The sequence below is a fragment of the Nonomuraea composti genome, from assembly GCF_012034275.1.
Taxonomy (GTDB): Bacteria; Actinomycetota; Actinomycetes; order Streptosporangiales; family Streptosporangiaceae; genus Nonomuraea; species Nonomuraea composti.
Map to the genome: position 1 here is coordinate 1 of NZ_JAATEP010000042.1, position 56,251 is coordinate 56,251.

Genomic DNA, 56,251 nt, shown 5'->3' on the forward strand with positions numbered 1-56,251 from the left:
AGTGGTCGTGGTGGCGGGCGTGGCGGCCTGGGCAGCGGCCGGGCTGAGCGCCAGGCCGGTGACGGCCATCGAGCCGGCCAGAGCGGCGATCGCGAGGGTCTTACGCATGATCGGGTTTCCTCCCCCATGTCGGTGCTGCCGGGGTTCGTTCCGGCAGCAGGGACATTACGGAGACCTCGAGCGATCATCTGTGCAGGAATCCACACACCGGAGGTGATCAGGGCCACACCTCAGCGCCGCACCGGCACCCGGTCCACGGCGAACGGGACGTACGGCGGCAGCGCCGCCCTGGCGTCGGCCGTCGCTGCGCCGCTCTCGCCGCAGGCCGCCAGCAGGAAGTACGCGCCGCCGGCGTAGTCGATCGGGTGCGGCACGATGGCGCCGTTCTCGTCGAGGGACTGGTACTTGGCGCGGTTGACGCCCATGGAGACCTGGCGGGTGCCGTCCTCGCTGGTCATCGAGTCGGTGCCCATGCCGAAGACGCTGCCGCTGTGCCCCCAGAACCGGCCGCAGGGCAGGTCGAAGGAGTAGAGGCCGAGGCCGTAGTTCAGCACGCCGCCCGCCAGCACCGGCACCGTCCTCTTCATCTCGGCCAGCTCGGCCGGGCCGATCAGCTCGCCGCGCAGCAGCGCCCGGTAGAAGCGGTTGAGGTCGTCCACCGTGGAGACGATCGAGCCCGCCGTCGTGATCCACGTCGGGCTGTAGACGCTGTAGTCGCGGGGCGGGTCGATGGAGCCGTACAACGACTCGTACGCCTTGGAGTGCGGGCCGGGGACGTGCGGCGTGCGCGGGAACGACGTGTGCCGCAGCCCCGCCCTGCGGATGACGTTGCGGGTGATGTACTCCTCCGCGTTCGTGCCCGTCACCCTCTCCAGGAGCAGGCCGGCGATCAGGTAGTTCGTGTTGGAGTAGACGCCCGGCGTGGCGCCCGGCTCACCCGTGGGGGCGGCGCCGAGGCCGAGCCGGACCAGCTCCTCGCGGGTGAAGACGCGGAAGCGGTTGTCGTCGATGCTCTGCGGCGACAGCTGCGCCAGCGACGGGAACGCCGGCAGCACGTGGTCGGCGATGTGGCTCGTGTGGTTGAGCAACATCCGTACGGTGATCTTCTGGCCGCGCTCGCCCGGCACCACGTCCGGCAGGTAGCGGCCGATCGGGGCGTCCAGCTCGACGGCGCCGCGGGCGACCTGCTGAAGCACGGCCACCGAGGTGAACGTCTTGGTGATGCTGCCGACCCGGTGCAGCATGCCGGGCTTGACGGGGCGGCCTGTGGCGACGTCCGCGACGCCGGAGGCGCCCTGCCAGCTCTGGGAGCCGGCGCGTACCTCGGAGTAGATGCCGTACATGCCGGCCTCGTGCACGGCGTCCAGCGCCTGCCGCAGGGCGCGCCGGTCGAGCCCGTCACCCGCGCCGGCCGCCCGGCCTCCTAAGGATGGGGTGCCGGCCTGCGCGGGCGACACGCCTCCGAGCAGGGGGGCGAGCAGGGCGGCGAGCGCCAGCGCGGCGAACGCGCGGCGGCGAGAGGCGCTCTTTTCGGACACTCGTCTCTTCATGCCGCCAGCATCCTCGGCCGGGGGCGCTCCGGGGCAGTCGCGGGTGTCACCCACTCCGCATGACAGGAGTCATCCGTGGTGCGGCCGGAAGGCGGCGAGGACGGGACGGACGGCGCCGACGGGTTTATTGCGATGCGGGCCACCGCCCCCGTCCTGAATGATCACTGGCATGGACTTCGAGCACCTGATCGCCGAGGCGTGGGCCACCCCGTTCGAGGGCTGGGACTTCTCCCACCTGCGCGGTCGCGTCACCTACGACGGCACGCTGCCCTGGGACTACGAGCGCCTGGCCCGCGAGCGCCTGCGCACCGCCGCCGCCCTCCTCGACCTGGGCACGGGCGGCGGCGAGCTGCTGTCGTCCCTGGCCCCGCTGCCCCCGCGCACGGCGGCCACCGAGGGCCACCCGCCGAACCTGCCGATCGCCCGCGCCCGCCTGGAGCCCCTGGGTGTCGAGGTCGCCGCCGACACGCGCGCCTTCCCCGGCGCCTCCTTCGACCTCGTCCTCAACCGCCACGCGTCCTACGACCCGGCCGAGCTGCGCCGCCTGCTCGCCCCAGGCGGCACGTACCTCACGCAGCAGGTGTCGGGCGGCGATCTGGAGGAGATCAACACCGCCCTCGGCGGCCCCCCGCACCCGCACCGCGACTGGGACCTCGCCCGCGCGACCGCCGACCTCGGCCTGGAGATCGTGTGGAGCGAGGAGGCGACCTACACCACCGTCTTCCACGACGTGGGCGCGCTCGTCCTGTTCCTGCGGGCCGTGGCGTGGCAGGTGCCGGGCTTCGAGCCGGCCACGTACGAGGACCGGCTGCGCGCGGTCCACGACGACCTGACCCGCGGCCGCCCCTTCAGGGCCACCGCCCGCCGCTTCGCCCTGCTGGCCGTCGCCCCATAGCCGCATGCTTCGAATTTTTCCGAAATGACAGCATCAACCCGTACGCTCCCGGCAACAGCGACAGGAGGTTCGGTGAGCGACTTCTACCCCGAGGACCTGGAACGGATCACGGCGCGGGCCGAGGAGATGCTGGTCCACGTCGAGCGGCTCAAGGGTGAGATCGACGTCGTCGTCGGCCGCGGCGAGGCCGCCGACGGGCAGGTGCGCGTGACGGCCGCCGCGTCCGGGCGGCTCATGGACGTCACGCTCGCGCCGCGCGCCCTGCGCCTGGACGCGCAGAAGCTGGCCGAGGCCGTGCTGCGGGCCGCCCAGGAGGCGCACGACGACGCCGCCCACCAGGTGGACGCCATCATGGCGGGCCCCGGCGCCCGGCAGGACGACCTCGACGACGAGCGGTTCGCCGGCCTGATGGAGGCGTTCGAGGCGTCCATGGACGAGCAGCTCCAGGCTCTCGAAGAGCGGCACCGGCACGCCCCCTGAGCCGGACATTTCGCGGTTTTTTGAAGAACGGCCTGGACCACCGCAGCGCGCCCTAATGTCGTCCGCGGACACGTATGCGCACGCATTTTCCGGGGATGTGAATCGGTGGCCCTTCGGTGGCGGAGCGCGGCGGCACGGCGGGCGGCGGGGATCGTCGCGGGGGTGCTGGTCGCCGCGCTGGTGGGAGTCGGGCTGTTCCTGGGCACGGGCGTCTCCAGCGCCCGCCCCAAGCTCTCCGACGTCGGCGCCTGGCTGGCCAGCGCCCTCAACGGCGAGGTCGTGCACGCCAACGGCCTGTCCGGCCAGGTGGACGCCCGGGTGGACCTGGCCTCCGCCGGCGGGCAGGAGCTCAAGGTCGTCCAGGACGGCGACACCGTGCTGGTCATGGACGAGTCCACCGGCAAGGTCAGCCGCATCGACCCCACCCAGCTGGAGGTCGCCCAGACGGGCTCGCTCGGCGCCGGCGGCATGCAGATCGTGATGGGGGCCGGCAAGGCGTACGGGATCGACCCGCGCGCCGGCACCGTGCAGCAGCTCGACCCGCTCACCGTGGACACCATCGGCGCGCCGATCGCGCTGAAGCCACCGCTCGGCGCCCCCGGCATCGACAAGAACGGCACGCTGTGGGTGCCGGTGCCCGAGGAGGGTACGCTCGTCCAGGTCAACGGCGCCCAGCAGGGCAAGGCCGTCACGGTCGGCGAGCCGGGCGACCCGCTCACGCTGACGATGGCGAGCGGCGTCCCCCTCGTCACCAACTCCGCCGCCGCCTCCGCCCTCGTCATCGGCTCCACCGGCACCCGCCTCCAGGTCAGCCTGCCGAGCACGGTGACGGACGCCGGCCGCGCCGGCCTGCTCGTCCCCGCCGTCGCCGAGAGCCAGGTGGTGCCGATGCTGGCGCCCAAGCAGCACGCGCTCGTCCTCGTCGACACCGGCACCGGCGCGCTGACCACCGTGTCGGTGAAGGGCGGCAAGCTCGGCGCGCCGCAGGCGCTCGGGCGGCGCGTCTACATCGCCGACGAGAGCACGGGCAAGCTCATCGTGTACGACACGGTGGCCAAGCAGTTCGAGGCCGACAAGGTCGTCACCGGCAAGGCCGGGCCGCTGGAGGTGTTCGTCAAGGACGGGCTGCTCTGGGTCAACGACCAGTTCAGCGAGACCGCCCTGGTCATCGAGCAGGACGGCAGGGGGCACCGGGTCGGCAAGTACGACGAGGCGGTGGGCCAGAAGGACTCGCCGACGCCGCTGCCGATCCCGACCTACACGCCGACCGTGGTGCAGCCGACGATCGTGCCGACCAAGGGCAGGCAGCCCACGGGGACGCCGACGTCCGTACCGACGCGGACCAGGACCCCGAGGCCGACGGTGACCGTCACCGCCACCCCCACGCCCACCCCCACACCGACACCGACGCCCACGCGCTCGGAAACCCCCACCCCCACCCCGACGCCTCCGAAACCCGAGCCGCCCGCGTCCGTCACCGCCAAGTCCGGACCCGGCTACATGGAGATCGTCTTCACCCCGTCGGGGCAGAGCGAGGGCGTCACCGGCTACACGCTCAAGGGCGCGCCGGGCGGGGCCGACGTCACCCCGTCCCGCGTCGACCGCGACGGCCCCTACCAGTTCAAGGTCACCGGCGGGAGCTGCGGGCAGGAGTACACGTTCCAGGTCGCCGCCCAGTACGACGGCGGCGAGGTGCCCTCCGCCTCCACCATCCCCGTCCGCCCCTGCGTCGCCCCCGGCCGGCCCGCGAGCTTCACCGCCAAGGGCAAGAACCACGGCGCCGACCTGACCTGGTCCGCCCCGGACAACGCCCAGAACGGCGTCACGTACCTCCTCGAAGGCCCCGGCACCCACCCGGCCCAGCCGGACGGCACCAGCGCCGAGGTGACCGGGCTCAAGAACGGCCAGTCGTACACGTGGACGCTGCGCGCCAAGAACGAGGCCGGCGAGAGCCAGGACCGCGCCGAGGCCACCGCCGACCTGCGCCCGCCGCCCGCCCAGTTCCAGAACGCCAACAACAACGACACCAACACCATCATCCGCCCGGGCCCCGGCCCCGGCGGGGAGGCGGGCAAGATCCCGCAGGGCCAGTACATCACCGTGACCGTGCTCTGCCAGCAGAAGGGCGCCGCCTACACCGACACCTACAACGGCCAGAGCAGCGACGTGTGGAACAAGGTCGAGACCCAGTACGGCAACGGCTGGATCAACGACGTCATGATGGCCACCCCGAAGGGGGGCTTCCCGGCGGCCCCGCTCTGGGAGTGCGAATGATCACCAGGTCCGGGTGGGGGCTCGCGGTCGCCTCGGTGCTCGTCTACGCCGCCGGCGCGCCGTTCGGATACACCCAGTCGGCGGTCCTCGCCGCCGCCGGGCTCGCCGCCGTCGGCGCCGGCGCGCTGTGGACGCTGCGCGGCGCCCGACTGGAGGTGCGGCGCGAGGTCACGCCCATGAAGGTGACCCGCGGCGAGCCCGCCGTGGCCATTCTCCACGTACGCAACACCGGCCGGTGGCGGCACTCCGGCCTCGTCGCCCGCGACACCTGCCGCGACACCACCGTCACCGTCGACGTGCCCGCGCTCGCCCGGCACACCGCGCGCACCGTCTCCTACCGGCTGCCCACCCGCCGCCGCGGCCCCACCCCCGTGGGGCCGCTGCTGCTCGACCGCGCCGACCCGTTCGGGCTCGCCCGGCGCTCCCTCGCCTACGGCCGCACCGACCTCCTCCTCGTACGGCCCCGCACCGTCCCCCTCACCCCGCTCCACTCCGGCCGCCGCCGCCACCTCGACGGCCTCGCCTCCCGCTCCGCGCCCGCCGGGGCCAGCAGCTTCAACGGGCTGCGCGAATACGTCATCGGCGACGAACTCCGGCACGTGCACTGGCGTTCGACCGCGCGGACCGGCGTCCTCATGGTGAAGGAGCTCACCGACGTCAACCTCCCCGACACCGTCACCGTCCTCGACACCCGGCCGTCGTCCTACGAAGGGGACGACGAGTTCGAGCTCGCCGTGGACGTCGTGGCCTCCGCCGCCTGCGCCGTCACCCGCGACCGCTTCCCCGTGCGGGTCCTCACCGGGGAGGGCGAGATCGCCCACGCCACCGGAGGCCCAGGAGAGGACGAGGACGTCCTCGACCGGCTCGCCACCGTGGACCGCTCCGCCACCGCCGAACCACCCCTGCACGCGTTGCGCCGGGTGCGCGGCGGTGGGGCGCTCGTGCTCGTCAGCGGCTCCTTCACGGCCCTGGCCGACGCGGCCGCGGTGCGGCGACGCTTCGACCAGGTGGTGTTCGTACGGGTGGGGGACGCGGGGGAGGGGCCGGTGCCGCGGGCGGCGGGGGTGACGGTGGTCGAGGTGGGAGATCTGGCCGACCTGGCGGCATCATGGCCACACTGACCCCACCCCCCGCCGGCCCGCAGCCTGTCGGCCCGCCCTCTTCGGGTGCGCCCTCCGCCGCCTCCCCCGCCGGCCCGCACCTTGCCGGCCCGCACCCTGCCGGGCCGCCCATCGGCGGTCCGTCGGGCGGTGCCGCGTCGCTGGGCGGCTCGCCGCTCGCCGGAGCACGGCACGCCGGCTCAGGCCCCTTCAGCTTCGCCTCCGACGGCTCGCCGCTCACCGGCCCGCCCAACGCGCACTCGGCCGCCGCCGGCTCGGCGCCAGCGGCAGCGCCGGGTGCGGGCTCCTTCGCCGGAACGGTTCGGGGCGCGGCCGGGGAGGCGGCGTCCGGAGGCGTCGCACCCCATGGCGCCACGTCCGGGGGCGTCGCGTCCAGCAGCGCCGCGTCTCAAGGCGCCGCGTCCCCAAGCGGCGGGTCCGGGCGTGGCGGGCCGAGGGAGCGGTCGGGGGGCGAGGTGCCGTCCGTGCTTCCGGTCGAGTCGCCCGTGCGGCGGTTGGTGGCCGTTGGGGTCGTGGTGTTGCTGGGGGCGGCGGCCGGGCTCGCGTTCGACGGGGTGTTCGCCCTGGAGGCGCTGTGGCCGGTCGTGGCGGTGGCCGCCGGAGGGCCCGGGGTGGTGGCGTTGCTGCTCGCCGGGAGGGTGCCGCTCTGGGGAGTGATCCCCGTCAGTGTGCTGGCGTGGTTGACGGCGGTGTCGGCGACGCTGTTCAGGGCGGAGGCGTGGCTGGGGTTCGTGCCGAGCCCGGCCGCCGTGCGGGCCGCGCTGGTCGGCGTGCGGGACGCGGGCGGGCAGCTGCTGACCACGATCCTGCCCGCCGCCCCGGACAGCACGGCCGTCGTGCTGGTCAGCTTCCTGGTCTGGGCCGCCACCACGGCAGGGGCGGAGCTGGCGCTCCGGTCGAGGGCCGTCCTGCTGCCCGCGCTCGCCGCGCTGCCCGTGCTGGCCGTCGCGATCGTGTTCGGCGTCGCTGGGGCGGGCAGCGCGGTGCCGTACGCGGCGGTGTTCGCCGGGCTGGTGCTGCTGCTGGCGCTGGTGAGGTCGGGCCGGTCGCTCGGATCGCTCGCGGCCGGGGTGCCGATGCTCGGCGTGCTGGTGCTCGTGGGTGTGCTCGCAGGGCCGGTGCTGCCCGTGGCCGGGCGTCCGTACGATGTGCGCGAGCTGGTGGAGCAGCCGCCGCCACGCCCGATGAGCGGCGTGAGCGCGCTCGACCAGGTGTCGGCCTGGCTGCAGAACCCGCAACGCGAGCTGTTCACGGTCAGCACCACGTCGGAGGCGAACCTGCGGCTGGCCGTCCTCGACACGTTCGACGGGGTGAGCTGGACGTCGAGCGCCGGATTCGTGCCTACGGGCGGCCGGGTGCCTGAAGCGGCGGGGGAGCGTGACACCCCCGGACAGCAGGACACGGCACAGAGAGGCGCCGATGAGCGGCGGGACATCGTCGAGCAGCGGTTCACCCTGCAGAAGCTGCCCGGGCCGTGGCTGCCCGCCGCCGACCGGCCGGTGCGGGCGACCGGGCCCGGACTCGTCGTCGATCCGGCCACGGGCGCGCTGGCCGGCACGCGGGCGCGCGAAGGGATGACGTACCAGGTGACGTCGGGGATCCGCCGGTACACGGCCGAGGAGCTGCGCGACGCGACCCCCGCCGCCGACCCCGCCGCGCTGCGGCTGCCCGACGGGCCCGACGGGCGTACGCCGCCGCAGCGTGCCCGCCTGCGCGACCTCGCCCGCCGCGCCACGGCCGGGGCGCGCAACCCGGCGCAGCAGGCCGCCCGGCTGGCCGCGTACCTGCGCAAGCTCGCCGTGAACGACGTCAACGCGCCGCCCGGGCACGGGTACCGCAGCATCGAGTTCTTCCTGACGGAGTCGAAGCGGGGAACGACCGAGCAGTTCGCGGCGTCGTTCGCGCTGCTGGCCCGCTCGATCGGCCTGCCGACCCGCATCGTCGTCGGCTTCCGCCCCGGCGGCCCGGTCGCCGCCGCACCCAAGGGACCGACCGGGGCTGCGATCAGCGGCGCGACCATCGGGGCGGCCGACGGGCCCGCCGACGGTCCGGCCGGTGGTGCGGCTGGCGGTGCCGGCGGTGGTGCGGCTGGTGGCGCCGCTGGTGATGATGCCGGTGGTCCGGCTGGCGCTGCCGCTGGTGGTGCGGCCGGCGCTCCGGCTGGCGGTGCTGCTGGCGCGGTGGCCGATGGGGCTGCCGGTGCTGGGGCCGACGGTGGGGTGCGGCAGGTGCGGGGTGGGGATGTGCTGGCGTGGGCTGAGGTCGCGTTCGACGGGATCGGGTGGGTGCCGTTCTATCCGACGCCGTCCCGTACGCGGGCCGGTGAGGGTGGTGACGTGGCCGAGGGGGCACCCAAGCAGGCCAGGGAGATCGAGCAGGCGATCAACAGCGACTCCTCCGAGCCCAAGCCCGCCAAGACGCCCACCGGCCGGTCCACCCCGACCCCTCAGCCGCGGCCCGGCTCCGGGGGGTCGATGTTTCTCTGGCTGGTCGTGCCCGCTGCTCTGGTGGTGTTCTACCTGGTCGCGGTCGGAGTGGTGCCGGCGGTCAGGCGGGTGCGGGCGCGGCGGGCCGCGTCGCCCGGCGCGCGCGTGGCCGGGGCGTGGCGGCAGACCGTGGCGCGGCTGCGCGGGGCGGGGGTTCCGGTGTCGTCCGGGGCGTTGACCGCGCGGGAGGTGGCGTCCCGGGCGGAGGCGGAGCTGGGGCCCGAGGCGCGGGAGCCGCTGACGCTGCTCGCCGACCTCGCGAACCTCACCACGTTCGGCGCCGCACCCGTCGACCAGGCGGATGCGGACCTCGCCTGGCGGCAGCACGCCGCCGTGGACGCGCTGGTCAGGCGGCGGGTGCCGGTGGCGCGCCGGCTGGTACGGAGGTTGTCGCCGCTGTCCCTGCTCCGGTGAGCAGCCCTGCTCCGGTGGCTCCGGTAGCCAGCCTGGCTCCGGCGGCTCCGGTGACTAGCCCTGCTCCGGTGGCGCGGTCGGCGGGGTGGCCAGGGGGAGCACGATCGGGGGCTGCACCTCGTCGTCCTGGCCCGTCTCCGCCGCTCCCCTGATGCACAGGGCGGACGACCACGCCACCGAGGACGGCTGGCCCAGGGTGACCACGGTGCCGACCTTGAAGCAGTAGCCGCTGGCCGCGTCCAGGCCGCCGACCGTGTAGGTGGTGCTGCCGCTCGGCGCCGTCATCAGGCGGTCGCCGGGGGACTGCTGGATGATCGTGGGGTAGTCGTTCTTGCGGACGGCCTTCCAGGACAGCGTCACCGTGGCCCCGTTGTCGGACACCAGCTTGAGACTTTTCGGGCGGTACGCGGCCACCGTCGCCGGGTTCGTGGCGCGGAGGGTGGCGGTCGGTGGGGAGGTCGCGGAGCCGGGTGACGTAGTGACGCCCGAGGACGCGGTGGGGTCAGCGGATGCGGTGGGGGCGACGGATGGCTGCGGGTTCTGATCGGCCGCGGTCGGTGCACCGGTCGGCGTGTCGGCCTGGTCACCCGTCGTGTCGGCCGCGCCGTCGCCGGTCCGGTGGCCGGTCCCGTCGGTCGCACCGTCGCCGCCCTGGTCGCCGGTCGTATTGGCCGCGCCGTCGCCGGGCTGGGTGTCGGCGGCCTGGTTCTGGGCGGTGGTCGTGGTGTTGACGGCGCCGCGCATCGCCAGGGCCACGCTGCCCACGCCCACGAGCACGGCCAGCGCCGACACGCCTGCCACGAGCAGTGGCACCTTGCTGCCCTTCTTGGCGGCCTGCTGCGGTGCCGCGGGGTGAGGGGCGGCCTCGGGGGCGGGCGGGAGGAACGGGCGGGGGCCCGCCGGGGGCCTGACCTGGGATCGGTCCGGGTCCACGGTCCACACCAGCTCACGCGCCCCGGACCCCTCCTGTGGTGCGGGCCCAGCGGCGGGAAGCCGCGGCTCGGGCCCAGCGGTCGCGAGCTGTGGTGCGGGTCTGCCGGTCGGAGGCAGGGGTGTTGAGGGGTGGCTGATGTCGGTGGGTGGGAGGTGGGCGGCGGTCGTTCCGGCTGGGGAGAGGCGGGGGCCGCTCACGTCCGGGCCGCGCGTGGACGTGCGGGCGGCGGCGGCCAGCTCGTCGGCGGTGGGGCGGGCGGCCGGGTTCTTGGACATGGCCTTGGACAGGACGCGGGCCAGGTCCGGTGGCACCGAGGAGGGGAGCGGCGGCGGGGTCTCGGTCAGGACCCCGAGCACGAACCGGGCCGTGCTGCCCGGCCCGTCCAGGGGGAACGCGGGTCGTCCCGCGAGCAGTTCGTACGCCATCGACCCCAGCGCGTACACGTCCGAGGCCGGCACCGGCGGGTGTCCCTCCAGCTCCTCGGGGGAGGCGTGCACCGAGGGCGGTGTCCCGTCGGGCAGCTCGACGATGGACATCAGCGCCGACATGGCGAACCCGGTCAGCACCACTCCGCCGGCCGTCATGACGACGTTCTCGGGCTTGACGCGCCCGTGCGCCCCGCCCACCGCGTGCGTGGCCGCGACGACCCGCGCCACCGCCCGCAGCAGCCCGGTCGCCTGCTCCAGAGGCATGGGCCGGCCGCGTCCCGGGCGTTCGGCCAGGGTGAGGCCCTCGTGCGGCGGTGTCACCAGGTACGGGCGCCCGTCCCCGGTCGCGCCCACCTCCAGCACCGGGATCACGCCCGGGTGCGCGGCCAGTTCCTCGGGGAAGGCGAGGCCGCGCATGATCCGCTTGAGGGCGCGCTTGTCCACGCGGCGGCACGTGAGGGTCTTGAGCAGCACCTCCCCGCCGCCGGCGGACGTGCGGCGGGCGCGGTGCACGGCCCAGGGGCCGTCCTGGCCGATCTGTTCCAGCAGCTCGTAGCCGCGGACCCGCTCGGTGGTCACGGTCATGCGATCACGGACTCGCCGCCCAGGTCATCGCTCGCGAACGCGTCGTACTCGACCAGTGGCAGCTTGACCCGCTCCCGCTCGCGCTCCTGCCCGGCGGCCCCGGTGCCCGGCGGGTACATGCCGCCCATCGGCATGCCGTTCGGCCCCATGGCTCCGGCGTTCCCCGGGCCGGGGGTGTTGCCGGTGAACGGGGCGGCCTGCGCGCTGCCGGGCGAGATGCCGGGGCCGCCGGTCACGGGGTGGGCGGGCACGGTCGTGGGCGGGAGGGTGGCCTGGGGGAGGCCGGACAGGTTCGTGGTGGGGATCTGCGGAGTGTTGAGGGAGGGGTTCTGCAGGGACGGGGTGCTCGGGGGGTTCTGCAGGGAGGGGGCCGAGAGCGAAGGGTCCTGGAGGGAGGGGTCCCGAAGGGAGGGGTCCTGGAGGGAGGGGTTCTGCAGGGACGGATCCTGGAGGTTCGGAACGTCCGGATCGGAAGGAGTGGAGGGGGTGGAAGGGGTCGAAGGGATGGAGGGGTCGAGGCCGGTCGGGCCGCCGAGGTCCGGCGTTCCGCCGTACGGGGAGCCCAGGCCGGAGCCCGCGTACGGGTCGCCGACCAGACCGCCGGGCCCGCCCGTGAGCCCGCCCGGCAGGCCGGGCCCCTGCGGCAGCGACACGTCGGTCAGACCGCCTCGCGGCGCCACGGCCCGCTGCTCCAAGTAACGGGGGATGGCGTCGTACACGTTCACGATGAACCGGTTGAGCTGCTGCAGGTGGTGGCGGGCGAGGGCGTGGGCGTTGGTGTCGGTGTTCCTGACGTTGTCGCCGACCCAGTCGTCCAGGTCGCTGAGGCCGAGGAAGGTGACCTCGCCCGTCCTGGGTACGTTGTGGTGGAACCAGGGCAGGACCTGATCCCCGTACCAGACCAGCGGCCCGCTGACCGACTTGGCGGCGAAGGCGATGCGGGCGAGGTCGCGTTGCAGCTCGCCGATCTTCTCGAAGATCTGCTGGAGGTACTCGCCGCCGAGCGTCTCCGCGATGCGGCCCGCCTCCCGGTGCAGGGCGTCCACCGACACCTCGCACAGCCGCGCGATCTCGCCGTACTGCCGGCCCGCCGCGACGATCTCGTCGGGCTTGGTGCTCTGGATGAGGGCGGAGACGCCGTCGCTGGTCTCCGGGTCGCCGTCCAGGACCTGGGTGCCGTCGATCTGCGGGGTCTTCTGCTCCTTGAGCGGTTCCTGCCAGTAGCCCGTCATCAGGTCCTCTTGATGCCGTTCGCGGCGGTCCGGTCGGCTGACTTCGCGGTTTCCACGGTGGCGGCGAGGGCTTCCACGATGTCGGCGTATACGCTGTAGACGCGCTCGATGGCCAGGCCCAGCGTGGTCTGCGTCCGTTCGGTGGTGGCCAGCAGTTCCTGGGCGGCCTGCCACTTGCCGAGGTGGTCCTCGGTGAGGCGGGCGTGCTGGAGGTGGACCTTGAGGCTCGGCCCGCCCTCGCCCTGCAGTCGCTGGAGGTCCCGGCGCAGCTGCTCCACGGGGGAGGAGGGCAGTGGCCTGCCGCTCGCGTCCTCGTACTCGGCCAGTTTGACGAAGAACGTCTTCTGCGCTTTGCCCGGGTCCACCTGGTACTTGGCGAGTGCGTCGTCCTGCTGCGTCGGGGCTGAGAGGGGGGCGGGGTAGGAACCGTTGCGGTGATCGTGGACGTGCTGGGCGTACGCGTCCTCGACAGTGGGGTCTTTGGGTTTCTCTTTGGGAACGTCGCGGACATACGTGATCACCGTCTCCCGGTACTCCTCAGAGTATCCGAGCCCGGGCCTCGGCTTGCCGCTGGCGTCGCCGCCCTCGGCTGTAGGAATCCCCGTCATGCTCACTCTCCGCGTCCCCGTCGACGGATATGCCGACACTTGCCTACCTGCCGCCATGCCGGCTACGGCCTCATTTCAAGATATTTGTAAGAAAGCCGAACGAATCGGAATGGTCGGCAGACTTCATGCCGTGCACTTCTCCTGGTATGGCGCCGCGGCTGTCCTGCTGGCCTTGACGCCCACCCCGGCCCCGCCCACCACCCCGCTCACCACTCTGGCCCCTACTCCCGCCCGTACGGTGACATGCGACCCCGAGCCCGGTGTCGCCGAGGTCACCGGCACGCCGTGGCCGCAGGAGCGGCTGCGCTTCCAGCAGGTGTGGCGGCTGACCAAGGGCGAGGGCGTGACGGTCGCCGTCGTGGACAGCGGCGTGGACGCCACCCACCCGCAGCTCGCCGGGGCCGTCGCGCGGCAGGTGGACCTCACGGGCACGGACCTGCGCGACTGCGTGGGCCACGGCACGGCGGTGGCCGGCATCATCGCCGGGCGCGACCTCACCTCGCGCGGCGTGCCCGTGCTGGGCGTCGCCCCGGCGGCGGAGATCGTCTCGATCAAGCAGACCGAGGGCACGTCCGGCGACGTGACACGGCTGGCCGAGGGCATCAGGCGGGCCGCCGACCTCGGCGCGGACGTGATCAACGTGTCGGTGCAGGCGCACGACGCGCCCGTGCTGAAGGCGGCGGTGACGTACGCGCAGGGCAAGGACGCCGTCATCGTCGCCGCGGCCGGCAACGTCAAGCAGGACGACGGCGCCGTGACGCCCGCCTACCCGGCCGAGTACCCCGGCGTGATCGCCGTCGGCGCCGCCTCGCCGGACGGCAAGAAGTCGGAGTTCTCCAACGCCGCGACCCGCATCTCGGTGACCGCGCCCGGCGCGGGCGTGACGAGCGCCTGGACGGGCGGCGGCTACCGTACGGGGCTGGACGGCACGAGCTTCGCCACCCCCTTCGTGTCGGGCGTGGCCGCCCTGGTCAGGGCCAGGCACCCGGAGCTGGACCACTGGCAGGTCAAGCGCAGGCTGGAGCGGACCGCCGAGGGCGGCGGCGCGGCGGGCACGGGAGCCGGGCTGGTCAACCCGTTGCAGGCCGTCACGTCGGTGCTCCCGGCCGCGCAGGAGAGCCACGCCGCCGGGGAGGGCGGGGCCGTCGTGCTGGCCCGCGCGCCGGCCCAGGACGAGCGCGGGCGCGCCATCGCCGTCGCGATCACCGCCGGCGCGGCCGGGGTCACCGCGCTGGTGGTGTTCCTGGCGCTGATGCTGCCCAGAGCCAGGCGGCGAGGATGGCGGGCCGGGACGGACCCGACATTTACAGGAAAGTTGAAATCGTAGATCCGGCCCCCGCGGCCCGTTTACGTTGATCCGGCAATTCACGAACCCGGGTTCACGAGATCCGAGAGGTGCACCGTGGCATTCCAACCGACCACCTACGCCGAGGGCAGCCAGCACAGCGCCGCCGAACGGGCACAGCTCGCGGTCGGCAACATCGAGCAGATCCGCAACCGGCTCCAGCAGATCCCGGAGACGCTCGGCGCGTCCTGGCAGGGCGACGCCGCCCGCGTCTACACGCAGGTGCTCACCGAGTGGACCCCGCAGTTCACGAAGGTCATCCAGGCGCTCAACACGATCGCGGAGAACCTGAAGGCGACCGGCATCCAGTACACCGAGGCGAACACGCAGGCGAACGACGTCGCCGCGGCACTCAGGTCCGCGCTCGACGGCACCGCCCGCTGAGCCGGAGGGGAGATCAGAATGAGCGGCAACCCGGACATCATCCTCGCCAACTTCGACGAGATGGAGGAGATCGCGGCCGAGCTCGGCCGCGCGTACGCCAACCTCGTCGGCGAGCTGACCGACCTCGAGACCGACCTGAAGGTCCTGGAGACCTGGGCGGGCTCCGCCAAGGACGTCTACCTCGACGCCAAGCGCCAGTGGAACGAGGCCGTCGTCACCATGGGCGACACCATGCAGCGCTTCGGGCCCGCGCTGCACGACGCGACCGAGATCATGCGGGACGCGGAGAACGCCAACGTCCGCCGCTGGGGCACCTGACCCGACGTGAACGAGCCGCTGATCGACCCGGACGCCGCCGAGGACCAGGCGCGGTGCAGGCCGGAGGCGCTGCACGACGTGGCGGGCAAGCTCTCCAGGGACCTGCTGCCGCAGCTCGAAGCGCTGCGCTACCAGGTGACCGACCTGCCCCAGGGTGCCGCGGGCACGTGGGACATCGCGCAGGGGTACGCCGACACCGTGGGCCGGGCCCGGCAGGCCACGGGGGAGTCGGTGGGGTTCGTGGCGGAGCAGGTCCAGCGCGTCATCGACGACCTGGTCGCCACCGCCGACACCGTACGGGACGCCGACCGGCGCGCCGTGCCACGGAGCGAGTAGTGCCCGAGCCGACCCCCATCAAGAACGGCTGCCTGCAAGGCGGCAACCCCACCCTGTACGGCGGCCGCGACGCCATCAAGGCGCTGGTCATGGGCACCAGGCCGGAGGAGTTCGGCCACGTCGCGGACGGGTACCTGGCCACCTCCCGGCTCCTCACCACGGCGATCACCACGCTGGGCGACGCCGCGGCCCGCCTCGTGGCCGACGGGAACTGGGGCGGGGAGTCCGCCAAGGCCATGCTCACCCGCATGAACCGGCTCCAGACGTACCTGATGGCGCTGCGCGACGCCGTGGACCGCGTCCCGCCCTCGCTGCAGACCGTCAGCCAGGCGCTGACCTCCGCCAAGGAGCGGTTCGAGCAGGAGACCGCGCCTCACAACTACTACGCGATGGGGTCGGGATCGCCCGACAACGGCGACGGGAGGGCCAAGGAGTTCATGACCCGGCTCAACGGCGCGTTCCACAACGCGCACACGGCGCTGCCGGACCGGCTGCCGTGGGACGCCCAGCTCGCCTCGCCCGCCCCGTACCTGCCGCCCGCCGAGCGGCCGGTGACGCCGGTGAGCGGGGGCGATCTGCCGTACGAGGACACGGTGCCGGTACGGTCGGCGACCCAGCTCGCGCAGCACTCCGGCGGCCAGGCGACCACCGCGCCGCAGCCCTACCAGCCGGCCGGATACCAGGCGACCCCTGGGGCGCAGCCACCCGGTGGCAACCTGGCGGCCTCCGCGCAGCCGCCGACCGTGCCGGCGCCGGTGGGAGCCGGGCAGCTCAGCGGCCTCACCCCGGGCCAGGGCCAGGCCGGCGCCACGCCGGGCAGCGTTCCCGGCAACATGCCAGGGGGCGCCACGGCGGGCGGCGTTCCTGGTACTGCGGCGGGCGTTGCGGGCCCCTACGCGGGAGCCGGGCAGCCGGCCACCGCACGCCCGTCCCTCACCCCGGCCACTCCCTCGGCCCGGCCCGGCCTGAAGAGCCCGGCAGGCGAGCCGGCCCAGGGCCCGGTCGTCAGCCCCTTCCGCGACCCGTCCACCGCCAGCGCCGCCCAGGGCGCCGGCCCGTCCGTGCGGCCCGGCAGCGTCCCGGTCGTGGACGGCTCCTGGCCCGCCACCCGCCCGCCCGCGACCGGCGCCGAGCCCGCCGCGCCCGGCACGGCGGGAGCGCCGTTCCTGCCGTTCGGCGGCGCCGCACCCCAGGAGGGCAGGCCCGCCGGCCGCGCCACGCCCGCGCGGAGCGCCGACGACGACTTCTTCCGCCCGGTGATCGAGGCTGGCCCGCCGGTGGTGGGGTGACGGCATGACCTCCCGGGACGCCGTCGCGGCACAGATCGAGTCGATCCGCACGCTGGGCCGCTCGATGGCCGACCGGCCCATGAGCGAGCTGGAGACCATGCTGCGGGGCATCTCGCAGGTGGAGCTCTCCTCCGGCGCGTACGGCGCGTTCGGCCTGCTCGGCACCTCGCTCGGGGACGCGTTCGACGAGGTGAAGCGGGCCGCGCAGCGGTACCTGCTGGCCAAGCGCGACGAGGTGTCGGACATCCACGACAAGGCGTTCGACTCGGCCAACGCCTATCTGGACGCCGACCAGCGGGGCGCCGTGAACGTGACGAGGCCGCGATGATGGAGCAGCCGTACTCCGTCATCGAGGGCTCCGCGATGGCCGCCGCCGGCGCGATGATGCTCGGCCTGGGCCGGGCCCGCTACGCGACGCTGATCCTGCCCCTCCTGTACGGCGACACGGCGCAGCAGCGGGCGGCGGCGCAGGCGTACCAGGCGCTGGCCACGGCCCTGCGCGAGCATCCGGAGCTGGTGGAGGCCGCGAAGCGGGACGTCGAGTGGACCTCGCTCAGCGCCGATCTGGCCACGCGGGAGGTGACCGCGTACGCCGACGACGCCGAGAACAAGGCCGCCTCGCCGCAGGCGTCGGCCGACATCCTGAACCTGACGGCCGACGTGTACGACGTGCTCGGCAAGGCCGCCTTCCTGGCCGGGGCGAGCATCCTGACGGCGGGGGTGATGTACCGGGTGGCGCAGTTCAACCCGTACACGAAGGTCGCCGCGGAGGTGGCGGCGACGGGGTTCGGCCGCCGCGCCGACCAGCAGGCCGGGCAGATCGCGGCCAGGGCCAGGGCGTGGATCGCGAGCAACTCCGGGCTGCTGTCCCGGGTGGTGCAGCGGCTGGCGAGCATGTCGGCGGGCGGCAAGGTCGCGCTGGGCGGCGCGGCGGTGGTGGCCGGCGGGATGACGGCGCAGACGGCGGTCGCGGACCGGTTCAGAAGCACGGCCCTGGACGCCTCCACGGGCACGGGCCAGGCCACTGTGTCGCAGTCACCATTCGACGCGGCCGCGACGCCGAGCGGGTCACAGTCGCCACTCGGCCCGGCAGCGACGCCGAGCCGGTCGCAGTCACCGTTCGACGCGGCCGCCGGCCGCGCCACGGGAACGGAGGTGTGAAGGCGATGTTGGACGACAGCGCCATCGACAAGCTGATCGCCGAGGCCCAGCGACCGGACGAGCAGGGCCTGGACGAGCTCTACCGGCAAATCATGGCCGTCAAGGGCGTCGCGCAGGACCCGGACAGGCTGGTCCGGGTCGAGTGCGGGGCCCAGGGCGTCACGGCTCTGGACATCGACCCGCGCGCGCTGCGCTGGGGCTCGCAGCGCCTGTCGCAGACGATCCTGCTGCTGCTCGCCGAGTCCCTGGCCGACATGCAGGCCAGGTCGGCGGAGCTGCTGCGCGACGTGCTCGGGGACGGCCCGCTCGACCTGGCCGCCGAGAACAACCCGGCCGACGTGCGCCTGCGTGCCGCGCGGGAGGCGTACGAGGAGGCCATGGACCGCGCGACGGCCGAGCTGGCCAGGATCGAGCGCACCCTCTAGCTCCCTCTAGCTCACCAGCCCGCGAATCGTCTCGTACAGGTCCATCACGGCCAGCGCGAGCGGGATCAGCGCGATCATCAGCAGGATGTCGAGGATGTCGCCGGCCCGGCCCCAGAAGGGGGACGGGCGGGCGGTGGCCAGCCACAGCGCCGTCCCGGCCACGGCGAGGGCGAGCACGACGAGCCCGGGCACGATCAGGTAGAGCACGGTGGGGTCCGCCGCCGTGATGACCGCGCCGGCGGCGGGCAGGGCGACGCCGAGCAGCGTCGCGGACAGCAGCCAGGCCCGCTGCCCCCGCCCCTCGAACACCCGGGCCCGCATGAGCAGCGACAGCGTCAGCGCGCCGCTCATCGCCAGCGCCGCCCAGGTGCCCTCCATCAGGAGCAGCGCCTGGGCGGCGAGCACGATCAGCGCGACCGCGCCGAGCAGCCCGGTGCAGAAGCGGTCGGCCACCACGGTCCGGTCGAGGACGAGCTCGCCGTCCAGCTCGCCGCCCTCGCGGCGCAGCTCCTCGGCCGTGGTGGGCAGCGCGGGCAGCGGCATGCCCGCCAGCCGTACCGACAGCGCGGGGATGGCGGTGGTCAGCCCCACGGCGAGGGCCGCCAGCACCGACGCCACGCCTGCCGCGTGCAGGTCGTACGCCATGACCAGCCCGGACGCCACCAGCCCGGCGAGCGCGGCGACGGCCACGCCGAGGAAGGCGGGCAGCCCGCCGGCCACCGCGAACCCGGTGGCCGTGGCGAGCATCAGCAGCACGCCGCAGCCCGCCAGCAGGTTGTCCGGTTCGAGGAGCGCCGTGCCGGAGGCGGGCCCTGTCAGGCCGGCGAGGAAGCCGTAGGGCAGCGCGGCGTACCCGATGGCCGCACCGGAGGCGGCGTCGCCGAGCGCCCGTGACAGGGCCACGGCGACCAGCAGCAGCACGAGGGCGACGGCTCCGGCGACGAGCGCGACGGGGGTCCAGGGCGGCCCGGCGGCGGGCCCGGCGGCGGACCAGGCGGCGGGCCCGGCGGCGGGCAGGGCGGCGGCGCCCAGCACGAGCAGGGCGGCGGCGGCCCGCAGGCCGTAGGTCCTGGTGGTGGCGGGCTGCCAGCGGCCGGTGCGCTCCAGCACGCCGGTGGCCACCGCGTCGGCGACGTCGTCGAAGACGACCTCGGGCAGCTCGTGGCCGCGCGGGCGCAGGTGCAGCAGCTCGCCGTCGTGCACGGCCAGCTCCGACAGCGTCGCGTCGGGGGCGAACGGCGGCCCGCCCAGCCGCTGGAGCACCCAGCCGCCGTGGGCCAGGCCCGCCTCGGCCAGGCTCTCGCCCGCGATGCGCAGCAGCGTCGGCAGGAGGTTGCCCAGCGGGATGTCCGGCGGCAGGCCCAGGTCCAGGAAGCCGCGCGGGGTCACGACGGTGACCCGGCACAGGTCGGTTCCGGTGGCGCTCACAACGGACGAGTGTATGGATCGGATCTCGAGTGTGGCGGGCGAAAAGCGTCTAGGAAATTTGAAATATCGGATATATCCCTACGTCAGCGACTTCCATGGGGGTCGTGAGCCTGATCGTGGTGGGCAGGCCGGAGCGGCGCAGGCCGCCCGAGCCTCCCGGGGGTGAGGTGCTGCTGGAGTCCCCGCCGGAGATCCCGGAGACCGTGACGGGCGGCGGGCTGACCCAGCTCCTGACGTACCTGCCGATGATCGCCGGGGCGGGCGCGATGGCGCTGATGTTCACCGGCGGCTCCACCGGCAACCCGATCATGCTGGTCTCCAGCGGCCTGTTCGCGATCTCGATGGTCGGCATGAGCGTGGGCCAGATGATGCGCAACGCCGGCGAGCGCAAGAACGAGCTCAACGGCCGGCGCCGCGACTACTACCGCTACCTGGAGCAGGTCAGGAAGCGGGTCCGGCAGGCCGCCGCGCAGCAGCACCGCGCCATGACGTGGAGCCACCCCGACCCGACCGCCCTGTGGTCGCTGGTGATGACCACCCGGCTGTGGGAGCGGCGGCCACGCGACGACGACTTCGCGCAGGTCAGGATCGCCACGTCGGCGCAGCGGCTGGCGCTGCCGATGATCCCGCCCGAGACCAGGCCGGTCGAGGACCTGGACCCGATGACGGCGGGGGCGCTGCGCCGGTTCGTGCGCACGCACGCGACCGTTCCCGGGCTGCCCGTCGCGCTGGCGCTGCACTCGTTCGCGCGGATCGTGCTCACCGGCGACCCGGCGGCGGCGCGCGATCTCGTGCGGGCGGCGCTGGCCCAGGCGGCGGCGCTGCACTCGCCGGAGGACCTGCGGATCTCGGTGTGCGCCGGGGGCGAGCGCGCCGCCGAGTGGGAGCCGGTGAAGTGGCTGCCGCACGCCCTGCACCCCGAGGAGGAGGACGGGGCCGGGCCGGTGCGGCTGATCGTGGGGGACCTGGGCGAGCTGGACGAGCTGCTGGGGTTCGAGCTGAAGGACCGGCCCCGGTTCAGCAAGGGGCTGTCGGACGTGGTGCCGTACCACGTGGTGGTCGTGGACGGCGGGACCGTGCCGGCGGGCAGCCAGCTCGGGCTCGACGTCATCGAGGGCGTGACCGTGATCGACCTGAGCGGCTCGACTCCGCAGGCGCCGGCGCAGCTCACCCTGCGGCTGGAGGTGACGCCCGGCGAGCTGGTCCGGGTCGCGCAGGACGAGCTGGGCAAGGAGGTCAGGACCGTACTGGGGCGTCCTGACCGGATGGCGCCGGCCGCGTTCGCCGCGCTGGCCAGGCAGCTCGCACCCCTGCGGCCCCTGACCGCGGCGGGCGGCGCGGAGTCGCAGGACGTGTTCGCCACCAACACCACGCTCACGGACCTGCTCAGGCTCGGCGACCCGCGGCAGCTCTCGCCCCGGCTCACCTGGCAGCCCCGCCCGGTCAGGAACCGGCTGCGGGTGCCGATCGGGCTCGGCGCCGACGGGCGGCCGGTCGAGCTGGACATCAAGGAGGCGGCCCAGGGCGGCATGGGCCCGCACGGGCTGGTGGTGGGCGCGACCGGCTCCGGCAAGTCGGAGCTGCTGCGCACGCTGGTGCTGGCACTGGCGATCACGCACTCCTCCGAGGTGCTGAACTTCGTGCTGGTCGACTTCAAGGGCGGTGCCACGTTCCTCGGGCTCGACGCGCTGCCGCACGTCTCCGCGGTGATCACCAACCTGGAGGACGAGCTGCCGCTGGTCGACCGCATGCACGACGCGCTGCACGGCGAGCTGGTACGCCGCCAGGAGCTGCTGCGCGCGGCCGGGAACTACGCCTCGCTGCGCGACTACGAGCAGGCCCGCGAGCAGGGCGCCGCGCTGGAGCCGCTGCCGACGCTGTTCATCGTGCTGGACGAGTTCAGCGAGCTGCTGTCGGCCAAACCGGAGTTCATCGAGCTGTTCGTGATGATCGGGCGGCTCGGCCGCTCGCTGGGAGTGCACCTGCTGCTGGCCTCGCAGCGGCTGGAGGCGGGGCGGCTGCGCGGCCTCGACACGCACCTGTCGTACCGGATCGGGCTGCGCACGTTCTCGGCCGCCGAGAGCCGGGCGGTGCTGGGCGTCGCGGACGCGTACGCGCTGCCGCCCGAGCCGGGCAACGCGTACCTGATGTTCGAGACGACCGGCATGACCCGGTTCAAGGCCGCCTACGTCTCCGGCCCGTACCGGCCGAGGCAGCAGCAGCACACGCCCGCCGCCCCCAAGAGCCACCGCGGCAAGATCGTCTGGTACGGCGCGGAACGGGTGCCCGCGCCGCCCGCCGTCGAGGCGCCCCCGGTGCAGGACGACCCGGGCAGGCAGGACACGCTGCTCGACATCGTGGTGGAGCGGCTGGCCGGGCAGGGCCCCGAGGCGCACCGCATCTGGCTGCCGCCGCTGAAGGAGCCCGCCTCGCTCGACCGGCTCCTGCCGCGCATCGAGGCCACGCCCGCGCACGGGCTCACCGCCGCCGGCACCGCCCAGGAGCGGCCGGGACGGTTGCACGCCGTCGCCGGGATCGTGGACAGCCCGTTCGACCAGCGGCGGGACCCGTACTGGCTGGACCTGTCGGGTGCGGCGGGCAACGTCGCGATCGTCGGCGCGCCGCAGACGGGCAAGAGCACGCTGCTGCGCACGCTGATCGCCTCGCTCGCGCTCACCCACACCCCGAAGGAGGTGCAGTTCTACTGCCTGGACTTCGGCGGCGGCACGCTGTCGGCGCTGTCCGGGCTGCCGCACGTCGGTGGTGTGGCCGCCCGGCTCGACGCCGACGCGGTGCGCAGGACCGTGGCCGAGGTGCGGGGCGTGCTGGAGCGGCGCGAGCGGTTGTTCGTGGAGCGCGGCATCGACTCCATGGCCACCTACCGGCGGATGGTCGCCTCGGGTGCCTACGAGGGCGACGGCTGGGGTGACGTGTTCCTGGTGGTGGACGGCTGGTCGGTGCTGCGCCAGGAGTACGAGCAGCTCGAAGGCGACCTCGGCGACCTGGTGACGCGCGGGCTCGGGTTCGGCGTGCACGTCGTCGGCACCGCCAACCGGTGGATGGAGTTCCGCACCGGCGTGCGCGACCTGCTCGGCACCCGGCTGGAGCTGCGGCTCGGCGACGCGTTCGACTCCGAGATCGACCGCAGGGCCGCCGCGAACGTGCCCGAGCGCGCCCCCGGGCGCGGCCTGACCCGCGAGTCGCTGCACTTCCTGGCCGCGCTGCCGCGCATCGACGGCCGCTCCACCGTGGACGACCTGGCCGACGGCGTCGCGGCCCTGGTCGAGGCCGCGCGGGCGGCCTGGCACGACCATCCGGCCCCGCCGGTGCGGCTGCTGCCCGCGCTGCTGCCCGCCCACACGCTGCCCGCGCCGCCGCCCGGCGGCACGCGCGTGCCGATCGGCATCGACGAGGCCGCGCTCGCGCCCGTCCTGCTGGACTTCGACGCCGACCCGCACTTCGTGGTGTTCGGCGACACCGAGAGCGGCAAAAGCAACCTGCTGAAGGTCATCGCCCGGGGCATCGCGGACGGTCGCACGCCCGCGCAGGCCCGCTTCGTGGTCGTCGACTACCGGCGCTCGCTGCTCGACGCCACCGACACCCCGCACCGCATCGGCTACGCCGCCTCCAGCACCGCCGCCACCACCCTGCTCAAGGGGGTGCACGAGGTCATGCAGGAGCGGCTGCCGCCCCCCGACCTGACCTCCGAACAGCTCAGGACGCGCAGCTGGTGGACCGGCCAGGACCTGTACGTGATCGTGGACGACTACGACCTCGTCGCCACCTCCGCCAACCCGCTCGCCGTGCTCGGCGACCTGCTGCCCCAGGCCCGCGACATCGGGCTGCACCTGGTGCTGGCCCGCGCCATGGGCGGCGCCGGGCGCAGCATGATGGACCCGGTGGTGCGGCGGCTGAAGGAGATGAGCACGCCCGCGCTGCTGCTGTCGGGGCCCAGGGACGAGGGGCAGCTCTTCGGCAACGTGCGGCCCCGGCAGCTGCCTCCGGGGCGGGGCATCCACGTGGACCGGCGGTCCGGCGAGAAGCTCGTCCAGACCGCCTTCGCCGGTTGACCGCCCTTCGCCGGCCGACCGGGTTCGCCGGCCGACCCCCTTGGCCGGCTCACCCCCTCCGCCGACTGATCCCCTTACGTTGCCCGACCGCCCCCTACGGCTGGTTGCGTACCACGTCGTCCAGGTCCATGTCGCCGTCCGGCGTCCTGACCCGCCAGCCGAACGTGCCGGTCGCGGCGGGCAGCCCGCTCGCGGGCGGCTCGGCGAACGTGCCCGCCTTCGCCGTGTCGATGGCCGCGCGGCCGAAGTCGATCGCCGCGGCCCCGTCCGGCCGCATGAACCTGAGCTGCAGGGCCGCCGTGCCGCCGCTGTAGGCGGCGACCGCGCTCAGCGTCGAGCCCAGGAACGCCTGCAACCGGCCGCCCGCCGCGGCCAGCGCCGCGTTCGCCTGAGCGGCGGTCGCGCGCATGGCGACCCGCGCCGCCACCCTGGTCTGCGGGACCAGCGCGAGCGCCTGCAGCCGCAGCAGCCGCAGGTACGTCGTGCGCGCGATCCCGGCCGCCGCGCCCCAGTACACGGCGAACCCGTCGCCGATGCCGTCCACGTGCGAGGCCGCCCACTGCACGTTCGTGCGGAAGGCGTCGAGGTGGGCGCGCAGCTCGGTGGCCGCGGCGGCGAACGCCTTCTGGTCCTCGGCGATCCACTTCTCGCCCGACGTCCTGATCACGTCGTTGAGCGCGTTGTTGGCCGGCTTGTCGAGCCGGCCGCCGGCGCCCGCCTGGAGGTTGGAGGCCGCCGTCCAGATGCCCGGCACGTTCGCGACGGCCGGGACGGTGGCCAGCAGGCCGAGCGCGATCGACGGCTCCAGCCTGGCCGCCAGGCGCAGCGTGCGCTGCACCTCGGCCGGGTCGGGGGCGCGCTTCGCGTGCCGCAGCACCGAGCCGTCCGCGGCCCGGCCCGCGACCCTGCGGCTCACGGCTCGACCCGCTGGACGGCGGGATCCGCGACCCTGCGGCTCATGGCTTGACCCGCTGGACGGCCAGGTCTTCGGCGGTGCGCCAGTTCTGCTCCGCGTGCTTCAGGTCCTCGCCCTCCCACTTGCCGAGGACGGCCAGCACGGCGTCGGCGTCGCGCAGGAACGAGTCGAGCAGTGACCGGTAGAGCGCGCCGACCGTCCACTCGCCCACGGCTCCCCAGCCGGGGAAGTCGACCGCCTTGTTCTCCTCGAAGATCTGGCGCACCTCGGTGAAGATCGGCAGCAGCTCTTCCCTGATGCTGCGCCGGACCTCGCCGATCGCGTCGGGAGTGAGATAACGCGTATCCGGTTTCACGTTCTCCACCTTGTGACATCCGGCCGCGGTCACGTGCGGATGTCATTAACTGATCAATAACCGTTCGCAAATCGGAAACCGACCCGCTTCCCGGCCTTTATCCCGATAAATTGGAGTAAGAAGGTATTCGTGTGATCAGAGGGGCGGAGTGCACAGCCAGCGCGACCTTTACCAGGCCTACCGCCTCACCCTCCAACGCATCGGGCTGGCCCTCCTGCGCGCCCAGCCCAACCAGCCGGACTGGCCGCTGCGCCGCCAGACCGTCGGCTTCCTGGCCGGCGTCATGGTCGCCGTCCTGCTCTGCGTCGGCTTCGCGGTGTACGGCCTGCTGCGCCCCGGCGGCACCCTGTCCCTGGAGAGCCCCGGCACGCTGATCATCGAGCGCGAGACCGGCGCCCGCTTCGTCTACAGCCAGGAGCAGCGCCGGCTCATCCCCGTCGCCAACTACGCCTCCGCCCGCCTCGTCCTGGCCGCCGGGCAGGTCAAGGAGCGGGTCGTCGCACGTGAGGCGCTGGCCACGTACGAGCGGGGCGCCGCCATCGGCATCCCCGGCGCCCCCGACTCGCTGCCCGCCCCGTCGAGCCTGGCCCGCGGCCCCTGGGCCGCCTGCGTGCAGGAGCGGGCCGGGCGGACCGGGCGCGAGCCGTACGTGACGCTCGTCGCCGGCCGCCAGGTCGGCGGCACGCCGGTCCCCGAAGGGGACGCGGTGCTCGTGGACGTCGGCGGGCAGACGTGGGCGATCTGGCGCGGCACCCGCATGCGGGTGGCCCCCGGCATCGCCCGCGGCCTCACCTCCGCCACACCCGCCGCCGTGCCCGTCTCCTGGCTGAACGCGCTGCCCGAAGGCCCTGATCTGGCCGCCCCCGCCATCCCCGGGCGCGGCCGGCCCGTGACCGGCCCCGGCGGCAAGGCCGCCGCCGTCGGCCAGGTGTTCCGCGCCGACGGCGTGGCCGGCGGCGAGGCCCGCTGGTACGTGCTCCTCGGCGACGGCCTCGCCCCCATCACCCAGGGCCAGGCCACGCTCCTGCTCAGCGACCCCGCCAGCCGGGCCGCCTACGGCGGGGGCGCGGTCAGGGAGATCCCCGTCGACGCGGCCACCGCCAACGCCGCCCCCCGCTCCCGCGACACCGTCGCCGCCGACGGCCTGCCCGCCGCCATGCCGCGCATGACCGCCCACGACCCGTCCGCCCCGCTCTGCGCCGTCTACGCCGGCACCGGCTCCACCCGCGTCCGCCTCACCACCGGCGCCACCCTGCCCCCGCCGCACGGCGACGCCACCGACCTCGTACGCCTGCCGCCCGGCCAGGCCGTCCTCGCCGGAGTGCTGCCCGGCGACGGCCGGCTCGACGCCGTGCAGTCGTACTACCTCGTCACCCAGGACGGCCGCCGCTACGCCGTGCCCGGCACGGACGTCCTCGAGAAGCTCGGCTACCAGGCCGCCCAGGCCACCCCCGTGCCCGTGAACCTGCTCCAGCTCATCCCCGAAGGCCCCGTCCTCGACCCGGCGCGGGCCGCGAAGCCCGCGCTCGATCAGTAGCCCCGGTAACCGCCGCCGGTCTTCATGCCGACGACGCCCGGGACGTTCGAGACCGAGCCGTAGCGGGCGATGCTGTACCGCACCCCGGCGATGATGTTGTCCACCGGGTTGTAGATGTCGCCGTGGCCGGGCAGCTTGTAGCTGTTGAACGTGGGGTCGATGGTCTGCATCAGGCCCTTCGACGGGGTGCCCTTGGCGGCGTTGGAGTCCCAGTTGTTGATGGCGTGCGGGTTGCCGCCCGACTCGTGCTTGATGATCAGCCAGATGTCGTTCGGGTTCATCTTGTCGGCGGGGACGCCGTTCGCCTTGAGTATCGCGATCGCCTGGTTGATCCAGTCGGCCACCTGGCCCTGTGGGGCGGGGCCGCCGCCCGGGGGCGGCGGGCCGCTCGGCCCGTAACCCCCGAAACCGCCGCCGCCCGAGCCGTGGGGGGCGGCGGCCAGGGCGGTCTCCTGGCCCTCCAGACGCGCGGGCGACCAGCCGATCGGCCTGCCCGGCGCGGGGGTGAACGGCTGAGTGTCGGGCTCGGGCAGCTCGGCCGCCACGTTCGGGACGGCGGCGAGCGCGGTCTGGATCTTTCCTGCGGTGCCGGACAGGGTCGCGCCGGTGTCGGTGACCAGGCGCTGCAACGCGGTGCGGGCCTCGTCGAGCATGGGGCGCAGCGCCTGCGCGATCTGCTCCTCGGTGAGCGGCACGGCCTGCACCTGCCCGCTCGAAGCCTGCGCGGCCTGCGCCGGCCCGCTCGAAGCCTGCCCGCTCGAAGTCGGCCCGCCGGTCGCCCGGGTGGCCGGTGCCTGGGTGGTGGCGCGGAGCTCCTGGGCCGCCGTGGCGTACTGGCGGCAGATGTCCTGCGCCGCCGCCTCCGCGTCCCGCAGCGTGCGGGCGGCCGCGTCGAGGTGGTCGGCGCACTCCGTGAGCGCCTGCCGCAGCCGGTCGCCGCAGCCGGTCACCTTGCCCAGGTAGCCGGCGAACGCGTCGGCGCCGGCGCCCTCCCACGCCCCGTCCACCTCGGCCGCCGCGGCGCTCAGCGCGCCGGTGTGCCGCTCGCCCGTGCCGGCGGCGGCGCGCCACGCACCGGCCGCCGCGCCGATCGCGCCGGGATCGCCCACCAGCTTCGCGGCCAGGTCGGCCAGCTCCCCACCCCCAGGAGCCGCCCTGACCTCGTCGATCGCGCTCATCGCCGGACCGCCGTGCTGTCGGCGGTGGTGAGGGTGCGTTCGACGGCGTCCAGGGCGCGCTCCACCGCCTCCAGGCGGCTGCCCAGGAGCCGCGCCGCCTCCTCCGAGACGCGCTTGAGGTCGCCCGCCGCCCTGGCCATGGCCGCCGAGCCCGAGACGTCCCCGAAGGCCGCGGCGTCCGGCGCGGGGCCGGTCAGGGCGGCGAACGCGCCGGAGGCCGCCCTGGCCGCCGCCGCGCACCCGTCCAGAGCGTCGCGGTGGAACTTCAGCACCGGATCCCCTTCCTCACGTCAGCGCCGGAACAGCTCCAGCAGCTCCTCCGCCCGGTGGGTGCGGGCGATCCACACCTCGCGGCCCCGCCGCTCCCGCGTGATGAGCCGCCCGGCGCGCAGCCGGTCGCAGTGGTACGTCAGGCCGCTGGGCGCGATCTTCATGTCCGTGGCCAGCATGGACATGGTCATGGGCTGGTCGAGCGCGCAGAGCAGGTCCGCCCGTACCGGCCCGACCAGCGCGGACAGCTCGTCCAGGGCGGGCGCGACGGGTTTGCGCCACAGGGACTCCGCCCCGGGCACCGGGTAGGCGATCCACACGGCGGTGGGGTCGTCCAGGCCGAGGACGACCGCGTCCTTGCCGGCCAGCATCGGCACCAGGACGAGCCGGCGGTCGCCCAGCTCGTGCGTGCCGAGGTCGGGGCCGGGCAGGAGCAGGCCGCGCTCGCCGTACACGATGCGGTCGCTGATGGCGCCGAGCAGCAGCTCGGGGCCGCCCCGTACGGTCGTCACGCCGACCCGCTCGACCTCCCTGTCCAGCAGCGGGCGGGCCCGCTTCCACAGGGGCTCCGTGGTGCTCCAGACGTCGGCCAGGGCGCCGGCGTAGCCGCGCAGCCAGCGGGTGGGCCGCTCGGCCGCCGCCCGCCAGTGCGGCGGCGGCGTGCCGGGGCCGAACGTGCGCTCCAGGTCCTCGACGAGGGCTTCGCCGGGGAGCTCGTGCAGCGCGCTGATCTGGGCCTGGATGGAGAAGTCGCCGCTGACGGGGGAGTGCGGGACGAGGCTGTCGGGCGCGATCGCGATGCCCGGCGCGGACAAAGGCCGCACGGCCTCGTGCCCGTACGGGCCGACGCGCGAGCTGATCGCCCGGCGCCATAACTCGGGCAGGCCCCGCCGGCGGCCGGCGAGGGCGTCGGTGAGCATGGCAAGGGCGGTGAGGTTGGGTGAGATCGAGATGTAGAGCTTCGGTGTGGAGCTCACGCGCAGCTCGCTCCACACGTTCGTCCTTGTTACTTGGGCCCCCACGGGTAGGACTGTAGACAGCTCGGACATCGCCGGATGAATGCTTCAACGAAGCTAGAAACATCCATAAATCCAGCGCTGTCTCTTCCCTTCAGGCGCCGCGCGGGGAGCCTTTCTTCCACCGAGGTCTAAAGATCGTCATCCATGGAGGGGTTTTCCTCACCGGACGGCTCGCCATATCACTGGCCGAACGCCCCACCGGGATGCGAGGCTGCCCGCAACCGCCCCGGTCCTCCTGCGAACGGGTGACCGGGGCGGAGACCGCAGGTGCACCGAGAGGAGTGCTGCAGATGTCACACGACGCCAGCCGCGTCGCGGCGAAGCGGATCAACGATCACGTGGAGCTCATCCACGTGGACAACCCGGACGCGGTGCTGGAGGTTCCTCGCCGCGACTGGGAGGCGTTCACCGCGGCCGTCAAGTCCGGCGCGTTCGACCTCGAAACGCTCAACCGCCAGGCCGAGGGAAGCAACGTGGCCTGACAGCCTTCCGCAGCACGACGGCGCCCGCTCCCTGTCAGGGGGCGGGCGCTTCCGTGCGGACAAGTTTCTTGAAAGTTTCACCGGCGTAACAGCGACAGAAGTGCTGGTCAACAGGGTTGGCGGGGGGCCGTTTCCATTCTTCCGGAAATCCGTTCCCGAAATTTTCGGAATAGTGTCGAAATATTCTTGACGAGTTTGCGAGGGACACCTAAAGTCCCGGCGTAATGATCGGGATGAATCTCTCGAAGGTCGCAACCATGACATCTGTCAACGTGCCGGGCCTCGCGCCCTGGCGGGACGCCGCCCGCACGACCGAGGAGCGGGTGGAGAGCCTGCTCGCCGACCTCACCCTTGAGGAGAAGGTCGCGCAGCTCGGCTCCGTGTGGGTCCAGAGCGACGAGCCCGGCAACGTCGCCCCCCTCCAAGACCGCTTCACCGTGGCCGACGGCATGGAGGAGCGGCTGCGGTACGGCCTCGGCCACCTGACCCGCGTCTACGGCACCGCGCCGGTCGGCCCCGCCGAGGGCGCGGCCCGGCTGCGCTCCATGCAGGAGCAGGTGATGGCCGCCAACCGGCACGGCATCCCCGCCATCGCCCACGAGGAGTGCCTGACCGGGTTCGCCACGTACGGGGCGACCGCGTACCCGACGCCGCTGGCCTGGGCGGCCACCTTCGACCCCGGCCTGATCGAGCGCATGGCCGCGGCCATCGGCGCCGACCTGCGCGCGGCCGGGGTGCACCAGGGGCTCTCGCCCGTCCTCGACGTCGTCAGGGACTACCGGTGGGGCCGGGTCGAGGAGACGCTGGGGGAGGACCCGTACCTGGTGGGGCAGCTCGGGGCGGCCTACGTCCGCGGCCTGGAGGGCGCCGGCGTCATCGCCACCCTCAAGCACTTCGCCGGCTACGCCGCCTCGCGCGCCGCCCGCAACCAGGCGCCCGTCAGCATCGGGCCGCGCGAGCTGGCCGACGTGATCCTGCCGCCGTTCGAGACCGCGCTGCGCGAGGGCGGGGCGCGCTCGGTCATGAACTCCTACGCCGACGTCGACGGCGTGCCCGTCGGCGCGAACCCGCACCTGCTGCGCGGCGTCCTGCGCGAGGAGTGGGGGTTCGACGGGACGGTGGTGGCCGACTACTGGTCCATCCCGTTCCTGGCGTCCATGCACGGCGTGGCCGAGGACCTGCCCGACGCGGGGGCGGTGGCCATGCTGGCGGGCATCGACGTCGAGCTGCCCGAGACCCACGGGTACGGCGAGCACCTGGTGGGCCACGTCCGCGCGGGGCGGGTGGACGAGGCGCTGGTGGACGCGGCGGTGCGGCGGGTGCTGCGGCAGAAGATCGACCTCGGCCTGCTCGACGCCGCCCCGGACGGCGACCCGGACTCGGACCTGGCCCCAGAGCTGGCCCCGGACCTGGCCCCGGAGCTGGACCTGGACAGCCCCCGCAACCGGCGCCTCGCCACCGCCGTCGCGGAACGTTCCATCGTCCTGCTCGGCAACACCGGCCGCGTCCTGCCCCTCGACCCCGCCACCACCGCGCGGATCGCCGTGCTCGGCCCCTGCGCCGACGACCCGCGCACGCTGCTCGGCTGCTACGCCTTCCCCAACCACGTCCTCGACCGCTACCCCGAGCACGGCACCGGCCTGCCGATCCCCTCCGTCAGGGAGCGGCTGGCGGCCGAGTTCCCGCACGCCGAGCTGTGCTACGCCCTCGGCGCCGACGTGACCGGCGAGGACGCGTCCGGCATCGCGCCGGCCGCGGAGCTGGCCGCCGGGTGCGACCTGGCGGTGCTGTTCGTCGGCGACCGGGCCGGGCTGTTCGGCGGCGGCACCTCGGGCGAGGGCTGCGACGCCGCCGACCTGCGGCTGCCCGGCCTCCAGCCGGACCTCGTCGAGGCGGTGCTGGCCACGGGCACGCCGACGGTGCTCGTCGTGGTGTCCGGGCGGCCGTACGCGCTCGGCGCGTACAAGGAGCGGGTCGCGGCGGCGATCCAGGCGTTCTTCCCCGGCGTCGAGGGCGGCGCGGCGCTGGCCGGAGTGCTCAGCGGCCGGGTCAACCCGTCGGGGCGGCTGCCGGTGCAGATCCCGGCCGCGCCCGCCATCAACCCCTCCACCTACCTGCAGCCGCCCCTGGGCAGGAAGGCCGAGGGCATCACGGTGCTCGACCCGACCCCGGCGTACGCGTTCGGGCACGGCCTGTCGTACGCCGACATCGAGTACGTCTCCATGACCACCGACCGCACCGACCACCCCGTGGACGGCACGGTCGAGGTGTCGGTGACCGTGCGCAACGCCGGTGACCGGCCCGCCGAGGAGGTCGTGCAGCTCTACGCCTCCGACCCGGTCGCGCAGGTCGCGAGGCCGGCCCTCCAGCTCGTCGGGTTCGCGCGGGTGCGCCTGGCGGCGGGGCGGAGCCGCACGGTGGTCTTCGACGTGCCGGCGGACGCGTTCTCGTACACCGGCGTGGAGCTGCGCCGCATCGTCGAGCCGGGGCTCATCACGCTGTCCGCCGGCCCGTCGGCGGACGAGCCGCCGCTGCGTCAGGACATCCGGCTCACCGGCGCCACCCGCGTGCTGCGCGGCCCGCGCCGCCTCACCACCAGGGCCACGCTTCTGGAGGACTGAACGCGGTCAGGGCAGCCGCAGCTCGGCGAAGATGCCGCGGTGGTCGGTCCTGGGCACGTCCAGGAAGTCCACCCGGCGCACCGCCACCCGGGGGTCGGCCACGATGTGGTCGATGGAGATGATCGGCGGGATCGGCCGGAAGTTCGGCCAGGTGGGCGTCAGGCCCTCGCCCGCCTGCTCGGCCGCGTCCACGTATCCGCGTCCCAGCAGGTCGCGGAAGGCGCGGTGGTCGAGGCTGGCGTTGAAGTCGCCCGCCAGCACCCGCACGACGGAGGGCGAGGGGGAGGGGAGGGCGCGCAGGGCGGCGTTCCACTCCGCCTCCTTGCGGCCCAGCGGCGGGTTGGGGTGCACGGCCACGACCTCGACCTTGGCGCCTCCGGGCAGCGTCACGGAGGCGGCCGGCATGTTGTGCCCGATCGGGGTGAACAGGCCGGGCAGCTCGGTCAGCGGGTGCTTGGAGTAGATGCCGCTGCCGGTCACGTCGATCTCCGGCTGCAGCACCCGGTACGGCATGAGCTGCTTCAGCCCGGCCGCGTCGAGCTGCGCGGCCTCGGCGTGGGTCAGCTCCAGGGCGCTGAACACCTCGACGTCGTTGCGCCGGACGAAGTCGACGACGGTCCGGGCGTCACCGCGGCCGAACAGGTTGACCGCCAGCACCCGCAGCGCGGGCCCGCTCGCCGGGGGCTGCTCGGCGGGGAACGCGCGCGGCGCCACGCCCGCGGTCATCGTCACGCACGCGAGCGCGGCCACGAGCGCCGCCCACCGGTTGCGCCGCAGCAGCGCCACGACCGCGGTCAGCGCCGCCAGCCCCGCGCCCCACGGCGTCACGGTCATGAGCTGCGTGGGGAACGAGCCCTGCTCCCACCCGCCGACCCGGACGGCCGCCCACACCGCCAGCAGCACGGCGACCGTCCAGGAGAACCATCGCCTGCGCCGTCTCTTCTGCTTCGTCCGCTTCCCGGTCTCGGCGCGTTCGATGCCGGCCGTCGTGCTCACGCCGCCGTCCTGTCGTCCCCGAACTGATGCACAGCCTGAACCTTAAACGGCATCGCCGCAGGCAGCGCGGCGCCACCTGTGAACGTCCTCAGGTTCGGGCTAGCGCTTGTGGCCCACCCCGGCGTACATCCAGGCCGCCTCGTCGGGGAAGAGCGGCTCGTCGCGCCACTTCGACACGGCCACCAGGCCCGGCTCCACCAGGTCGAAGCCGTCGAAGTAGCGGAGGATCCGCTCGCCGGAGCGCGGCGTGCGGTGCATCGCCTGCGGCCGGGTCGCCTCCAGGTAGTCGGCCGCGACCTGCGGGGGCACGAGGTCGAGCGTCAGGTGGCTGAGCACCAGGTAGCTGCCGGACGGCAGGGCCTGCGCGTACGTCTTGACCAGCCGCTCCGGGTCGTCCTCGTCGGGGATGTGCATGAGGATGGCGACCATGACCAGCGCGATCGGCTGGGTGAAGTCGAGGGTGGCCAGCACGTCGGGGTGCTCCAGGATCGACTGCGGCTCGCGCACGTCGGCCTCGATGTAGGCCGTGCGGCCCTCGGGCGTGCTGGTCAGCAGCGCCCTGGCGTGGGCCATGACGATCGGGTCGTTGTCGACGTAGACGACCCGCGACTCGGGCGCCACCGCCTGCGCCACCTCGTGGGTGTTGCCCTGGCTGGGGATGCCGGTGCCCAGGTCGAGGAACTGCCGTACGCCGAGGCCGGCCAGGTGGCGCACCGCCCGGCCGAGGAAGGCGCGGTTGTTCCTGGCGCTCTCGCGCACGCCCGGCACCGCGGCCATGGTCTGCTCGGCCACCCGGCGATCGGCCTCGAAATTGTCCTTGCCGCCGAGCCAGTAGTCGTAGACCCGGGCGGAGTGCGGGATGTTCGGGTTGATGCCGTGCGGTGCGCTCACACCGCGATCTTAAGTCAGACGACTGTCACGCGGTCACGAATTCGGCGATGATCACCGTGGCGTCGCCCTTCGGCTCCATCGCGGCCATCTCGTCGTACATGCGGTCCAGGCACGCCGCCGGGGACGCGCCCCCGGCCAGCAGCTCCTTCACCCGCGCCGCCCCCAGCGCCTTGACGGCCCCGTGCGTGACGATCGCCACGCGGTCGCCGGGGCGCAGCGTCACCGTGCCGAGCTCCGGGTTCAGCGCCGGCGGCAGCCCGACCCCGCGTACCGGCGGGCCCTCGCCGACCACGTGCGGCGTCGTCAGCCGGCGCGGCTCGGCGCCCTTCGGGCAGTGCCAGATCTCGCCGTCGCCCACGTGCGCGAACCGCAGCCGCGGGCTCTCCGCCCGCTCCAGCACCACCAGGTCCAGGGTGGCGACCAGATCGGGCACGGCCGGGTCGCGCAGGGACGCGGTCCGCACCGCCCGGTGCGCGGCCTGCGCGCACTCGTCCAGACCCTCCTCGCCGTACTGCGGCCGGGCCGCGATGACCGCGCCGAGGGTCAGCGCGGCGGCCGCGTGGGCGGTCTCCCCGCCGCCCACGCCCCTGGCCGCCGCGATCAACCGCTCCTGGACGACGTACGCGTCCGACGGGCGCCCCAGCCCGCCCTCGTACGTGCCCCCCACCGCCACGAGCCGCGGCCGAGCCACCGGCATCCCGGCCGGCCAGTTCCCCTGCCGGCCCCTGACCGTCATCACGGACAGGCAGCCCAGCAGGACCGTGATCACGAACGCTGTCATGAAGTCCCCTCCCGCCGCGATCTCCGCGGCACATCGCGTCCTAGTACACGCTCTTGTGAAGGGACGCGGCTGACGGCCGATCGGCCGTCGTAGCGCTCTGACGGCCGATCGACCGTCATGCCGCGGGCCGGGCCGCGAGACAGGGTTCGGGTGGGGCGGGATCACCGCAGCAGAGCCGAGGAAGACGACCATGAGGCCCACGACGCCACGCGTCACCATACAAACCACGAAATACGCGGGAGAAACCCTTTCGTGTGGACTTTCAGCCATTATCGTGAGATCCGTTCGGTGCCCATATCGCGTGCGGACGGCTCATGGCTCTCACCGGCTCCACGAGATACGACTCGGCCACCAGGCAGCTCACCAAGGCCGTCGCGCGGACAGGAGCCGGCGCGCGCAGCGCGGTGGGGTCGGTGGCGGTCGTCGCCGCGCTCTTCGGCGCGGTCCCGCCGGTCTCCCTCGCGTGGCTGGCGCCCATGCTGCTGGTCCACCTCGTGTGGACGCTCCTGTACGTCCGCGTCTTCTGGCGCGCGGACCTGCTGCCGTACTGGCTGGTGGCCGGTGATGTGGCCATCACCGTCGGGCTCTGCCTCGCGCAGGTCCACCTCGTCCCCACGGAGGCGCTCGTCACGGGGTCGAGCTGGGTGCACGGGCTGGTCACGATGACCGTCGTCATGGCCGGCGTGACCTGGCGACCCATCGTGGCGATCCCCGTCGGCCTCGCCCTGGCCGCGGCGTTCGCGGCCGGCGTGCGGCTGGCCTCGCCCACCCACGACGTGTACGGCTCCCTCGGGATCCACCTCGTGCAGCTCCTCGCGATCGTGCTGCTCATGACGCTGCTGCGGCGCTCGGCCGCCTCCGCCGACGCCTTCCTGCGGCAGAGCGTGCGCGCCGACATCTCCCTCATGGTCGAACGGCTGCGCCGCGAGGACGAGCTGCGCCAGGTCGGCAGCATCCACGAGACCTCGCTGCACACGCTCACCATGGTCGGCCTCGGCACCTACGACGAGCCGTCCCCCACCCTGCGCGACCAGGTGGCCACCGACCTGGCGGCGCTGGAGAAGCTGCGCGACCAGCCGCACGCCGGCTCCGTGCCCATCGCCCTCGACGCGCTGCTCGACCAGGTGGCCGGGCGGGCCACCGGCCTCGACGTGCACCGTCGCCTCACCCCCGAGACCGTCCCCGGCGAGGTCGCCGAGCGCTTCGCCCGCGCCGTCACCGAGGCCCTGGCGAACGTCGCCCTGCACGCCGGCGTCCGCGAGGCCGAGCTCGTCTCCTCCCGGCGCGACGGCGAGATCGTGGTCGAGGTCGCCGACGCCGGCCGCGGCTTCGACCAGGACCGCCTGCCGCCCGACCGGTTCGGCGTGCGCGGCTCCATCCTCGACACGATGCGCACCCTGCCGAACGGCGGCGCCCAGATCTCCTCCGGCGACCGGGGCACCCGCGTGAGCCTGTGGTGGCGGCCATGACCGAAGAGATCGAGCAGGTCGCCCGCCGCTACGCCCGCTACACAGCACTCGGCGCCGTCGTCATCGCCGGAGTCTGGCACCTCGGCTACGACCTCACCGTCACCCTCACCGGCTGGAGCTCCTTCCGCTGGCCCTGGGTCGCCCTCGCCGCCTGGGTGCTCTACTCCGCGATCTTCGTCGTCGGCGCGCTCGCCCTGTCCAGGACCTCCCGCGGCCCCGACCGCGTCCTGGAGCTCGCCCTCGCCACCCTCGCCGTGGACGTCGCCGTCATCGTCGCCTCCCGCCCCGAGGAGCTGCTCGGCATCAGCGACTGGGGCTGGGGCTCCATCGGCTGGATCGGCGTCATGCTGATGTGGGGGCGGCCGCGCTGGCGTACCGAGATCATCGCCTTCCTGTCCGCGAACGCCGGCATCATGCTGGCCGCCATGGCCGTCGCGGGCTCCCTCGACCGCGTCTCCATCGCCAAATACCTCGTCGTCATCGCCGGCGGCGTCACCATGCAGCTCGGCTACATGGCCGGCTGCCACCTGCTGCGCACCCGCGCCGAGGAGACCGTGCTGCTGGCCCGCAAGCTCGCCGCCGACGACGCCTGGCGCGAGTCCGCCCAGCGCATCCACGCCGACCGGCTGCGCCGCTACGAGGCCATCCGCGACGTCGCGGAATCCCTGCTCACCCAGCTCGCCGACGGCGCCGACCCCGGCGACCCGCGCGTCCGCGAGGACTGCACCGCCGGCGCCATGCGGCTGCGGCGGCTCATCACCGAGCGCGAGGACGTCCCCGACGAGCTGGTGTCCGTGCTGCGCGAGCGCATCGACGCCGCCGAACGCCGCCAGGTCCTCGTCACGGCCCCGCCGTTCGGCGAGCACCTGCCCGCCCTGCCGGACGGCGTGCGCGAGGACCTGCTCCGAGCACCCGTCCGCGCCCTCGACGGCGCCAGAACCCGCGCCAGGGTCACCGTGTCCGCCATGTCCACCATGGTGAGCGTGGCGGTGGTGGCCGACAACGACGACCTGCCCATCAGCCCCACCCCCGTCCAAGAGGCCAGCGGGGTCGTCGTCAGCTATCAGCGGCTGGGAGGTGAGGTATGGGTCAACAGCATCTGGCAGGGCCGGTCGTGACGGTCGCCCTCGTGGAGGACCATCAGGTGGTGGTGGACGGCGTACGGTCGTGGTTCGCGCCGCCCACGCCCGTGGAGCTCGTCGCGCAGGGCCCCACCATCGAGTCCGTCCGCGGCACGCCCGCCGACGTCCTGCTGCTCGACCTCAACCTCAACGGCACCATGGTCGTGGACCGGGTCGCCGAGCTGTGCGCCGGCGGCCAGCGCGTCATCGTCTTCTCCGAGCACGAGGAGCCCGAGATCGTGCGCAGGGTCCTCGACGCCGGCGCCTCCGCCTTCATCGGCAAGGGCCGCGCCACCCGGGAGTCCTGCCTGGAGACCATCCTGGAGGTGGCCGCCGACCGCCCCACCGTCACCCCGCCGATGGCCCAGGCCATCGCCACCGACGAGGGCCCCCACCGGCCCCAGCTGTCCGACAAGGAGCGGGCGGCGCTGCTGTACTGGTTCCAGTCCATGTCCAAGGCGTCCGTGGCGGCCCGCATGGGCATCAAGGAACGGACGGTGCGGCAGTACATAGACCGGGCGCGGGTCAAATACGCGGCGGCCGGAAGACCCGCGCCCACCAAAGAGAAACTGCTCATCTGCGCCATCCAGGACGGCCTGGTACGCCCTGATGAGGTGACCGTCTACACGTCACTGGCCGCCCAGGCCCCTGCGGACCGGCAGGAATGAAGCTCCTGGACCCCGGCACTCCCAGCAGGAGGGGGCCGGCAGAGCCGGGGTCCAGGTCTAGTCGAGAAGCTGAGCGGGGTCGAAGCGCACGGGGAACGGCCAGGTCAGCCTGGCCGTGGTGCCGGCCTTGTAGGCAGTGGGCGGGTCGTAGCTGTCGCCGTTGAGCTCGTAGACGTAGAGCGTGGGGCCCTCGTTCAGCTCGAACCGCCAGTAAGCGGGGACGCCGGCTTCGGCATACGCCACAGCTTTGAGTGATTTGTCCTGCTTCTGAGTGCTTGGGCTCACGACCTCTCCAGCGAGCAGCATGTCGCGAGGTGAGAACATGAGCCCGCCACGCAACGCCGCGCTCCTCGGCACGACGACGAGGTCGGGGATGTAGTAGTCCTTGTCCGACACCCGGAAGTTGACGTTCGTCAAGGTCAACAGCTCGCGTGGAGCCGCGTTCAGGAGTACGTGCATGGCATTGGTGATGGCCACTTGGTGAAGGATGGTGGGGGCAGAACTCACCAGCAGGTTCCCGTCGAAGAGCTCATAGCGGTTCCCGTCTTCGGGGAACTTGAGAAGGTCGTCGACCGTGAACGGCGGATCTCCGTAGGGAGACGCCGGCCGTCCTGCCGGTTCGATCGTTGCCATTGCGGTCACCCACTCAGTATCGGGAGTCTCGCCCTCGCTCAGATGCTACTTCCCCAAATTCCGTCACTTTACGTTCTGACGCCGTCACACAACGGACAGCGCGATCGTGTGGTTGAAACTTTCAACTCTGTGACCCACCTCCGGAAAGCCCTTTCCGCTGTTCAGCCCGGCCGTCCCACCCACCCGCCACCCCACTGACATCCGCCCTCACTTGGCCTGGCAGGCGCGGTCAGATACCGTCCCCCACCGGGAGCGCTCCTCACCACCGGAACCCCCGACCGGAACACGGAGACCGCACATGCCCCAACGAGCACCATCCCGCCGGGCGAAGCGCGCCCTGATCCTGCTGATGGCCCTGGCGATGATCTTCACCGTCCCGCTCACCGGCACCGCCTCGGCGCACGGCTCGGTCGTCGACCCGGCCTCCCGTAACTACGGCTGCTGGCTGCGCTGGGGCAGCGACTTCCAGAACCCCACCATGGCCCAGTCGGACCCCATGTGCTGGCAGGCCTGGCAGGACAACGCGAACGCCATGTGGAACTGGAACGGCCTCTACCGTGACGGCGTCGCCGGCAACCACCAGGGCGTCATCCCCAACGGCCAGCTCTGCAGCGCCGGCCGCACCCAGGACGGCCGCTACCGCTCGATGGACACCCCCGGCGCGTGGAAGACGACGAACCTCGGCAGCACGTTCGACATCCGCCTCACCGACCAGGCCTACCACGGCGCCGACTACATCCTCGTCTACATCACCCGCCAGGGGTACGACGCCACGACCACCCCGCTCGGCTGGAACCACCTGGAGCTGGTCCGGACGACGCCCAAGTACGCGCCCGCCGGCACGTACCCGATCACCGGCATCAGCAAGGGCTCGCGCACCGGCCGCCACGTCGTGGTCACGATCTGGAAGGCCTCGCACATGGACCAGACGTACTACTTCTGCAGCGACGTCAACTTCAGCTAGCCGCCCCGCCGCGACGGCCCTGCCGGTCACCCCCGCCCGGCAGGGCCGTCCCCCTCAGGGCGCGGTCCACAGGCGGAGCTTGTCGGGGTTGCGGACGGCCCAGATGTGCTTGATGCGATCATCGGCGATCTCGAACGCGCACACCGTCACGGTGACGCCCCCGCGCTGGACGATCAGCCCCGGCCGGCCGTTGACCGTGCGCTCCAGGATCGTCACGTCCTGCAGCACCTGCGTGAACCTGGTCAGCCCGCGCACGATCTGCTCGACCCCCTCCACCGGCCTGATCAGCGTGCTGACCATGCCGCCGCCGTCGGCGGTGATCGTGGCGCCGGGGTCGAGGAGCGCGACGAGGGCGTTGATGTCCTTGGCCTCCCACGCCTGCTTGAAGTCCCTGACGACGCCCGCCTGGCGGGCCTGCCCGGACGTCGGGGCCTGCGCGTCGCGGATGCGGCGGCGGGCCGAGGTGGCGAGCTGCCGGCAGGCCGCCGGGCTGCGCCCGACGATCTCGGCCACCTCGGCGAACGGGTAGCGGAAGACGTCGTGCAGGATGAACGCCACCCGCTCGGCCGGCGTCATCGACTCCAGGACGACGAGGAAGGCCATGTTGACGGACTCGTCGAGGGTGACCCGGTCGGCCGGGTCGCCGTTCGGTCCCTCGGGCAGGTCGGGCAGCGGCTCGGGGATCCATTCGCCCACGTACGTCTCGCGCCGGACCCGCGCCGAGGACAGCACGTTCAGGCAGAGGCGACCGGCGACCTTCGTCAGCCAGGCGCCCGGCGACTCGATGGCGTCCTGCTCCTCCCGTGACATGGCGTACCAGCGGGCGTAGGTCTCCTGCACGACGTCCTCGGCGTCGGCGAGCGAGCCCAGCAGCCGGTAGCCGAGGTTGAGCAGGTGCCGCCGCTCACTCATGATCACGGCCAGTGCGGGGTCGGGTCGGGTGCTGCCCATCGTGGTGCTGACTCCCTCATTCGTGTCGGGCCTCACCCATTCGACAGGACAGCGCGGCGAGCTGTGAGGCCGCCCCCCGCCTCACATTCCTGATGACTGCCTTGTCGGATGTACTGACCGACCATGAGGAGAGCCACATCATGTCCGCACCGACGACGACCAAGCGGGGCGACCGCACGTTCCTGCGTGCCGTGATCGCCCTGCAGACCCTTGCCGTCTTCGCCGCCCCCGTCACCGCCGGGCTGCTGCTGACCACGCCCAACGGGCACGTCCTGCACAGCGCGGCGGCCTACACGATCTTCGTCGTGGCCGTGGTGCACGTGGCCGCCGCCGTCCTGGCGTGGCGGCCGGGCGGCGGCTCGCCCAGGCCCGTCCTCCCGGCGGCCGGGTTCCTGGCGGCCACGTCGGCGCAGGTCGCGCTCGGCATCGCGCACCTGACGACGCTGCACGTGCCGCTGGGCGTGCTGATGTTCGGCCTGAGCCTCCTCCACCTCAGCCGCGTCCTCAAGACGCCGTGACCACCGACTGACCACCGACCGACCGCCGACGAAGGGAATCCGCACCATGCCCGCACTTCACAAGGTCGTCGTCATCGGGGGCGGTTACGCGGGCACGCTCGCCGCCAACCACCTGCGCCTGCGTGACGACCTCGCCATCACCCTCGTCAACGCCCGCCCGCGGTTCGTGGACCGCATCCGGCTGCACCAGTACGTGGCCGGCACCGGCGAGACCGCGATCGACTACGGCACGCTGCTCGGCGACGGCATCGAGCTGGTCGTGGACGGCGCCGCCCGCATCGACACCGCCGCCCGCGAGGTGCGGCTGGAGTCCGGCCGCGCGCTCGGCTACGACTACGTCGTCTACGCGGTCGGCAGCACCGGCGCCCCGCCGCCGCAGGTGCCCGGCGCGTCCGGGCTCGCGTTCGACATCTCCGCGTACGAGCCCGCGCGGCGCCTGCGTACCAGGCTGGCCGATCTGCCCCCCGACGCCCGGATCACCGTGGTCGGCGGCGGGCTCACCGGCATCGAGACGGCCGCCGAGCTGGCCGAGCGGGGGCGCGCCGTCACGCTGGTGTGCGGCCGGACCCTGGCGCCGTACTTCAGCACGGGCGCCCGCCGGTACGCCGCCCGCTGGCTGGCCCGGCATGGCGTCACCGTGATCGAGAACGCCGAGGTGAGCGCCGTCACCCCGGACGCGGTCGTCCTCGCCGACGGCACCGAACGCCCGAGCGCCTTGACCATCTGGGCGGCCGGCTTCGGCGTGCCCCCGCTCGCCGCCGCGAGCGGCCTGCGCACCGACGAGCTCGGCCGGCTGCTCACCGACGAGACGCTGACCAGCGTCGACGACGACCGCATCGTCGCGGCGGGCGACTGCGCCGCCCCATCGGGCCGGCCGCTGCGGATGAGCTGCTACGCCGCCGGCCCGCTCGGCGCCCTGGCCGCCGGCACGATCCTGAGCCGCATCGCCGGAACGGACCCGGAGCCGATCAACGTGCGCTTCACGGGGGCGTGCGCCAGCCTGGGCCGGCACGCCGGCATCCGGCAGCTCGCCCGCAAGGACGACACCGCCGTGAACATCTACGTCGGAGGGCGCGCCGGTGCCGTCATCAAGGAGGTGACCTGCGCGTTCGCGGTGAGCAGGATCCGCGGCGAGGCCCGCAGGCCGGGCTCCGTCAGGTGGGTGAAGGGCCGCCCCCGGTCGGTGGAGCCGGCTCTGACCTGAGGTGGCCGGCGGGGTCGCTCTCGGGCAGCCAGTCGCGGGCCGGATCGTATTCGAGCCACCGGCTGCGCTCGGCCTTTCGGACGAACGCGCTGATCAGGGTGCCCAGCAGCGGATGGTCGGCGCCGGAGCGCCAGAGCAGCGACCAGGCGTACAGGGGCGTGGGCGCCACCAGCGGAACCGTCCTGACAGCCGGGTGGGCGGGCAGGGGCACGTCGGCGGGCAGCAGGCTGAAGCGGCGCGGGTCGGCCGCCAGGTCGGCCAGGAAGTGCTCCAGCCCCAGGTTGGTGCCCTCGGCACGGTCACCGATGCCGAAGGAGTCGGCGAAGCGGTGCAGGAAGTCGAGCCGGTGCAGCGGCCCAGGAGCCCACAGCAGGCTGTCGCGCAACTGCGCCGGCCGGATCGCCGCCGCGTGCGCGAGCGGATGGTCCGCGCTGAGGACCGCGTCCACCGGCTCCAGCCGGACGAGGCGATACCGCAGGCCGGCGGGCAGCGGGGCGTGGACGCGGCCGAAGGCGGCGTCGATGTCGCCGCGCAGCAGCGCGGTGCTCACCGAGGGCAGGTCGCGCCCGTGGCCGAGCTCGGGCCGCGGCTCGCCGCCGGCCACCAGCGCGAGTGTGCGCATCGGCGCGTACAGGTGGCCCCAGACGTCGATCCGCAACGGCCGGTGCGTGCCGAGGACGGCCGCCACGGCCCGGTCGGCCGCGGCCAGCGCCTGCCGGGCCGGCTCCAGGAAGCGCCGCCCGGCCTCGGTGAGGCGCACCCCCTGGCCGCCGCGGTCGAGCAGCCGCCTGCCGAGGACGGACTCCAGGCGGGCGATCCGCTTGGACAGCGCCTGCTGCGAGATCGACAGCTCCTCGGCCGCGTGGCCGAAGTGCAGCTCCTCGGCGGCCAGGACGAACGCGCGCACCTGCGCCAGGTCGAGGTCCACGCCTGTCACCATAGGCGACAACCGATGGTTGTCGCGCTGGATCGACTGTTGTTGGAGAAGCCAGGCCGGATGCCGGTTCCATGGCCGCATGCGGAGATTGTTGCCCACAGGGGATCCGGCCCGGCTGGTCGAGTTCGCGCAGGACGCCCAGCCCGTGCCCGCGCCGGACGAAGTGCTGATCAAGGTCGAGGCGTTCTCGCCCAATCGCGGGGAGACGTTCCTGCTGGAAGCGCCGCGACCCGGGCTCAGGCCGGGGAAGGACGTGGCCGGGCTGGTCGTGCAGGCCGCCGCGGACGGCTCGGGCCCGCCGGTCGGCGCCCGCGTGGCCGGCCACCCGCCCATGGCCGGGTGGGCCGAGTACACGACCGTGCCCACCCACTCGGTCGCCGTCCTGCCCCGCGACGTCACCGCCGTCCAGGCGGCCGCCCTGCCGCTGGCCGGGATCACCGCCCTCCGGCTGCTGCGCGCGGCCGGCGTGGTGGCGGGCCTGCGCGTCCTGCTGACCGGCGCCTCAGGCGGGGTGGGCCACTACCTGACCGAGCTCGCCGCGGCGGCCGGGGCCGAGGTGACCGCGGTGACCGCCACGGAGGAGCGCGGCGCGCGCCTGCGCGAGCTGGGCGCCACGGCGGTCGTCCGCGACGCCGGCGAAGCGGACGGGCCGTTCGACGTGGTGCTGGAGTCCACGGGCGGCGCCGCCCTGCCGGTCGCGCTGGCCCGGCTGGTCCCGGGCGGCACGCTGGTCTGGTTCGGCCAGGTCAGCCGCACGCCGGTGACCCTGAACTTCTTCGACCTGTTCGCCGGGCCGGAGAACGGCGTGATCAGGCACTTCCACTACGCGGGCGCCCCCTACGGTCCGGACCTGGAGACCCTCCTGCGCCTGGTGGCCGGTGGGCGGCTGCACCCGGAGATCGGCCGCGTCGCCGACTGGAGCCGGACCGCCGACGTGCTCGACGACCTGCGGGGACGCCGGATCCGCGGCAAGGCCGTCCTGACGATCGGAGCATCACGATGAACGCCACCACCTCTACCACCACATCCGCCGACGCCTCGGCTGCCGCCTTCGCCGCCGCGAACCTGTCGCGCGCGACGGGAGCCGGGCTGGACGTGCACGAGTACCTGCGCGTCACCGGTGAGCTGACCGGCCTGGGCCGATGGGGCGAGACCTTCATGCGGGTCGCGCGCGGGCACCTGGCGCGGGCCGACAGAGCCGCCACGGCGATCTCGGCGGGCGGGCATCTCATGACGGCCGCACGCTGGTTCCACTTCGCCACGCTGGGGCCGGGCGAGGAGAGCGCGCTCGCCGCCGCCGAGGCCGACGCCGCCATGGGCCGCGCGCTGGAGCTGCTGGACCCGCGAGCGCGCCGCATCGAGGGGCCGGGCTTCGCCGGCTGGTTGCGCGGGCCGGATCGCACGGGCGGGCCGGGAGGGCCGGACGGTGGCGGGGCGGTGGCCGTGGTGGTGCCCGGGCTCGACTCGAGCAAGGAGGAGTTCCACGCAGTGACGGACGAGCTGCTGCGCAGGGGCTTGACCGTGTTCACCATGGACGGGCCGGGCCAGGGCGTGCTCGCGGCCACCACCACGATCCGCGCCGACTATCACCACGTCATCGGCCAGGTCGCCGACGCGCTCGGGGCCCGGCGCGTGGGGCTCGTCGGGCTCAGCCTCGGCGGCTACTACGTCGCGGAGAGCGCCGCGAAGGAGCCCCGCGTCGTCACCGCCGTCACCGTCAGCGGCCCCTTCCGGCTGGACTGGGACGAGCTGCCGCCACCCGTGCGGGACCTGCTCGTCCGCCGCGCCGGGGGTGAGGAGGCGGCCCGCCGCTTCGCGGGCCGGGTGGACCTGTCCGCGCTCGCCCCGGCGATCACCTGCCCGCTGCTCGTGGTGGACGGCGGTCAGGACGTCATCCCGGGTGTGACCGACGGCGCGGCGCTGGCCCGGCTGGCGCCCCGCGGGCAGTACCTGCGCATTCCGCACGGTGACCACCTGCTGGGCAACGCCCGGCCCGACTGGCTGGCGACCGCCGCCGACCGGATCGCCGCGACCCTGGACTGACCGGCCAGGCGGCCTACGGGCGGGGTGCGGTGGAGGCGCGGGTCTGCAGATCTATCGGGTGAAGGCGCGGATCTGCAGATCTATCGGGTGGAGGCGCGGATCTGCAGCTCTATCGGGTGGACGCGCTCCGTGCCCGGCTGTGCCGTGCCCGACAGCAGCTCGAACAGCAGCTCCGCGCAGCTCGCCCCCGCCTCGCGCGGGCGCAGGTCGATCGCGGTGATGGGCGGGTCGGCCTGGCGGGTGGCGGCGCTGTCGACGCAGGAGGCGAGGCGCACCCCGCCGCCGGCCTCCCGCAGCAGCGGCGCCACCTCGGTGGCCGCCCCGGCGGGAGCGCACACGAGCGCGTCCATCGGCACCTCGGCGCCGCCGGTCCCGGGCGCGCCGCCGCCCCTTCCGAGGAGGGCGCGGGCGGCGGCGCGGACCTCGTCGCCGGTCGCGTCGAACGAGACCCTGCTCACCAGCGGCGCGACCCCCCGCCCGGCGCACCACTCCTGGTATCCCCGGTGCACGCTGGCCGCCCAGTCGCTCTCGTCGCCCGCCACGATGAGCCCCGGCCGCCTGGCTCCCGTCGCGAGCAGGTGGTCGAGGAGGCGGGTGAGCATCAGCGCGTGTTCGGACCACACGACCCCGTCCGCCTGCCGGGAGCCGGGGAAGCGCTCGCACGAGACGGTCGGCAGCCCGGTGGCCATCAGGCTCTCCACGACGGGGTCCCCGCCGAGCGGGTCGCCGAGGACGAGGCCGTCCACGCGGGGCGGGCGGGCGCGGCGCTGGCCCGAGGTGATCAGGGTGACGTCGTAGTCGTGCCGGGCGGCCTGCTCGACGACGCCGAACACGAACGACATGTAGTACGAGGAGCGGGTCAGCACCTCGGGCACGTGCAGCCCGATCGTGCCGGTGCTGGCCTTGCGCAGGTGGCGGGCCGAGCCGTTGGGCACGTAGCCGAGCCGTTCGGCGACGGCCACGACGGTCTCGCGGGTGCGCTCGGAGACGCGTCCTGAGCCGCGCAACGCGTCGGAGGCGGTCGTCTTGGAGACCCCCGCCTCGCGGGCGACGGTGAGGATCGTGACCGGCTCGTCTGCGTGCACGCCCTGATCGTAGCGACCCATTCGCGCCCCCTTTCGCGCCCCGCTCGTCGCGACCCGCCCACGTCCTTCCGTGCCCTGCTCGTCGCGACCCGTCCGCGCCCCTTCCGCGCCGCACGTCCCGTAAACGATGTGTTTCGGCTGGGCTCCAGGTCTTGTGCCCTCCGGCGGACGCGGTTAGGTTATCGCGAAACTTGCCGGAACGTTCCGGCAGCAGAAAGGGGCCGAACGTTGCACCTGTCCACCGGAAAGTGTCCCCACCCTCTCGACCCGCTCGCCGCACAGGAGATCGACGAGGTCAGACGGGTTCTCATGACCGAGGGCCTGCTGGCGGAGACGGTCCGGGTGGCCTACCTCGGGCTGGAGGAGCCGCCGAAGGACGAGGTGCTGGCGTACGAGGACGGCGCCGCCCGCCCCGCCCGCAAGGCCCGCGCGCTCCTGCTGGACCTGGCCACCGAGGCGGCGCAGGACGTGGTCGTGTCGATCAGCGAAGGCCGGGTGGCGGCCACGGGGCCGATCGACCCGCTGGCCGACGGCCAGGTGCCGATGCTGGACGAGGAGCACGCCCTCGTCCGCAAGGTGCTCCGCGAGGACCCGGACTGGGCGAAGGCCCTGGCGAGGAGGGGGATCGACGACCCGGCGAGCGTCTACCTGGCCGCGCTCAGCGCCGGCCACTTCGCGTTGCCGAAGGAGGAGGGCCGGCGGGTCGCCAGGGTGCTGGCGCACCTGATGCCGACCCCCGACAGCCTTCCGTGGGCGCACCCCGTGGACGGCCTGGTCGCATACGTGGACCTGGTCAAGGGCGAGGTGCTGGAGATCGTCGACACCGGCCCCCAGCCGATCCCGCAGGAGAGCGGCGACTACACGAACGTCGAGCACCGCACCACGCAGAAGCCCATCCACATCACCCAGCCGGAGGGCCCGAGCTTCACGGTCGACGGCCCGCTCGTCACGTGGGAGAAGTGGAGCCTGCGCCTCGGCTACGACATGCGCGAGGGCCTGACGCTGCACCGCATCGGGTTCGAGGACGGCGGCCGCATCCGGCCGATCGTCTACCGGGCGTCGGTGGCCGAGATGGTGGTCCCGTACGGCGACCCGAGCCCGATCCGCTTCTGGCAGAACTACTTCGACACCGGCGAGTACCAGCTCGGCAAGCTCGCCAACTCCCTGGAGCTCGGCTGCGACTGCCTCGGCGAGATCACCTACTTCGACGTCGTCGTCACCGACGGCGCCGGCGTCCCCAAGGTGATCAAGAACGCGATCTGCATGCACGAGGAGGACTACGGGGTGCTGTGGAAGCACACCGACCCGGCCAACGGCTCCCGGGAGACGCGCAGGCAGCGCCGCCTGGTCATCTCGTTCTTCGTGACCGTCGGCAACTACGACTACGGCTTCTACTGGTACCTCTACCTCGACGGCACGATCGAGCTGGAGGTCAAGGCCACCGGCATCGTCTTCACCGGCGCCTACGACGACCGGGCGGCCCCGTACGCCTCGGAGGTCGCGCCCGGCCTGGCGGCGCCGTACCACCAGCACCTGTTCAGCGCCCGGCTCGACATGACCGTGGACGGCGTGGCCAACGCCGTGGACGAGGTCGAGGCCAGGCGGCTGGACAGCGAGCACGGCAACGCGTTCGGCCGCGCCACGACCCGGCTGCGCACCGAGCGGGAGGCCGGGCGCGACGCCGACCTGAAGGCGGAGCGCACGTGGCACGTCGTCAACCCCGGCGTGCGCAACCGCCTCGGCGGCCCGGTCGGCTACGCGCTGTTCCCCGAGGGCAAGCCGACGCTGATGGCGGCCGAGGGGTCCAGCATCCACCGCAGGGCCGAGTTCGCGACCCGGCACCTGTGGGTCACCCGCTACCACCCCGCGGAGCGCTATCCCGCCGGCGACCTGGTGAACCAGCATCCCGGCGGCGCGGGCCTGCCCGCCTACACCAGGGCCGACCGCGACATCGACGGGCAGGACATCGTGCTGTGGCACACGTTCGGCCTGACGCATTTCCCCCGCACCGAGGACTGGCCGATCATGCCGGTCGACACCTGCGGGTTCGTTCTCAAGCCGGTCGGCTTCTTCGACCGCAACCCCACGCTCGACGTCCCGCCGAGCGCCTCCGGACGCTCATCCTGCCACTAAGAGGAGACGAGGCCCATGCGTTACCCGCGCCTGGCCTGCGGTGCCGCGGCAGCCCTGCTGGCTTCGGCCTGCGCCGCCACCGGAACGACCACCACCCCGCAAGCCGCCGCCCAGGAGACGGCCGCCCCCGGCTTCCTGGCCGTCGCCGACCAGGCGCTCGCCCCGGGCGGCACGCTCAACCTCCAAGTGCACATCGACAGCGGCGCCGCCACGGGCTACGACCCGCAGCTCGCCGACGTGGCCACGACCTGGCAGCTGCTGTCGCTGTCGTACGAGACGCTGGTCACGGTGGGCCCCGACTTCAGCGTCCAGCCGCTGCTCGCCGAGAAGTGGGACACCCCCGACGACCGCACGTACGTCTTCCACCTGCGTAAGGGGGTGGCCTTCTCCAACGGCAGGAAGATGACGGCCGACGACGTCGTGGGCAGCCTCAAGCGGCTGCTGGCCTCGAAGGGGGTGTGGGCGGGCCAGCTCGGGCCGGTGGACGAGATCGCGAAGGACGGCGACGACCGGGTCAAGGTGATGTTGAAGGAGCCGTACACGCCGTTCCTCGCGGCCCTGGCCAACGTGCCGGCCGCGATCCTGCCGATGAAGGAGATCGACGACAAGTCGGTGGACCCGGCCACGACACTGCTCGGCACCGGCCCGTACGTGGTGGACAATCACCGCCAGGACGTGTCGTGGACGTTCAGGCGCAACGACACGTACTGGAACCAGGGCAAGCCGGCCGCCGACACGCTGAACATCACGATCGCCCCCGAGGAGGCCGCGCGCATCGCGGCCCTGCAGAACGGCGGCGCCGCGCTGGCCACGCTGGGCAACGTGGACTCGGCGTCGATGCTGGCCGGCGCGAAGGACGTCAAGGTCGTCACGCAGGCGACCACGGACTTCTACTACCTGATGCTCAACAGCCTGAAGCCGGGCTCGAAGCTCGCCGACCCCAAGGTGCGCCAGGCCATCAATATCGCGCTTGACGCCCAGCAGATCGCTGACATCGCGCTCGGCGGCAAGGGGAAGCCGACCGCGATCACCCCGGCCGGCCTGCCCGGCTCGTGCGACCCGGCCGCGCTCCCGTCGGCCGCGAAGAGCGTGGAGGAGGCCAAGAAGCTGCTGGCCGAGGCGGGCGCCGAGGGCCTGTCGTTCACGCTGACGATCTTCAACACCGAGCCCGCCCCCGCCGTCGCCCAGGTCATCCAGCAGAACCTGCAGCAGGCCGGCATCACCGTCAAGATCGAGCAGATGGACGAGGCGAGCTGGTCCGGAAAGGTGTACGGCAAGGCGCCCGCCGAGTTCGACGCCGCCCTGTCGTGGTTCGCCGGCTACGCCGACCCCGGCATGGTCACCAAGTGGTGGAACCCGGAGACGGCCGGCTTCAACGCCGGCTTCATGAAGCCGGACAAGGAGCTGAGCACGCTCATCGACGCGGCCAACAAGCAGGCGGAGGGCAGGGACGAGGCGCTGGCCCAGGTGTGCGCCAAGGCCGACGCGGACGCCCAGATGATCCCCCTGGTGACCCGCCCGGCCACGGTCGCCTACCGGGCCGACCAGCTCAGCCCGAGCCTGTACGCCACCGAGGGCTACGGCAACGTGCTGCGCCTGGTCGCCGACGCCCGCGTGAAGAAGTCCCAATAGCCATGCGGCTGCTGATGTGGTGGTCCGGCCGGGCGCTCAGCTCGGCCGCCACGCTCCTGGGCGTCTCCGTGCTGATCTTCGCCGCCGTCCGCCTGATGCCGGGCGGCTTCGCCGAGACCGTGCTCGGGCCGTTCGCCACCCCCGAGCAGAAGGCGGAGCTGGCCGCCCGCTACGGGCTCGACCAGCCGGTCTTCGTGCAGTACGGGCACTGGCTGGCCGCCGTCGCCGGCGGCGACTTCGGCTTCTCCATGATCAGCCGCCAGCCGGTCGGCGCGGAGCTGCTGGCCCGCCTGCCGGTGACGGCCGAGCTGACCGTGCTGGCGGTGGCCGCGAGCGTGCTGCTCGGGGTGCCGCTGGGCGTGCTGACCGCCGTGCGGGCCCGCCCGACCGGTGGCGGCGCGGCCGGCCGGCTGCTCAGCGGGCTCGGCGTCAGCGTGCCCGAGTTCGTGCTGGGCAGCCTGGTCGTGTTCGTCTTCTCCCGGTACGCGCTCGGCCTCCAGGTCGGCTCGTGGGTGCCGCTCACCCGGGACCCCGCCGCGAACCTGGCCACGATGATCCTGCCCGCCGCCGTCCTGTCGGTCTTCTCCATCTCGGTGACCGCCAGGACCACCCGCGACGCCGTCATGGGCGTGCTGGTCGAGCCGTACGTGACGGCCGCCGTCGGGCGCGGCGAGTCGCCGTGGTCCATCGTCAGGCACCACATCCTGCGCAACGCCGCCACCCCCGTGGTCACGCTCATCGGGACGACGACCGCGTACCTGCTGGGCGGCGCGCTGATCGTGGAGCACGTGTTCAACCTGCCGGGCGTCGGCTCCTACATCGTGCAGGCCGTCGGCCGCCGCGACTACGCGGTGGTGCAGGCCGGGGTGCTGCTGGCGGCCGGGGTGTTCATCGTCATGAACGTGCTGATCGACCTGCTCGTCGGGGCCATCGACCCCCGGCTGGGCGTCATGGCGGGGAGGCGGGCATGAGAAGGCTCGATCGGTTGTCCATCGGCGGGCTCGCCTGCCTGGCGGTGCTGGTGCTGTTCGCGCTGGGCTCGCTCGTCGGCGCCGGGGGAGACCCGGACGCGATCGTCGGCCCGCGCCTGCGCCCGCCGGGCCCCGGCTGGTGGCTCGGCACCGACAACCTGGGCCGCTCGGTGCTGCCCCGCGTCATGGAGGGCGTCGGCACGACCCTGCTGCTGTCGTCGATCGCCGTGCTGGTCACGGCGGTGTTGAGCGCGGCGTTCGGCATCCTCGCCGGATACCGTGGCGGTTACCTGAACGAGCTGGTGATGCGCCTGGTGGAAGTGCTCTACTCCTTCCCCGCCATCGTGCTGGCCATCCTGGTCGCGGCCGTGCTCGGCCCCGGGCAGACGGCGGCGCTGGCCAGCATCGTGCTGGTGACGATCCCGCTGATGACCCGGCTCGTGCGGGCCGCCGCCGTGGCCGTCGCGCAGCGCGACTACGTCACCTCCGCCGTCATCAGCGGGGCCCGGCTGCCGCGCGTGCTCGTGCGGCACGTGCTGCCGAACGTGGCCGGCACGATCGCCGTGCAGGGCACCTACGCGCTGTCGGTCGGCATCGCCGTCGAGGGCGGGCTGAGCTTCCTCGGCTTCGGGGTGCAGCCGCCGCAGGCCTCGCTCGGGGTGCTCATCCAGCAGGGCGGCACGTACATGATCGCCGCGCCCTGGCTGATCCTCGGCCCCGGCGTCGTGCTCGTGGCCGCGATCCTGGCGATCAACGTGGTCGGCGACGGGCTGCGCGACCGGCTCGAACCCCGAGAGACGAGGTCACTGACATGAGCCTGCTCTCCGTACGGAACCTGGTGATCGACTACGCCCGCACCCGCGCGCTCGACGGCGCCGGCCTGGAGGTGGCGCAGGGCGAGAGCGTCGGGGTGGTCGGCGAGAGCGGGTCGGGCAAGTCCACGCTCGGCTCCGCCGTGGGCCGGCTGCTGCCGCGCGCCGCCCGGCGCACCGACGGGGAGGTGCTGGTGGCGGGGGAGCCGGTCTTCGACCTGCCCGCCGCCAGGCTGCGGCACCTGCGCAGGAAGCACCTCGGGTTCGTCTTCCAGGACCCGATCGGCTCGCTCGACCCGACCATGCGCGTCGGCGACCAGCTCCGCCTGGTGCTCGGGCGCGGCGGCGACGTGCGCTTCCACCTGGGCCGGGTCCGGCTCGACGATCCGCGGGTGCTGCGCGCGTACCCGCACCAGCTCTCCGGCGGCATGGCGCAGCGGGTGGCGATCGCGATGGCCATGGCCACCTCGCCGGACCTGCTGGTCGCCGACGAGCCGACCGCCGCGCTGGACAGCCAGGTCCGCGAGGAGGTGTCGGACGTGATCTTCGCGCTGGCCGCCGAGGCGGGCACCAGCATCCTGTGGCTCAGCCACGACCTGCCCGCCGTGGCCCGCCGCTGCGACCGGGTGGCGGTCATGTACGGCGGGCGCGTGGTCGAGTCGGGGCCCGCCGCCCAGGTGCTCGGCCACCCCGCCCACCCCTACACGGCGGCGCTGGCCCGGTCCGCGCCCGCCGCCGCGGCCCACGGGGTCCGGCTCGAACCCGTTCCCGGCCGGCCGCCCGTGCTCACGGGCCCGTCCCCGGGCTGTGCCTTCGCGCCGCGCTGCGCGTTCGCGGAGGAACGCTGCGCGCACGAGCGCCCGGCCCCGGTCCGCGTCAGGGAGCAGGACGTGCTGTGCCACAAAGCGATCGAGCTGGAGGACCGCCTGGCCGCGCCGATCGAGCCCGCGCCGAACACGACGGAGGTGACCGCGTGATCCTCGAACTCGACGACGTCACCGTCACCTTCGCCGCCGGCCCGCCGCTGCGCCGCATCCACCTCGACGCCATGCGGCACGTCTCGCTCCAGGTCGCCGAGGGCGAGACGCTGGGCCTGGTCGGCGAGTCCGGCTCCGGCAAGACCACCACCAGCCACGTCGCGCTCGGCCTGCGCCGCCCCACGTCCGGCACGGTCAGGTTCGACGGCCGCCCGTTCCCGAAGCGCCGCCGCGAGCTGGCCGGCCGCATGCAGGCCGTGCTCCAGCACCCGCACTGGTCGCTGAACCCGCGCATGCGCGTCGGCGCGAGCGTCGCCGAGCCCCTGGACGTGCTGGGCCGCACGGACCGGACCGCCGTCACCGAGATGCTGGAGCACGTCGGCCTGGGCGCGGACTTCGCCGACCGCTACCCGCACGAGCTGTCCGGCGGCCAGCGGCAGCGCGTCTCCATCGCCCGCGCCCTGGTCACCAGGCCCGGCTTCATCGTCTTCGACGAGGCGGTCAGCGCGCTGGACGTCTCCGTCCAGGTGCAGATCCTCAACCTGATCAAGGACTTGCAGGCGGAGTACGGCTTCAGCGCCCTGTTCATCTCCCATGACCTCGGCGCGGTCCGCTACGTCGCCGACCGGATCGCCGTCATGCGCCGGGGCGAGGTGGTCGAGACCGCCGACACCCGCACCTTCTACACCAGCCCTTCCCACGAGTACTCGAAGCAACTGCTGGAGGCACTGTGACCCATCGGCTCGCCACACCGTCGGCGTTCGCGCCGGGCGTCCCGCGCAACGCGGACCTGCCGCTGACCCCGCAGCCGAGCCCGGGGCGCGGCTCGGTCGCGTTCGACCTGCCGGGCGTGCTCGTCGGCACCGCCGAGTACGGCGAGGGCCCCACCGGCTGCACCGTGATCCACCTGCCCAGGGGCGCCCGCACGGCCGTGGACGCGCGCGGCGGCGCGGTCGGCATGAGCGGCGGCTACGACTTCAACCACGCGATCTGCCTGGCGGGCGGCTCGGTGTACGGGCTGGCCGCGGCGGCGGGCGTGAGCGACGAGCTGCTGTCGCGCCGGAACAACGTCACCAAGTGGGACGAGCTGCAGCTGGTGTCGGGCGCGGTCATCTACGACTTCTCCTGCCGCGACACCGCCGTCTACCCGGACGCCGAGCTGGGCCGGGCCGCGCTGCGGTGGGCCAGGGAGGGCGAGTTCCCGGTGGGCCGGTGCGGCGCGGGCCGCACGGCGAGCGCGGGCAAGGTGGACTTCGGCCGGGCCGAGTTCGCCGGGCAGGGCGCCGCGTTCGGCACGTTCGGCGAGATCAAGGTACTGGTGGCGACCGTGGTGAACTCGGTGGGCGCGGTGATCGACCGGCAGGGCCGGGTCGTGCGCGGCAACTACCATCCGGAGCTGGGCGAGCGCCGCCACCCGAGCGCCGACTACGCCGAGCTGACCGAGGCCCCGGCCGTGATGGGAAACACGACGCTGACCGTCATGGTCACGAACGTGAAGCTGTCGGACGTCGAGCTGCTGCAGGTGGGCCGCCAGGTGCACAGCTCGATGCACCGGGGCATCCAGCCGTTCCACACGCTGACGGACGGCGACACGATGTTCGCGATGACGACCGACGAGGTCGAGCTGAGCGGCGTCAAGCCGACCGGCCTGGGCACGCTGGCCTCCGAGGTCGCGTGGGACGCGATCCTGAGCGCGGCGGAGTAACGGCATGTGGACAGCACCGCGGTACGCGGCACAGAACCCCGCCCAGGAGGCCGAGCTGATCAGGCGCAACCCGTTCGCCCTGGTCGTCAGCACCGTGGACGGCGTGCCGGTGGCCACGCACGCCCCTGTGCTGCCGGGCGAGGACGGCACGCTGGTCGGGCACATGGCGCGGGCCAACCCGCAGTGGCGCTCCTTCGCGTCCTCGCCCGACGTGCTCGTCGTGTTCTCCGGACCGCACGGGTACGTCTCGCCGACCGTGTACGGCACTGACCCGGCCGTCCCGACCTGGGACTACGCGGCCGTGCACGTGACCGGCCGGGTGGAGCTGATCGACGACGCCCTGGAGGTGGTGGAGCGGACGGTGGCGGCGGCGGAGTCGCTGCGCTCGCCGTCGTGGGAGCCGACGCCCGCCTCGCGGGAGAGGTTCCGCGCGCTGCTGCCCGGGGTAGTGGCCTTTCGCGTGCGTGTTCGTACGCAGCAGAGCGTGTTCAAGCTGAGCCAGGACATCGACGCCGAGCGGTACGCCCGCGTCCGCGCCTCCGCCGCCGCCGACAACCCGCGGCTCGCCGAGTTGATGGGCAGGTCATGAGTTTTCCCACGTTCACCAGCAGCCAGACCGATCCGCGGGCCCGTGGCAAGGAGTTCGGCACCCACCTGCGCGGGCGGATCGCCGCGAACCTGGCCGGCTACACCGACCTGTTCGCGGTCGCCGGGGCCGGGGCGGGGCAGGTGCGCGCGTGGGGCGAGCGGGCGCTGGAGGCCGTCGCCGGCTGGGCGCCGGCGCAGGCCGAGGAGATCGCCGGCATCGCGGCGGGCGCGGGGCTGGAGCCGTGGCAGGTCGCGGTGATCAACGCCCGCACCGAGATCCTGGCCGCCATCGACATGGTGGGGCACGGCGAGTGCTCGACGTCGGTGGTGCTGCCGCCGGACGGCCCGCCGCGCACGGTGCAGACGTGGGACTGGCACGACCACCTGCGCGACGCGCCGGTGCTGTGGGAGTACGAGCTCGACTCGGGCCGCGTGGTGCGCACGTTCACGGAGGCGGGCACGCTGGCCAAGATCGGCGTCACCGACGCCGGGCTCGGCGTGCACTTCAACATCCTGCGCCACGACTCCGACACCGCCGACCTGGGCGTGCCGGTGCACCTCATCGCCCGCCGCATCCTCGACGAGGCGGCCACCGTCGAGGAGGCGACCGGCATCGCCCGCTCCGCCCGGGTGTCGGCCTCGACCGTCATCACCGTCGTCACCGAGCACCAGGCGGCCTCGATCGAAATCTCCCCGGCCGGGGCGGCGGCCATCCCGCCCGGCCCCGACGGCGTCCTGCTGCACTGCAACCACTTCCTCGACGCCGGCCTGGCGGCGGGGGAGCGGCACGCCACCGAGCGGCCCGGCACCTACGACCGCTTCCGCCACCTGGAGGCCCACGTCGAGGGGCTGAGCGGCCCCGACCAGAACGCGCGGGCGCTGGCCATGCTCAGCCACGCCCCCGAGGGCGCGCCCGTCTGCGCACACCCCGACCTCACGCAGCCGCTCAACCAGCGCTGGGAGACGCTCGCCACGATCGGCCTCGACCTGCCGGCCGGGCGGCTGCGGGTGCACCAGGGCGGGCCCTGCCA

The 56,251-nt window shown here is 73.6% G+C and carries 51 protein-coding genes (1 of these 51 cut by a window edge); 34 read left to right on the forward strand and 17 right to left on the reverse strand.

Going from position 1 to position 56,251, the window contains the following annotated elements; all coding sequences use genetic code 11:
• Positions 1-230 precede the first annotated feature (230 nt).
• The gene (locus HCN51_RS41180; RefSeq protein ID WP_168017461.1) at positions 231-1,550 is read right to left on the reverse strand and encodes a serine hydrolase domain-containing protein; all 1,320 of its coding nucleotides are present in this window, start codon (positions 1,548-1,550) and stop codon (positions 231-233) included.
• A gap of 169 nt (positions 1,551-1,719) precedes the next feature.
• On the opposite strand from HCN51_RS41180, the gene HCN51_RS41185 reads away from it, so the two are divergent.
• From HCN51_RS41185 to HCN51_RS61750, 5 genes are all read left to right on the forward strand, one after another.
• Positions 1,720-2,445 carry a class I SAM-dependent methyltransferase gene (locus tag HCN51_RS41185; protein ID WP_168017462.1) on the forward strand — a complete coding sequence of 242 codons (726 nt, stop codon included), beginning with the start codon at positions 1,720-1,722 and terminating at the stop codon, positions 2,443-2,445.
• A 72-nt stretch (positions 2,446-2,517) separates the two neighbouring features.
• Positions 2,518-2,925 (forward strand): YbaB/EbfC family nucleoid-associated protein, encoded by a 408-nt coding sequence (locus HCN51_RS41190; protein WP_168017463.1) that lies wholly within the window; start codon positions 2,518-2,520, stop codon positions 2,923-2,925.
• 105 nt (positions 2,926-3,030) lie between these two features.
• Positions 3,031-5,199, forward strand: a complete 2,169-nt coding sequence (locus HCN51_RS41195) for a hypothetical protein (RefSeq protein ID WP_168017464.1) — start codon at positions 3,031-3,033, stop codon at positions 5,197-5,199.
• Complete coding sequence (locus HCN51_RS41200; RefSeq protein ID WP_168017465.1) at positions 5,196-6,320, forward strand: DUF58 domain-containing protein; 1,125 nt, start codon at positions 5,196-5,198, stop codon at positions 6,318-6,320. Before HCN51_RS41195 ends, HCN51_RS41200 begins: the two co-directional genes overlap by 4 nt.
• Positions 6,321-6,784: 464 nt before the next feature.
• Positions 6,785-9,220 (forward strand): transglutaminaseTgpA domain-containing protein, encoded by a 2,436-nt coding sequence (locus HCN51_RS61750; RefSeq protein WP_168017466.1) that lies wholly within the window; start codon positions 6,785-6,787, stop codon positions 9,218-9,220.
• 54 nt (positions 9,221-9,274) lie between these two features.
• Here HCN51_RS61750 and HCN51_RS41210 read toward each other — a convergent pair whose 3' ends face one another.
• From HCN51_RS41210 to HCN51_RS41220, 3 genes are read right to left on the reverse strand one after another with little or no spacing between them, the layout of a single operon-like run.
• Complete coding sequence (locus HCN51_RS41210; protein ID WP_168017467.1) at positions 9,275-11,167, reverse strand: serine/threonine protein kinase; 1,893 nt, start codon at positions 11,165-11,167, stop codon at positions 9,275-9,277.
• The gene (locus HCN51_RS41215) at positions 11,164-12,399 is read right to left on the reverse strand and encodes a hypothetical protein (RefSeq protein WP_168017468.1); all 1,236 of its coding nucleotides are present in this window, start codon (positions 12,397-12,399) and stop codon (positions 11,164-11,166) included. Before HCN51_RS41215 ends, HCN51_RS41210 begins: the two co-directional genes overlap by 4 nt.
• Positions 12,399-13,007 (reverse strand): hypothetical protein, encoded by a 609-nt coding sequence (locus HCN51_RS41220; protein ID WP_168017469.1) that lies wholly within the window; start codon positions 13,005-13,007, stop codon positions 12,399-12,401. Before HCN51_RS41220 ends, HCN51_RS41215 begins: the two co-directional genes overlap by 1 nt.
• A 130-nt stretch (positions 13,008-13,137) precedes the next feature.
• Here HCN51_RS41220 and mycP point away from each other — a divergent pair, with 130 nt between their 5' ends.
• The 8 genes from mycP to HCN51_RS41260 all read left to right on the forward strand — a co-directional run bounded on the left by mycP (position 13,138) and on the right by HCN51_RS41260 (position 18,265).
• On the forward strand, positions 13,138-14,334 hold the full coding sequence (gene mycP / locus HCN51_RS41225) for a type VII secretion-associated serine protease mycosin (RefSeq protein WP_168017470.1): 1,197 nt from the start codon (positions 13,138-13,140) through the stop codon (positions 14,332-14,334).
• Positions 14,335-14,409: 75 nt separating this feature from the next.
• Positions 14,410-14,736, forward strand: a complete 327-nt coding sequence (locus tag HCN51_RS41230; RefSeq protein WP_168017471.1) for a WXG100 family type VII secretion target — start codon at positions 14,410-14,412, stop codon at positions 14,734-14,736.
• An 18-nt stretch (positions 14,737-14,754) separates the two neighbouring features.
• A complete protein-coding gene (locus HCN51_RS41235; RefSeq protein ID WP_168017472.1) occupies positions 14,755-15,054 on the forward strand; it encodes a WXG100 family type VII secretion target in 300 nt (99 codons plus the stop codon).
• Positions 15,055-15,060: 6 nt separating this feature from the next.
• Positions 15,061-15,390: a hypothetical protein gene (locus HCN51_RS41240; RefSeq protein WP_168017473.1), complete on the forward strand. Its 330-nt coding sequence runs from the start codon at positions 15,061-15,063 to the stop codon at positions 15,388-15,390.
• A complete protein-coding gene (locus tag HCN51_RS41245; protein WP_168017474.1) occupies positions 15,390-16,679 on the forward strand; it encodes a WXG100 family type VII secretion target in 1,290 nt (429 codons plus the stop codon). Before HCN51_RS41240 ends, HCN51_RS41245 begins: the two co-directional genes overlap by 1 nt.
• Positions 16,680-16,683: 4 nt before the next feature.
• Positions 16,684-17,007, forward strand: a complete 324-nt coding sequence (locus HCN51_RS41250) for a hypothetical protein (protein WP_168017475.1) — start codon at positions 16,684-16,686, stop codon at positions 17,005-17,007.
• Positions 17,004-17,840: a hypothetical protein gene (locus HCN51_RS41255; RefSeq protein ID WP_168017476.1), complete on the forward strand. Its 837-nt coding sequence runs from the start codon at positions 17,004-17,006 to the stop codon at positions 17,838-17,840. The genes HCN51_RS41250 and HCN51_RS41255 overlap by 4 nt, the downstream gene beginning before the upstream one ends.
• 5 nt (positions 17,841-17,845) lie before the next feature.
• Complete coding sequence (locus HCN51_RS41260) at positions 17,846-18,265, forward strand: hypothetical protein (protein ID WP_168017477.1); 420 nt, start codon at positions 17,846-17,848, stop codon at positions 18,263-18,265.
• Positions 18,266-18,271: 6 nt separating this feature from the next.
• On the opposite strand, the gene eccD is transcribed toward HCN51_RS41260, so the two are convergent.
• Positions 18,272-19,693 (reverse strand): type VII secretion integral membrane protein EccD, encoded by a 1,422-nt coding sequence (eccD, locus tag HCN51_RS41265; RefSeq protein ID WP_168017478.1) that lies wholly within the window; start codon positions 19,691-19,693, stop codon positions 18,272-18,274.
• A gap of 104 nt (positions 19,694-19,797) precedes the next feature.
• Between eccD and eccCa the strand changes: the two genes are divergently transcribed.
• Complete coding sequence (eccCa, locus tag HCN51_RS41270) at positions 19,798-23,763, forward strand: type VII secretion protein EccCa (RefSeq protein WP_346433980.1); 3,966 nt, start codon at positions 19,798-19,800, stop codon at positions 23,761-23,763.
• 94 nt (positions 23,764-23,857) lie between these two features.
• Here eccCa and HCN51_RS41275 read toward each other — a convergent pair whose 3' ends face one another.
• Entirely contained in the window at positions 23,858-24,679 is an 822-nt protein-coding gene (locus HCN51_RS41275) for a hypothetical protein (protein ID WP_168017480.1), read from the reverse strand.
• Positions 24,680-24,719: 40 nt separating this feature from the next.
• Positions 24,720-25,034 (reverse strand): hypothetical protein, encoded by a 315-nt coding sequence (locus HCN51_RS41280; protein WP_155128298.1) that lies wholly within the window; start codon positions 25,032-25,034, stop codon positions 24,720-24,722.
• Between the two features lie 148 nt (positions 25,035-25,182).
• Between HCN51_RS41280 and eccB the strand changes: the two genes are divergently transcribed.
• On the forward strand, positions 25,183-26,571 hold the full coding sequence (gene eccB, locus HCN51_RS41285; protein ID WP_168017481.1) for a type VII secretion protein EccB: 1,389 nt from the start codon (positions 25,183-25,185) through the stop codon (positions 26,569-26,571).
• On the opposite strand, the gene HCN51_RS41290 is transcribed toward eccB, so the two are convergent.
• From HCN51_RS41290 to HCN51_RS41300, 3 genes are read right to left on the reverse strand one after another with little or no spacing between them, the layout of a single operon-like run.
• Positions 26,565-27,749, reverse strand: coding sequence for a transglycosylase SLT domain-containing protein (locus HCN51_RS41290; protein ID WP_168017482.1), 1,185 nt, complete (start codon positions 27,747-27,749; stop codon positions 26,565-26,567). The genes eccB and HCN51_RS41290 overlap by 7 nt on opposite strands.
• Positions 27,746-28,021: a hypothetical protein gene (locus HCN51_RS41295; RefSeq protein WP_080041638.1), complete on the reverse strand. Its 276-nt coding sequence runs from the start codon at positions 28,019-28,021 to the stop codon at positions 27,746-27,748. Before HCN51_RS41295 ends, HCN51_RS41290 begins: the two co-directional genes overlap by 4 nt.
• Before the next feature lie 18 nt (positions 28,022-28,039).
• Positions 28,040-28,996, reverse strand: coding sequence for an ArsR/SmtB family transcription factor (locus HCN51_RS41300; protein WP_168017483.1), 957 nt, complete (start codon positions 28,994-28,996; stop codon positions 28,040-28,042).
• Between the two features lie 332 nt (positions 28,997-29,328).
• Here HCN51_RS41300 and HCN51_RS41305 point away from each other — a divergent pair, with 332 nt between their 5' ends.
• Entirely contained in the window at positions 29,329-29,520 is a 192-nt protein-coding gene (locus HCN51_RS41305) for a hypothetical protein (protein WP_155128294.1), read from the forward strand.
• A gap of 257 nt (positions 29,521-29,777) precedes the next feature.
• Entirely contained in the window at positions 29,778-32,141 is a 2,364-nt protein-coding gene (locus HCN51_RS41310; protein WP_168017484.1) for a glycoside hydrolase family 3 N-terminal domain-containing protein, read from the forward strand.
• Between the two features lie 6 nt (positions 32,142-32,147).
• On the opposite strand, the gene HCN51_RS41315 is transcribed toward HCN51_RS41310, so the two are convergent.
• The 3 genes from HCN51_RS41315 to HCN51_RS41325 form a co-directional block, all read right to left on the reverse strand.
• Positions 32,148-33,137 (reverse strand): endonuclease/exonuclease/phosphatase family protein, encoded by a 990-nt coding sequence (locus HCN51_RS41315; protein WP_168017485.1) that lies wholly within the window; start codon positions 33,135-33,137, stop codon positions 32,148-32,150.
• A 99-nt stretch (positions 33,138-33,236) separates the two neighbouring features.
• A complete protein-coding gene (locus HCN51_RS41320; protein ID WP_168017486.1) occupies positions 33,237-34,028 on the reverse strand; it encodes an SAM-dependent methyltransferase in 792 nt (263 codons plus the stop codon).
• 25 nt (positions 34,029-34,053) lie between these two features.
• A complete protein-coding gene (locus HCN51_RS41325) occupies positions 34,054-34,809 on the reverse strand; it encodes a SpoIIE family protein phosphatase (protein ID WP_168017487.1) in 756 nt (251 codons plus the stop codon).
• Between the two features lie 314 nt (positions 34,810-35,123).
• On the opposite strand from HCN51_RS41325, the gene HCN51_RS41330 reads away from it, so the two are divergent.
• The 3 genes from HCN51_RS41330 to HCN51_RS41340 are packed head-to-tail and all read left to right on the forward strand — an operon-like array spanning position 35,124 to position 38,067.
• A complete protein-coding gene (locus HCN51_RS41330; RefSeq protein ID WP_168017488.1) occupies positions 35,124-36,278 on the forward strand; it encodes a sensor histidine kinase in 1,155 nt (384 codons plus the stop codon).
• On the forward strand, positions 36,275-37,396 hold the full coding sequence (locus tag HCN51_RS41335) for a hypothetical protein (RefSeq protein ID WP_168017489.1): 1,122 nt from the start codon (positions 36,275-36,277) through the stop codon (positions 37,394-37,396). Before HCN51_RS41330 ends, HCN51_RS41335 begins: the two co-directional genes overlap by 4 nt.
• A complete protein-coding gene (locus HCN51_RS41340) occupies positions 37,363-38,067 on the forward strand; it encodes a response regulator (protein ID WP_168017490.1) in 705 nt (234 codons plus the stop codon). The genes HCN51_RS41335 and HCN51_RS41340 overlap by 34 nt, the downstream gene beginning before the upstream one ends.
• Positions 38,068-38,124: 57 nt before the next feature.
• Here the strand turns inward: HCN51_RS41340 and HCN51_RS41345 are convergent, their stop codons facing one another.
• Entirely contained in the window at positions 38,125-38,700 is a 576-nt protein-coding gene (locus HCN51_RS41345; protein ID WP_168017491.1) for a Uma2 family endonuclease, read from the reverse strand.
• A gap of 298 nt (positions 38,701-38,998) precedes the next feature.
• Between HCN51_RS41345 and HCN51_RS41350 the strand changes: the two genes are divergently transcribed.
• The gene (locus HCN51_RS41350) at positions 38,999-39,664 is read left to right on the forward strand and encodes a lytic polysaccharide monooxygenase auxiliary activity family 9 protein (protein WP_168017492.1); all 666 of its coding nucleotides are present in this window, start codon (positions 38,999-39,001) and stop codon (positions 39,662-39,664) included.
• Positions 39,665-39,718: 54 nt separating this feature from the next.
• Here HCN51_RS41350 and sigJ read toward each other — a convergent pair whose 3' ends face one another.
• A complete protein-coding gene (gene sigJ, locus HCN51_RS41355; RefSeq protein WP_168017493.1) occupies positions 39,719-40,615 on the reverse strand; it encodes an RNA polymerase sigma factor SigJ in 897 nt (298 codons plus the stop codon).
• A 140-nt stretch (positions 40,616-40,755) separates the two neighbouring features.
• Here sigJ and HCN51_RS41360 point away from each other — a divergent pair, with 140 nt between their 5' ends.
• Together HCN51_RS41360 and HCN51_RS41365 are read left to right on the forward strand one after the other, a co-directional pair.
• Positions 40,756-41,133, forward strand: a complete 378-nt coding sequence (locus HCN51_RS41360; protein WP_168017494.1) for a hypothetical protein — start codon at positions 40,756-40,758, stop codon at positions 41,131-41,133.
• Positions 41,134-41,179: 46 nt separating this feature from the next.
• A complete protein-coding gene (locus tag HCN51_RS41365) occupies positions 41,180-42,337 on the forward strand; it encodes an NAD(P)/FAD-dependent oxidoreductase (protein WP_168017495.1) in 1,158 nt (385 codons plus the stop codon).
• On the opposite strand, the gene HCN51_RS41370 is transcribed toward HCN51_RS41365, so the two are convergent.
• Positions 42,288-43,265 (reverse strand): LysR family transcriptional regulator, encoded by a 978-nt coding sequence (locus HCN51_RS41370; protein WP_168017496.1) that lies wholly within the window; start codon positions 43,263-43,265, stop codon positions 42,288-42,290. The two genes, HCN51_RS41365 and HCN51_RS41370, sit on opposite strands and share 50 nt — an antisense overlap.
• A gap of 88 nt (positions 43,266-43,353) precedes the next feature.
• Here HCN51_RS41370 and HCN51_RS41375 point away from each other — a divergent pair, with 88 nt between their 5' ends.
• Together HCN51_RS41375 and HCN51_RS41380 are read left to right on the forward strand one after the other, a co-directional pair.
• The gene (locus HCN51_RS41375; RefSeq protein ID WP_168017497.1) at positions 43,354-44,277 is read left to right on the forward strand and encodes a zinc-binding dehydrogenase; all 924 of its coding nucleotides are present in this window, start codon (positions 43,354-43,356) and stop codon (positions 44,275-44,277) included.
• Positions 44,274-45,317 (forward strand): alpha/beta fold hydrolase, encoded by a 1,044-nt coding sequence (locus HCN51_RS41380; RefSeq protein ID WP_168017498.1) that lies wholly within the window; start codon positions 44,274-44,276, stop codon positions 45,315-45,317. Before HCN51_RS41375 ends, HCN51_RS41380 begins: the two co-directional genes overlap by 4 nt.
• An 80-nt stretch (positions 45,318-45,397) precedes the next feature.
• Here the strand turns inward: HCN51_RS41380 and HCN51_RS41385 are convergent, their stop codons facing one another.
• Entirely contained in the window at positions 45,398-46,402 is a 1,005-nt protein-coding gene (locus HCN51_RS41385; RefSeq protein WP_168017499.1) for a substrate-binding domain-containing protein, read from the reverse strand.
• A gap of 228 nt (positions 46,403-46,630) precedes the next feature.
• On the opposite strand from HCN51_RS41385, the gene HCN51_RS41390 reads away from it, so the two are divergent.
• The 9 genes in view from HCN51_RS41390 to HCN51_RS41430 are tightly spaced (at most 15 nt apart) and all read left to right on the forward strand, a layout consistent with a single transcriptional unit that may run on beyond the window.
• A complete protein-coding gene (locus tag HCN51_RS41390) occupies positions 46,631-48,535 on the forward strand; it encodes a primary-amine oxidase (protein WP_240973788.1) in 1,905 nt (634 codons plus the stop codon).
• 15 nt (positions 48,536-48,550) lie between these two features.
• Positions 48,551-50,167: an ABC transporter substrate-binding protein gene (locus HCN51_RS41395; RefSeq protein ID WP_168017500.1), complete on the forward strand. Its 1,617-nt coding sequence runs from the start codon at positions 48,551-48,553 to the stop codon at positions 50,165-50,167.
• A 2-nt stretch (positions 50,168-50,169) separates the two neighbouring features.
• Positions 50,170-51,138: an ABC transporter permease gene (locus HCN51_RS41400; protein WP_168017501.1), complete on the forward strand. Its 969-nt coding sequence runs from the start codon at positions 50,170-50,172 to the stop codon at positions 51,136-51,138.
• Entirely contained in the window at positions 51,135-51,953 is an 819-nt protein-coding gene (locus tag HCN51_RS41405; protein WP_168017502.1) for an ABC transporter permease, read from the forward strand. Before HCN51_RS41400 ends, HCN51_RS41405 begins: the two co-directional genes overlap by 4 nt.
• On the forward strand, positions 51,950-52,927 hold the full coding sequence (locus HCN51_RS41410; protein ID WP_168017503.1) for an ABC transporter ATP-binding protein: 978 nt from the start codon (positions 51,950-51,952) through the stop codon (positions 52,925-52,927). Before HCN51_RS41405 ends, HCN51_RS41410 begins: the two co-directional genes overlap by 4 nt.
• Entirely contained in the window at positions 52,924-53,661 is a 738-nt protein-coding gene (locus HCN51_RS41415; protein WP_346433981.1) for an ABC transporter ATP-binding protein, read from the forward strand. Before HCN51_RS41410 ends, HCN51_RS41415 begins: the two co-directional genes overlap by 4 nt.
• The gene (locus HCN51_RS41420) at positions 53,658-54,632 is read left to right on the forward strand and encodes a P1 family peptidase (protein ID WP_346433982.1); all 975 of its coding nucleotides are present in this window, start codon (positions 53,658-53,660) and stop codon (positions 54,630-54,632) included. Before HCN51_RS41415 ends, HCN51_RS41420 begins: the two co-directional genes overlap by 4 nt.
• 4 nt (positions 54,633-54,636) lie before the next feature.
• Positions 54,637-55,221 carry an FMN-binding negative transcriptional regulator gene (locus tag HCN51_RS41425; protein WP_168017504.1) on the forward strand — a complete coding sequence of 195 codons (585 nt, stop codon included), beginning with the start codon at positions 54,637-54,639 and terminating at the stop codon, positions 55,219-55,221.
• Positions 55,218-56,251: the 5' portion of a C45 family autoproteolytic acyltransferase/hydrolase gene (locus HCN51_RS41430; RefSeq protein ID WP_168017505.1), read on the forward strand. It continues 31 nt past the right edge of the window; 1,034 of the gene's 1,065 nt are visible here — the first part of the coding sequence; its start codon is at positions 55,218-55,220; its stop codon lies off the right edge, out of view. Before HCN51_RS41425 ends, HCN51_RS41430 begins: the two co-directional genes overlap by 4 nt.

Bases quoted from the DNA above. Each gene is read 5' to 3' on its own strand.
- HCN51_RS41180 (WP_168017461.1), bottom strand. From the start codon at position 1,550: ATGAAGAGACGAGTGTCCGAAAAGAGCGCCTCTCGCCGCCGCGCGTTC.
- HCN51_RS41185 (WP_168017462.1), top strand. From the start codon at position 1,720: ATGGACTTCGAGCACCTGATCGCCGAGGCGTGGGCCACCCCGTTCGAG.
- HCN51_RS41200 (WP_168017465.1), top strand. From the start codon at position 5,196: ATGATCACCAGGTCCGGGTGGGGGCTCGCGGTCGCCTCGGTGCTCGTC.
- HCN51_RS41210 (WP_168017467.1), bottom strand. From the start codon at position 11,167: ATGACCGTGACCACCGAGCGGGTCCGCGGCTACGAGCTGCTGGAACAG.
- HCN51_RS41215 (WP_168017468.1), bottom strand. From the start codon at position 12,399: ATGACGGGCTACTGGCAGGAACCGCTCAAGGAGCAGAAGACCCCGCAG.
- HCN51_RS41220 (WP_168017469.1), bottom strand. From the start codon at position 13,007: ATGACGGGGATTCCTACAGCCGAGGGCGGCGACGCCAGCGGCAAGCCG.
- HCN51_RS41235 (WP_168017472.1), top strand. From the start codon at position 14,755: ATGAGCGGCAACCCGGACATCATCCTCGCCAACTTCGACGAGATGGAG.
- HCN51_RS41250 (WP_168017475.1), top strand. From the start codon at position 16,684: ATGACCTCCCGGGACGCCGTCGCGGCACAGATCGAGTCGATCCGCACG.
- HCN51_RS41255 (WP_168017476.1), top strand. From the start codon at position 17,004: ATGATGGAGCAGCCGTACTCCGTCATCGAGGGCTCCGCGATGGCCGCC.
- HCN51_RS41260 (WP_168017477.1), top strand. From the start codon at position 17,846: ATGTTGGACGACAGCGCCATCGACAAGCTGATCGCCGAGGCCCAGCGA.
- HCN51_RS41290 (WP_168017482.1), bottom strand. From the start codon at position 27,749: ATGAGCGCGATCGACGAGGTCAGGGCGGCTCCTGGGGGTGGGGAGCTG.
- HCN51_RS41305 (WP_155128294.1), top strand. From the start codon at position 29,329: ATGTCACACGACGCCAGCCGCGTCGCGGCGAAGCGGATCAACGATCAC.
- HCN51_RS41310 (WP_168017484.1), top strand. From the start codon at position 29,778: ATGACATCTGTCAACGTGCCGGGCCTCGCGCCCTGGCGGGACGCCGCC.
- HCN51_RS41325 (WP_168017487.1), bottom strand. From the start codon at position 34,809: ATGACAGCGTTCGTGATCACGGTCCTGCTGGGCTGCCTGTCCGTGATG.
- HCN51_RS41330 (WP_168017488.1), top strand. From the start codon at position 35,124: ATGGCTCTCACCGGCTCCACGAGATACGACTCGGCCACCAGGCAGCTC.
- HCN51_RS41335 (WP_168017489.1), top strand. From the start codon at position 36,275: ATGACCGAAGAGATCGAGCAGGTCGCCCGCCGCTACGCCCGCTACACA.
- HCN51_RS41340 (WP_168017490.1), top strand. From the start codon at position 37,363: ATGGGTCAACAGCATCTGGCAGGGCCGGTCGTGACGGTCGCCCTCGTG.
- HCN51_RS41345 (WP_168017491.1), bottom strand. From the start codon at position 38,700: ATGGCAACGATCGAACCGGCAGGACGGCCGGCGTCTCCCTACGGAGAT.
- HCN51_RS41350 (WP_168017492.1), top strand. From the start codon at position 38,999: ATGCCCCAACGAGCACCATCCCGCCGGGCGAAGCGCGCCCTGATCCTG.
- sigJ (WP_168017493.1), bottom strand. From the start codon at position 40,615: ATGGGCAGCACCCGACCCGACCCCGCACTGGCCGTGATCATGAGTGAG.
- HCN51_RS41360 (WP_168017494.1), top strand. From the start codon at position 40,756: ATGTCCGCACCGACGACGACCAAGCGGGGCGACCGCACGTTCCTGCGT.
- HCN51_RS41365 (WP_168017495.1), top strand. From the start codon at position 41,180: ATGCCCGCACTTCACAAGGTCGTCGTCATCGGGGGCGGTTACGCGGGC.
- HCN51_RS41375 (WP_168017497.1), top strand. From the start codon at position 43,354: ATGCGGAGATTGTTGCCCACAGGGGATCCGGCCCGGCTGGTCGAGTTC.
- HCN51_RS41380 (WP_168017498.1), top strand. From the start codon at position 44,274: ATGAACGCCACCACCTCTACCACCACATCCGCCGACGCCTCGGCTGCC.
- HCN51_RS41395 (WP_168017500.1), top strand. From the start codon at position 48,551: ATGCGTTACCCGCGCCTGGCCTGCGGTGCCGCGGCAGCCCTGCTGGCT.
- HCN51_RS41400 (WP_168017501.1), top strand. From the start codon at position 50,170: ATGCGGCTGCTGATGTGGTGGTCCGGCCGGGCGCTCAGCTCGGCCGCC.
- HCN51_RS41405 (WP_168017502.1), top strand. From the start codon at position 51,135: ATGAGAAGGCTCGATCGGTTGTCCATCGGCGGGCTCGCCTGCCTGGCG.
- HCN51_RS41410 (WP_168017503.1), top strand. From the start codon at position 51,950: ATGAGCCTGCTCTCCGTACGGAACCTGGTGATCGACTACGCCCGCACC.
- HCN51_RS41425 (WP_168017504.1), top strand. From the start codon at position 54,637: ATGTGGACAGCACCGCGGTACGCGGCACAGAACCCCGCCCAGGAGGCC.